Below are 56,679 nucleotides of genomic sequence, written 5' to 3' on the forward strand. Positions count from 1 at the left end.
ACAGTAGACCATGTTTCCGAGGCCCATGATGTGATCAAGGCGTTAGGTGATACTGATAGCAGTTTTGTTTCGACCGTGGAAATTCTGGCTGGCTACCACCAGCATGTCGACGTGTCTGAACAAACTCTTCCGCTCATTCATTGGTGCAATCTTCGGATTGTACAATCGGGCTACCGAGTCTCGCGGATGATTGGTTTGCCGCTGTCCATTCAGGGCCTCGCCAGTGTCGCTCCACTTTTGGGTGATGTGGTGCAGGTAGAAAACGCTGCGTCGCCTTTGCCCTTCGCTGAAGTCTTGACCGAGGCAGAAGAAGCTGTGCCCTATGAGTTGGTCTACCCTTCCAATCTAGCCAGCCAAGCGAATCCTCAAGACCCAGTTGCCAGCGTCCCGTCACGCGATTTAGCACTGATCAGTACCAAATCTTCACTGGACGAGCCAGGGCTTCAAAATGCTGAAGCCAAGATCACTTTTGAAAAGAATGTATGGCGGTTTGAGTTTGATGCTCGTTTTGAGTCGAACTACGAGAATCGCGGATTGGTTTGCGCGATGCCCGCGGCTGCTGTGCAACGTATTGGGTCCGATCCGTCGGTCCAACAGTTAGGAACGCTAGAAGATACGGCTTATGTCTATTTGCCTTCTAGCGTGAATGTAAACAACCAGATACGGGAGCATCGAATTCAATTCGCCATCGAGCAACCTGCAGATACGAACAACAAGAGCTTTTGGATTCCAGAAATCGAATTCGTTTCCGCCCCGCAGTTGCGATGTCAGCTTGAGCAAACCACGGAAATGCGCGCACAGGGATTCGTTTGGGGAATACCAGGTTGGAAAAGCTCAAATGATAATTCAGAACGCTCCGGCCCCACAAATGACTTGGACAATATTGAGGCAGTCCGCTTCACAAGCATCGGTCGCGTAGCTCCGATTCGCATTGATACCACGCAGGCAAACGCGGCGGGACTAGAGGTCCCCTTTGCCTACTGGACCATCGACCAACGATCCGATGGAGCTGTTGTTGATGGGCTCATCGGCATACTGCCAGGCATGTCCAGTGCGATCACTCTCGAGTTGCCATCGTACTTTGAGAAAGTAGCCGTCTCTCAACTAACTTCAGATGAAATTCGTGCAGGAACGGACTGGCAAGTCCTTGGCCAATCAAATACCAATTCGACAATTGACGTGCCATTGGAACTAAGCCCGTTGAAGGTTCCGCACTTAATCGCCGTCCGAGCTCAAGTGCCCAATGCGGTAGTCGCTGAAAGCAAACTATTTGCTCGGCAAGACGTTGGGTTTATTACCGAAGAAGGCCAGCGAGTTTCGGCCAGAACCAACGCGGTCAGTTTGAGTCGTCGCAGCCAATGGATGTTGCAGTCCGCTGATGTCTCGCTAGATGCCGTCGATTCGAAAGTGATAGCCTCGGAACTGGCCGTGCAGGGTTTAGATCTGATCGAAAACTCACAGGCGAACATCGACCGTTTAAACATTGCTCAGCGGAACTCTTATTTGACTTGTTGGTCGACAACCATCGCCGATGCTTGGCTTGAAGGTTGGAAGTCAGAATCAGGCACACTAGACCAAATGTGGACCGCCCGCTATCGACGATGCTTTAGTGATCTGTCTACGGAGAAAACTAGGCAGTCGCATTTTGTCGATCAATTGCGTTCGACGCAAGCATGGTTTCGCCTACCGCCTACGGGCGTTGAACTGGTGTCGACCAAAGACTCACAATCTACGCTCTGGACATCGGATTGGATCGCCCTGGCAGGCTGGCTAGTCCCATTGGTCATGCTATCGCTCGTCAGTCTGCCGACTAGTTTTGGTTTCTATTTGCGAGCGATGTTTGATGCATATCCTTGGCGTCTCTTGAGTGTATTTGCGGTGTCCTTAGCCTTGTTGCCCTACGCACTCTGGCTGTCGCTAGGCATTGCTGTGATTGCTTTAGTATTGTGCATCACTTCCTATTTCCATGTTTACTGGGAAGATACTTAGCGGCTGTGCATCGTTTTAAAGATTACTTCTAACCGTTAGCCGGGGACGTACACACACTTGGGAGGCCGTACCCCGCCAGCTACTTCAGTGTGAACGCCGCGTAAATACCTCCATCGGCGCTCGATCCGCCAAGTAACTTAATTTGCCCGGCTTCGAGCTGCAGCACCGATTCGCTACGCATCGTTTTTACCGACCACTCGCCTACCTCAGTTGGATTGCCCTCAACGCGCGAGCATTCAAGCTGTAGCTTTACGCGGTGCTTCGATTCGGCCGGCTCCACGGTTAGCCTCAAAATCGTGCCAGTAGGTATGTCTTGAGTTTGTCGGACCAATCCGCGTTGGGGAGAGGTGGTGATGGCGCTGGTTACGGAAATTTGCTTGCCAATCTGCACATAGCATTCGTAACCCTCTAACGCCGAAAGGCGTATTGTTTCGATAACCTTGACGTCATCCGCTTGGCTTTTCAGCTTCTCAATGATCGAATCGTGATCAATGGAGGCGGGGCCAACCTCCTTAGCTTGAAAAATTGTCACTTGAACATCGTAGCTGCGAGCGATCGAAGTCGTCTCGGCCACAGCGGTTGGAGTGTCTTCTTGAGCAAAATTGATCTGGCTGTAACACAGAACCAGAAAGACAAATGAGAGGTATCGCATCGGTATATGCCTCAAGGCTAGGGACTAATTGCAAACTTGGGAGCTGACTATGGTACCAAAGCTTGGCCCGCTTCGCTTAGGATTCCTCAGCCTTAGCGAGTAATTCCCGAAGCAATTCGTCCTCGGGCCAACGTTCAGTGGCAATCTGGAGTTCCGCAAGAGCTTCTGATTTTCGACCTAGTGCCAAATATGCTTTGACCATCAAATCGTAGGCGTCGATCGCTTCACTGTCTAATTTTAAAATTTCCCGACAACCTGCGATGGTTGCCTCATAATCTTCGAATGCAAACAGGACCTCAGCTCGACCGAAATGTGCACTAGCGTCATCTGGTAATAAGGCCACCATCTGATCGGCGTGGTGGGTCGCTTCGTCTCGCTTTCCTAACTGCGTTGCTGAACGGGCAGCCACCATATGTGGAACGACATAGCTAGGATCAAGCTGAAATGCTCGTTTCGCATGTCGGAAAGCAGCCTCAAAATCACTCTTGATCAGACTCATGTGGCCAAGGATTGCATGCCCATGCGTGTCATCAGCATCCAGCTCCACCATTCGACGAGCCCACTTTTCTACATCTTCATCAAACTCGGGCTTGGCCAGCAACTCATAGCAAAGCTCGAAGTAGCACTGATAAGCATCACATTCGCCGGTCATCACGTTGGCTGCCTGACTCCCTAACTCAGTGGCTGGTCCGCTGGCAATCCCTATCTTTGACGCGGCAATTTGTTGCATGCTAATATCATCTAATTTGAAGAGATTCAGCTTGCCCTTCAACGGAATCGGCTTATCTAAAAAACGGCCATTAGTCATTGTCCAACAATAGGGTCCGAAGGCAAACGGGTCGTGCTCATGCTTATTTCCATACAAAGAAACGTCAACCAAATCGGCCAGCCCAATGATGGCGCCAAATGGCAAATGGCTTGATGAGAAAAATTCACAACCGCTCTCTTTGCGATAGGCGTTGACTTCGGATTGTGATGCGGAAGCATGAATCGCGATCGTACCACGATAATCAGTACTCCACGTCCTGTTCTCTGTTTGCTTGACATTGGCAACCACAGCCCAGGCAAAGGGTTGACGAATAGACAGGCATCGGGAAACCAGCGTCATGATGAGCTCGGGTAAAGATTCGGGAAGAAGGGAAGCCCAGCGATTCTAAGCTGGATTGCCCTGGTTGCCTGCGCTGACTTCGCAAGAATTGCATTTCTGTCAGAGCATGTTCGCGTCTGTTACAATAACCAAAAGAGACTTTCGCTGTTTGTCGGTTCTGATTCTGAGCAAGGTGCTGCTATGTATCGAATAATAACTATTTTGTTGGTCATATTTTCGGCAGCAGGGTTCATGTTGTACCATCGCAACTCAGCCAACAAACCAAAGCCTAACCACAATTGGGAACAATGGCACGAACGACGCGTCGCCGCGCTAGAGGACCATTTGAGTCGAACTAGTTTTGCCGGTGGTGATCCGATTACGCCTGAGACTGCCGAGGAGTTCATCAAGGGTATTGAGCACGGCGACTATGGGCTTCGTCTTTTTGTCGAACGTTTGCCTTTCTCAGAATACCAGAAAGTTATGCAACACTTCCTGGATAAATTTCCAGTTGAGGATTTGCATGCTCGGCTCGCATATGAAGATAACCGAGGGCGGTTGCAAGCTCACAGTCGCAAGCACAAATCTGATCTGGCTCCAATCGCAGCAGCGTTGCATGACGACTGGAATGCATATTATTTGCCCAATGACGGACGTCCATTGGAGCAATGGAGTCGACCGTTGCCAAGCGAGCAAAAGGTCCTGCGAAGCCGGCGGCAGCAAGCATTAGAGATTCTTCATCGCGATCGGCTAGAAGCTTTCGCAAATCAAGATTCTTTTGGTTTTGAGCGAATACCAAGTATCGATCTGTATGATCTTCGGATTTATCCATCTCAACTTGTCTCAACACCTGAGGCTCTTCCCGAGCAATTAGAAAGCAAGAAACGCGTTCGCGACTTATACGACAACGAGAAAGAGTGGATCGCTGCGGTGGAGAAGGAGTATCCGCGTTTTTTGCACCTGAGTATTTATCACCAATTTGGTAAGGCTACAGCGTTCACATCGAAGTTCCGAAAAGCAAGTGGTTTCGAGCCTCATTATGTGCACAAATCGGTGAATTGGCGTTTTGATGTCTATGAGGATCCAAAGCCTTATGTATGGCATGTTCAGTCGCTGGAACTTGTAAGTTTACTCAAATTTGAACACCCAAGAGTTTATGTGTCTGCGGAGTTGCCGAATATGTCCGTGCTTAAGAATGCAAGCACGCGGGAATTGGATTCGTTTGAGCAGGATGGGCTTGGGCAACTGTATCAAGGAAAGTTTCTGGTCTCACAGGAGAATCTTGTTGAGCTACGCGTTTTGGGGTCTGTTCGAGCCGGGAAGACGTGTCTCGAATGCCATGCAACAAAACAAGGTGAGTTGTTAGGCGCGTTTTCCTACAGGATTAAGCGTCTACTTCCAGCAGGCGACTCTGTGGTCTACCAATCAACTCTCGGACGTTAATGGACGATACTTCTAACCGACTGCAAATCCCATTGAACCGAAGTCAGTGCTATGGTTACTTCGTCAAGTTAAAAATTCTCGAATGATTGAAATCCACGAGCCGACTACGCCTTTGACCGAGCGACCAAATACCCTGGTGCTTTCGTACCTGGGAATCAGGCGAGCGGTGGGAGTAAGCGGATTATCGCTGCCAGTGGTCTTAGGCCCAGTCGGATGGCTGTTGGGCATCGAGATCCAGGACAACATGAGCAGCTACTACCATACACCGCTGCGGGACGTGTTTGTCGGGACACTCTGCGCGATCGGAGTCTTCTTGTTGTGCTATCGCGGCTATGACAAAGTAGAAAATTGGACGGCTAATCTAGGCTGCGTATCGGCTATTGGGATAGCACTGTTTCCCTTGGACGCTGGCAGCGACCCCTTGGTGCAGAAGTCCATCGTCGGGTATTTGCACACGGTAAGCGGTGGTGTGTTTTTTCTTACGCTCGCGTTTTATTCGCTGTATCATTTTCCCCGAGATTCACAACGCGAAAATGATCCTCACTTATTTGAACGCGCTTTTGTGTATCGATGCAGCGGACTAACGATCTTAGCGGCGATGCTAGCCATGGGCGGATACTTGTTCTTACTCGACAACCCATGGAAGCAATGGTTCAACAACTACAATTTCTTGTTTTGGATGGAGTGGATCGCCGTCTGGGCGTTTGCGTCAGCTTGGTTGGCCAAAGGCCGAACGATCCTAGCCGATATCGCGGTCGACGTTTTAGCCTATTCCCGAGAACTAGCCCTTCAACAGATTCATCGACAACTGTAGGTCCTGAGATAGTTGCAATCGTCAGTGTAGTTTGTGTGCCGTTTAACGCCTCAAATGGTCACTCACAAATATCTCCGCCGCCAGAAGAACCTTTTCATCCGGAATCCAAATCGTGATGTAAGGTGTGCGTGAAGAGGAAACGACTTCTAATACCTCAACTATGCCGGGGATCGATATCCGCTCGCCAACATTCAGCGGTGTTCCCTGATAGTTCTCAAAGTATATATCGCGATGGGGGGCTCCATCCATTCGAGCAGAAAACCTCCGACCTGCGACCGACTTAACTTCAAAAGTCGCGTTGATTCGAGCACCTGTTACCGGGTAGCCTGGACTGGTGCCGGATAAAGGGGAGTTAGGAACTTCTTCGGCGGAATCGGTACTAATACTGTTTTGAGGCATAGCTGATTGGAGCACGCCAATCGCCCCGTCGCTAATATGCTCCGCGGAAATCCAAGGTGTTTTCCAAATTGGTTCGGGTTCTTTTAGCGCACTTAAGAGAAGTCGGAGCGCCTCCAGGTGAGTATCTCTATGTTGAACGCTCTTGAAAATAAAGCAAGGCTGAGATTCATGGTCAAGTCGCTCAAAAGGTGGCGTTGCGTTCGCGTCGAATAACGAGTTTCGCTCTATAATTGCGATAGACCTCTCAACCTTAATGACTTCTTCCGTTGATTTCTTCTGGTCTGATTCTGCTTGCTCAAGACCGGCAGCAAGAAATCGAAAGTTGAAACTTTCGTCGCCCCGCAGCAAACTCGCAATCGTCAGCAACAGAAGACATATCGGCAATTTCATTGTAAACATCACTGGCTCGTCCTCGCAGAAAGCTAAAGTTGTTTTGATTGATGAGTTTTGAAAATCTCGTGTCTTTTCAGATTGCAGTCTCAGGACACAAGTCCTAAATGACACACTGAGGAGTTGCAACTTTGAAAGCCACCAGTGTTGGTCGACGAGTCGAAACAACTGCACGACCACTCCCGGACGCTCAAGTTGCATGGTAGTAGTATAAGCATTTGAGGTTATCGTCGCCATGCAAGAATACGATCTCGCGATTCCCGTCCTGCCCTGCCGGTCAGTGGACGCAACCCATGAGTTCTACCAACGACTGGGCTTCCATGGCCGTATTTGGGGGCCACCGCACAACTATGCGACTTTGACACGAAAGTCAGCGGAGATTCACTTTTTCACTTATCCGGAACTTAAGCCCGCTGAATCGATATCGGGATGCTACCTGCGAGTGGTTGATGTCGACGCAATCTATCGGGAGTTCTCGGTGGCTGGATTACCCAGCAACGGTATCCCTCGCATCGATAAGCTTGAAAACAAACCGTGGGGTATGCGGGAGTTTGCCATCGTCGATCTGGATGGGAATCTAATAAGAATCGGGCAGCCGATTGAGTGACAGAAAGGGCCAAACCATTTTCACAGCAAAGGCGTGGCGTTATCGCCCTCAGGCTTCTCGATGTTATCCAGCAAAACACGCATGATTCAGCTAATTTCCCTAAGTTTGTCATGAAGGCAAGGGGCCGTCCCGATCCGTGGCATTGCTCGGGCTCACCGCTTTGAAGCTGGTTTCAATATGCTTGTCAGGAAGCAATTGGAGCATCAGCGGAAATGGCGAAAAGACTAGCCACAGTGCATAAGCGGGAAGTTGTAACAGCGTTGCCACCAAGGGTGAGGGAATTGCACGCTTATGTTTGGGTTTTGGGTATCGAGTCTTTCGAAATCCCGATGCACGATAGGCAGTTGCGAGGTCCGAAAATGTGGCAAATGGATATATGATTTCAGAGTATGGATCTCTTGAATTGTTGTCGCGATAATTCGAAAGAGATAAGCTGATGGAAATAAAACCAAACGGAATGCCCAAGAGCAACCAGTGTTCCGCCAACTCAGTGAAATTTGCGAGGTAGGCGAAGGTGAGCAGTGAAACGGCGGCAATCGGTTGCTTGAATGACCACAGCCTTATCGATGTTTTTTCGACACGACATTCCGAAGCAAGCGCCAAAAGCAAACGTTGAAAGTAGTCCCATTCCTGCTTGGTCAACGATGCATAATGGTCTTTGCAGTCATCGTAGTGGTACCAAACAGCACTCGCCACATGACGCATAACTGGGTCATCCAAGTCTCGATACACGTCGAGTTTTTCATCGAATGCAAACGCGGAAATCTCGCTAGCAAGAAATGACCGAATTAGCGTTGCTAGCGAGTCTCGGGTCGGCACGACAATTTCAGAGACCGCTTCCGAGAGAAACGACGGCGGATGGTATGGATTGAGCGGCATGTTCATGATTGGTTTCTCAATATCTCATTGCGTTCCTTGAAGCAGATTGTACCACCATCTAATTACCAAGGATATTCGTTGGGTGACTTTTGGGGAGCAATGATATGACACAACTACTTAATTCGAGAGAACGTCGCATCAGGTATCGCATCCTTGCCAAACTCTTCGATGAATTCTCGCCAACTGTCTTTAACGAAATGAGGCTTGCCTTCATGGATGATGATTTCCATGTCTTCTAAAAGGGGCTCCACGAACGAACCGGAAGAGGCCTTTGTTGATAGGTGCAGAATGCTTCCGTTTCGGGCCCATGTTCCCCAAGCTCTTGCATGTTCGCTAAAGCATCCTGACCAATGGCAGTCAAATGTCCCATCTCGATTCAGAGTCAGGTATTGGTTTTCCCCCAAGCCATCACCAAAGTAGTACTCGCCAACCAGCTTCGTATCGATAATCGAATTACGATGAGGCGATGGAGGTCTAAGAAAAGCCGGCTTTTCGTAGAAGTACACTCCGTATAGATACGCAATAAAACCAACGAACAGTAACACGGTTGCGGCGAGAGCAATTTGCTTTTTGTTCATCGGACTTCCGCAACGTAAAGATTCTCTCGAGAGGAAAGCCGGTTGCTTCCCTACGTTCTTATTCTTGTGTGATATAATGCTTGATTGCTTTCGCCAAGACGCTTCCATCACAATTCACGAAGTATACTATACGGTTCAGGATGAAGCGAACTTCTTCCAATCTCTCGGTGTCGGAAGTACTCATCACGTCGATGGCAATCACCAGAAAGTCATCAGTCTCAATATAGGGAAATATGCCAAGCCCCAACGCTACAGATGGCGGAATGCATGGTAATAAATCTGCATCGAAATCTTGATTTAGGATCTCGCTGGTGACATCTTGCAGCGCTCGTCCACAAAAAAGACAGCGAGTAGTGGCGTCATGCAATTCAGCGGACAGAAATGGTTGGCATGCATTGCATCCAATTCCATCAGGAGGAATATCCGAAGTAGACATACTCATCCCTCACAAATCCTAAAATGTGATTCGATTCTTCAATGACTTTCGCGATACCGACACCAACAGTTGGTTCCAAAACCAAACAGCAATACAGCCATTGCAACAGGCACAAGTGCGAAACCTGCCGATGAAGTAAAGTCTAATGGCTCAGCAAATCCAGCGACAAAAAATACCGCTATGACCACTGGCAACCATCCGAGGAATCGAACGTATGGGATTAGTCCAAGCGAGAGACCAACTAGCCCTCCGAAAACACCAACATAGATTGTGAGCAATCCAAACTGCCCTAGATTCTCTTGAGCGGAAAGCGGCGGCGAATAGAAACTATCGAGTAACACAAAGGCTGCGAAATGCCCAATGCTGCAGGATATTGCTCCAAACAAAAAGCCAAATACGGCTATTGCGAAAGCCAGATGCAGCCGTGAACGATCCCGTGAGTGCGATGACTCTCGTGCAAAGTATCTAATCGGTTCGTACGGATTCATACTCATTCCGTTGCAGCCTAAATCTATCATTAAAGTCAGAACATTAGGAATGTGCAGTGAGGGATCGATCCAAGCGGAAAACGGTAATCTCGGGACGGACATTGAAGCGGACCGGTAGCAAATGTCCAACTCCCCGATTGATATACATGCGGCGTCCGCCGCTGAGTTCATATTCTCCGGATACATATCGACGGTTGTTGACAGGCAATCGTGGCGGGGGAAGAAACGGAGGCTTGCATTGGCCGCCATGAGTATGCCCAGCCAGTATCCATCCAGAATAGCTGCCCCAGCCAGGCTGATCTGCTGTATCCGGGTTGTGGCTGAGCACAACTGAGGCCGCGTTATCCGAAAGGCCCGCAAGTGCCAATGTTGGGTTAAACTGACCAGCCCACAGGTCGTCCAGTCCAACGAATGTCAGCCCATCAACGTCAACTCTCTCGTTTCGCAACACTCGCACGCCATGAGTTGCGGCCAAATCGGACAATCGGTCTGCATGTTCATAATCGCGTACCCCTGGGCCATAGTCATGATTTCCCAAGACGCCCAAGGTTGCCAGTGAACCGGTGGGGATATGTGCAAACAATTCCTCTGCATGCTTGAGTATGCTTGGATCGTAGCTTGTGAAATCGCCAGTCAATGCCACGAACTCAGGGGCCATCAGCTTGACAGTAGCAAAGACTGCTTTGAGGTAGTCGTCATCCACCTGCCGCCCAATGTGCAAATCGCTTAATTGAACTAGGGTGCTTCCAAGGAGTCGATGCGGCAAATTACGAATTTCCAGCGAGCGTTCTACCACCTGCACCCAATGTGGTTCGACCTTCCATGTATACATACCTGTTGCGAACGTGGTCGTGGCGACTGCAAAGAATCGGCGGCGAGTGATTTTAGGTACTAGCATGGGTTGCCGTTGGGGAAATAATTATTCATCTCAATTCGTTGCCACCGGAAGGCGGTCCTAACGTTGGGATTTCATTTTGTCTCAACAGAGAGTCGAAATGCTCCTGCGGATGCCCATTCAAAAGAAACTCCTTTTGCCGTCTGCCATCGAAGTACCATACGCCTTGCATGCATTCAAAGCAAATTTCCAGTTCATAGAGATGGCCATTGGCCATGCCTCTCAAACCATGCCTCGGGCTGTAGCACGACATTATCTCATCTTGGTCCATACGAATCGCATTGGCAAGTACTTCGAGCACACGCTCTATTTGCTCGCGATCGTCAATACGAAGCTCGCCTAAAACTCTCCGGCCATGAAAATTCTCTGCTAATTCGTCTTTTCCGCCAATTGGATCTAGTGACAGTAAAAGGAGTTCGTCCGCTAATCTCAGGTGAGCATTCTGGAAGTCGTAATCGCGCGGCAGGCGATACCAATGTAGATACAGCAAGAATGCGACCGGAAGTAACACAATCGCAACTGTTATCATCGGACGAGTTTTCATAGTAATCGCATTTGGCCGATTCAGTTTGCTTCGCCGCGAATTTTTGTCGTCCATACAGCTCAATTTGCAGGTGACTTGTCAGGCAGTCTTAATCCGCATCTGTGTCCGTGTCACGCCGATCCATAGCATTGCTTTGAAGCGTAGACTCCAATGAAACGAACGGGAAAGCATGGTCCAACAGGATGCCACCATGAATCAGTCCAATGAACCATCCTCCCAGCATACAGATCAATCCAAGCCCGCTAGTACTGTTGTAAAGGAATCTTCTGTCGTCTGAAATCGCAATCGCAATGAACGCACCGACCAAAAACGTCCCTGCCATCCACCAACAGATGGGTTGCCCAAGCACAAGCTTACGTCGATTGCCTCGCGACACAACAATATGAAACATTTTGGCGACGGCAAAGATTGCAACGCTTGCGGCAATGCTCCAGACGCCAGCAACCAACCTGTCAGTAAACGTTAATGGGATAGAGTTTATCACACGTATGAAACCTTTGTGCTAGTCTTGCGAAGTGAGGAGGTCTCAATTCGAGGTCTCCCTTACATCCCGGCTTGTCGTCGGCGTAGTCCAAGGATGTAACGGATTGCATCACCAACGGTTTGAATCGTTAACGCGTCGTCTTCAGCAATCGACAATTCGAAATCAGTTTCAAATTCCATTACGAATTCAACCATTTCTAAGGAATCGAGTCCGAGAGAAAGGAGTTCTCGTCCGGAATGGATCTTGTCGGGGGAAATACCGTGCCGATGTTCTGTAAACGATTTGATGTCGTCGAGGAGTTCCGCAGACAAAACAATTAGATGTCCGCAGTTTGGGCATGTTGCATCATTTCCTGGCTCGGAAAATTCAATCTCGAAATTGCTACCGCACAGTACGCAATGTCCCGGTAGCCCTTCGGGAGTTCGGGATGAAATTGTCATTTGCAATTTCCCTTTAGGTAGAACCTACCTACCTTTAAGGTTTTCCCAAAACGGCACATACCGTTTTGGCTGGAAATTAGCGCCTTGCCGAAGGATGGCTGGAAACAAGCGTTTGAGCCTTGTTTTCGCTAGGTATTATGAGCAGTACCCCCAGCAGGATTCGAACCTGCGACCTCAGCTTTAGGAATCCAAAATCAAGACATTTGAATCTCCTAAAAGTGACGCTGTTTTTCCAGGACTTTATTGATCGTAGCAGACAAATCCGAGCTATTCAAGAGTGATCAATTTTTATCAATGTTTTTCAGTTTTTATCGGTATTACACTCGCGCAAGACGGTACGTGAAGTGTTCCATAAGGGCAATTAATCCATCATCACATGTCAATTCAATCGCGAATCAGTTGGTGTTCTTTAATGATGAAACGACGCTTTTAAACGTAAGACTTAACTCTCTGATAAACGTCTTCTAACTAGTGCATCGAAGCAGATAACCCAATGGACCGGGTAATCGTTTAAGAATGTATCGTAACCGCACAGCAGTCTGCCGACGTATGTAGTATCGCCTACCATCGCCGGATCGAAAATCGTCGTTTTAGCATTGATGACGTTCAATACTCGGTTAGGAAGTAAAGCTCGTAAGTAGATCAAATTTACCTGCTCGTTAACGCGGCTCAAACTCAAATCTGAATCAAAAAAAATCCGTTCATCGATCCTTTGATGAGAGCGTCTATGGCCAATTGATTTTGGTCGCGATCGATTGCAACGTACTGTGGAACACGCCAGACCGGATAAGCAATTCTTCCTAGTTCCCGGAGCGATTGCTCGCCTGCAGGCGGAGCGATGTATGACTATGGTACGCGATGTGAATCGCTGACTTCGTTGGTAAATAATTACCGTTTTCGAATTAGACCAAGCTGCGTTTTGAAAATCTCGGTGCCGACTTTGGAGATGGACAATGCATAGAAACTCCAGGCACCTGTTGCACTGCCCACAACATTCGTGAATGACCGAAGAGTGCTCGATTCAATTAAATGCTGATGATTTTCAAAGCCGCTGGGATAGGGCAGGGTCGACACGTTTGATGCTCCTGAGGTAGAAGGAATGGCTGCGGTCAGTTTTCGGCTGGCAAGACAATATGATTGTAGCGGGCAATGTTCCAGACGTGGCTGAGCAGGCCTATTGCTGGCTGGAATAGCTGTCAGCAGCGTTTTCCGCTTTCGCCATTTCGCCAGCTTCCATGTAACCACGAATCTCTTCCACTTGATCATCGTGGTCTACGAGGATCATCGTGTTCCAATGCTCTGGAATAAGCCTCCTTGAAACTAGTCCTTCCAAACGCTTGAACGGCGCGTCCGCTGCTTTCATCGCATATCAGACTGTAGCAGCCGAGGTCGGGGCTTTATCGCAGAATCAGATCGAGGGAACGGTAACGGAGTTGATGAGTGATGAACGAATCATCGTCAAGCAAATTCGAGTGGCTGCAAGATCGAATTCGACCACCTAAGTCATCTCGGATGATTTGGGTGGCGGCGAACTGCTAACAGTGGCGGGATGCAATGGAGAGAGAGCTCAGAAAGGTTATGCCATCATCAATTTATTTGCTGATCATATAGAGTGGGAAGGTGGAAACGTGAATGCGCTCAAGTTCCAGATTTCCGTTCACAGCAAGACCTCAAATGCCGAGTTATCAGATACAGGCCAGTTGGTCGCAGGTCGATATTTAGAAGATTTATTTGTCTTCCAGCTGCGGCCAGGCAAGTACTACTCTGCCATCGGTCACGAGCCAGTAGTGTGGTGTTCAGCCTTATAGCGACAGGGCACAAGTAAAGCGTCCGAGCTGCCGGAAAGCCAGCCCACAGCTTTTTTCTAGAATCTGTCTTGTGACTTCATCTGCCAGCCACACGGCGGTGATTTGTCTCAGTAAAATATGGTTGCCGAATCGTTCACAGGAACGTCACATACTGATCTTCAGGCAACAGACAAATTTTAGGCTCGTCAAGATTCCAACCTTCAACCCAACTGCTTTGCAGCTACGTAAAGGGCACAAACCATGTCACCCATGGGAACGAAGTTCGCGCGCACGTTGCGAATAATTACGAGCATACTCGTTCACACAACTATAGGCCCCGACTTCTGGGAAGCATTCCTTCCCAGCGTTCCTCCCTAACCGATGGAGAATCCATATGCGATCTTTCTTTGTCTGCTTGATTCTATGCTTGGCGACAGTAGTCGTCGTTCACAACTCGACGGCGCAATCCAGTTCCGAAAAATCCGCTTCGCCGCCGAAAATCTATCGTGTTATCGAACGAATCGAAGTCGATAAACTAGGTCTAGACGGTAAGTTGCCTCCAAGCCATTCGGACGAAGACACTCTTGAGCGTGGACTAAACCTGCTTTATGCTGATGGCTGGGAACTGGTTGCAGTGGAGGGCGGACGGATGCGGACATTTAACGGCGGTGCTGATGCCGCACTTGAAATCCGTCCTTCATATATTTTCCGTCGGTTGCATCGCGGCGAATAGCAATGCCGTGCAGCTGAGGACGGCTGACAAGGTTTCACACAAGAAAAATCAATCGACCGTCCAAGGTGACTGCCGCCGTTCGTTGGCTAAATCGCAGCCAAGAATTTGTCTCCGACAACTTCCACTATTGCTGCAAGAAACCTGAATAAAATTTAGTTGCTGATACTCCAAACATTGACAACTTAGATGAGCACTGCAAAGACTTCACTCCCACTTGACCGGCTTGCGTTAACGCTTTCGATTGCGGGCGTTTTGCTCGGAATTGTGGTTTCGGCAGTTGGGCGAGTTTACGATCGAAATTTCACGATGCATGGATATGGTCTGTTTGTCGCGTTCTCCATCGCGGCAATTGTCCTTGGAGCGATTACCCGTACTTCCGAAATCGGAAAGACGGCATTGATCACATCCTCTATACTGCTGATTGGATCAATTGTCATTGTCGGATAAAACGTCTGTGACTTGGGGGAAACTCGATACTGAGCACTGCTGTGCAATCGGCGACGCTAGTATCGACCGTCGATAAAGCTGCATAACTGATAAATGCACCGAATTTGCGGATCGGGCGGTTTCAAAAATCAAAGTCTCCTTGCCGCAACGGGGTGATTTGGGTCGTTCGTCGATCGAGGAATATGAAGCTCTCTGTCTTTGAGTCGCTTGCAATTGTCACATTCGCGGCACTTACCCTTGGCGGATTGATGGCGCATTCCAGCATAACCTGGGCGTCAATATCAGCCAATTTCCTGCTCATAATCGCTTGCGTTATTTCAGCGCTCGTATCAAATGGGCCTCATCGCGCTTTTGCAATCTCATTCCTTGTGCCGGTTGTCGTCTATTGGTGCATCGTGCTGTGCATTAGTGACCATGAAATGCATATTAACTCTGGTCGATTGCCGACTTCCCAACTGTTTCAAGCAATGCTTAAACCGAAATATGTGGGAGGCGGACTAACAGGAACCCAAGTGATGCAACGCATAAGGCATGCAGAGTCGCTTATGCCGTGTGGACATTCTGCTGTCGCTGTTGCAATGGGATACCTCGCGGGAAAGTATGGCCGGTTCATCTACACGTTCACCCGAAGGAATTGACGACGAACCATGACATCCATGAGAGGACGGCATGCGGCGTTGGCTCATATCAAGGTCAGCTGCTCGTCCTTGTGTGTTGTCCACCGTTCGTCGCGGCTGGAATGGATTTTTCGAGGAAGAATTCTTACCCACATAGATGATATCAGTATAGAGGCTCGTATGCTACGCACAGCAAGCCGCGAACCTATGTCGCATTCCCTGTTTCAATCCAGTTTCATTGGGGGGGAGCGGATGTTTCACGGGTCTGCCGAGGCATTCACGTCATACGGAACAATTACCTCAGCTAACCCGTTTATGATTCGATGGTTATGTCGCTCGATTAAATCACCTCTCACTTACAATGGAAGCGAAAAATGAATAAGTGCTTTATCTGTCTTGGTGTCGCGGTTGTTACCTGGGTGGGCTCCGGTGTTTCGAGTGGTGACCAGGACCAACTAACAGAGATTCCCGAGTTTGAGTCCGTCCAGCAAAACGACGACTATAAGATTTCCCTTCTTGGCGTTACGCGAGGGATTGCATTCCTCGATACGCAAGAACTTGTTAGTGATGGTGGGCGTGCCCCCGGCAACAATGCAGTTCCATGGATGCGTGTGGCAACTGCTATCGAGAAACTCACCGATAAAGACGAGCCGTTGGGCTTCAAAGCCGAAACCGCTGTCGGTACGGAACTCCCTGGAAAACTCAGAATTGAAACGAACGGTCACATCCACACAAGCCAGATCAGGGGACTTGCGGAGATGGATCTTCAGTATCCGCCCCTTCGCGCTGCCATCTTCCCAACAGAAATACCGAAAGGCTCATCGCCGAAGACTAAGGTCTACCTATTCATATTGTCGGGCGACATTCCAGAATCTGATGGTTTCGCCTTCCGTTTTTCGTTTGGTGATGAAAGCGACCGGCGCGAATTAGTTTTTAAGAATGTTCCGATGCCTTAGGCCCAGCATCGGACGTCTTTTCCATAACGCCATATCAAACGCGAACAGGGAGTACCCGCACTTATAGCCACCTAGTCACGCCACCGGACTGAGCGGCTGAGCGAGCGCCGTGAATAGTCCGAACCTGGAAATCAACAGGCTGTCAGCCTCGCAATTTGACCGTTCCTTCACGCATCCAACCTCCCGGGACGGATTTTTGTGAAAGAAAGCTTGCCTCCGTGGATGATTTCAGTAGGAAGGCTCTCATGCCACTCGCAGCACCCGCGAACCCATGTGGCATTGGAGGGGGCTGGTATTTCACAGTTCGGCCGAGGTATTCACGCCAGACGAAGCAATTACCGCAGAACGTGTTTTGAAATTGCCTTGATCCAGAAAAATCGCTACAGCTCCGGGTGCAAATTAATTTCCCATGGATGGAGCTGTAGCGATGTCGTTAGTCAAAGAATATGCCAGTAATTTCACGGACGAACAATGGCAATTTATCCAGAAATTGCTCCCGGAGCCAAAATCCCGCAGACGCAAGCCAATCGATCGCAGGCAGGTTATCAATGCAATTCTTTATTGGAATCGGACAGGATGCCAATGGCGGTATCTGCCTTCAGACTTTCCCAATTGGTGTACGGTCTATGGCGTTTTTCGTAGCTGGCGAATCGACGGCACATGGAAGAGGGTTCATGACAAACTCCGTGAGCAAGTTCGAATAGCAGAGGGAAAGGCACCGACCCCGACTGCGGCAATAATTGACAGCCAGTCGGTCAAAACTGCCGAGGGCGGCCAGCAAAGGGATTACGATGCGGCAAAGATGGTTACCGGTCGAAAACGGCACATCGCGGTCGATAGGCTCGGTTTGCTTTTGGTCGTCGTGGTTCATGCCGCCAGCCTGCAGGACTATGAGGGTGGTCATTTCGTGCTTCGCGGAATCAAAGATACTTATCGCAGGCTCAAAGTGGTCTTCGCCGACAGTGCCTATGGCAAGTGCGGCCTGCCTGATTGGGCGAAGGAAGCCTGTCGTGTTATACTGCAAACCGTCTTGCGGCCAGTTGATATCAAGGGATTTGTTGTGTTACCTAAACGTTGGATTGTTGAGCGGACTTTTGCATGGATCAATCGTCATCGCCGTCTATCAAAAGACTACGAGCGGCTCACAGAAAACTCAGAGGCGGCTATTTACATTGCCATGATTGATTTAATGTCGAAACGTCTCGCACGTAAGAAAATAGCATTTTAAAACACGTTCTAAGACGGGCGATCCGTCGTACCATCTCATAACCGATAGGGTATATCGTTACCAAACCCGAGGCTGATTTAAATTGACATGGAATCGGAAACCCCGGCCAACCAATAAGGATTTGATGTCGCGAGTCGTTGAGCCAATGTTCAAGTCCTTTGTTCACGAGGCCCGGGATGGTTGCGGCCGTAGAATCGGCTCAGTTTAACTTGGGTTTTGCTTTGGGCGGTAGGCTAAGTTTGACGTGACAACGCGTGGCTTAATTCAACAACGCGTTGCTGATGAACCATTGACCGTACTGCCCCGGTGCTCATTGGCTCTGCAGCATGCCGATATTGGTTCTGTTGGAAGTGTTGAGATACGTTTTTGGATTGCGGTGGATACAACTTTCCAAAATCAGCGCAGAACTCTGGCGACCACACTGCCCCTTGGTACACTGACTCCTCTAAGAAAATCGGAACTAAACACAGGGGACTGAGAACTCTCGCGAGTTCCGCACCCCACAAACTCACGCCCATGTTGGGCGTACGTGAACCAAAGTTGCCGGTCGCGCGGATTTTGAAATCGTAATTTTTCCGGCGGCAACTTGATTACCGCCCTTGTTCGGCAGCCACTATATGACTCTCAAAAGCACGTTGACAACTGTTCTCCTTTGGAGCATCACATCGGGACTTAGGCCCAGCGACATCGAAGATGAGGCTTAGTGGCGATCATGCTTTACCTAAACTTCACATCCCATCCCGTGCTGCTGCTTTGCTGCCTGCTGGCTTTCACTGGTACGGTGATTGCGTTGACGTCGCTGCTGATGGTACTCGGGAAGCGCGCAGCGGGTTTGTTTGTGGGCACATTGGTTGTGCTGTTGGGTGTGTCGTCGCTGATCGGAATTGTTCTAACCATGCCTAGCTTCTGGTGGATTGCCATTCTGCCAATTTACCTCGGCGTCGCATGCATTCGTGTTCGGTTAGGACGTGACGACCATCAAGCTCAGTTCCGACTTTCCACGCTGCTGACGCTGCTGGGCGTGACCGCAGTGATCATAACCGGAATCACGATGCAGCGACGCGAACACTCCCGGCAGCGGGAGATCGAATCCAAAATTGCGGCACGCAGAGGCGAGGTCTTCTGGGGGATGGATTCCATACGTGGTGTCGTCTTCTACGACGCGGCGGATTCGGACCTGAGGGAACTTGGGAGCGACCTGGAACGTATCCGCGGACTCCAATCACTCCAGATCAGCGGGGGGCAGTTTACGGACGCGGGCATGCAGCATCTGTCGCGGCTGACGAACCTACGGGAACTCTCCTTGCAAAATACACAAGTCTCCGATGCCGGTCTTCAGAACCTGAAGGGACTTGAGTCGATGCGGACGCTAGACTTAATGGGAACCCAAGTCTCAGATCGTGGTCTGTCACATCTGGAGACGATGACGTGCTTGCGGAGAGTGTGGCTCGGCGGTTCAGCTGTAACCGACAAGGGTTGTGAGCGCTTACAGACCGTATTGCGGGACGCCGAAATCTCGAATTAGTGACAAAATGAACAACGAAAAGCTAAAAAAGCCAATTGACGTGTTGCGGAACTAGGCGATCCACCCAAGTCGCCGGCCGGGCGCAAATTTCAATCCTTGTTTTTTGGCGGCGACTGGGTTACCGCCAATGTTCGTTTTTAAAACAGCGTGCAGACCTTGTCCCAGTTGATTCGCAGATCAACAATGGCAGCAAAGAAGTCCCAATTAGTGGGAGCCCGCCAACATTCTCAACTACTTGAACGGGAACGATCTGCCCCATCCATTCGACGATGCAGTAGTAACAACGCAATCGAGCTTTCGACCCGTCTGCGAGTACTGCATCAGTGTCAGCTAGAACCCAATACTGCTAAGTTATCAGGCGAATGGTTTCTGAGAAAGTGTACGCTGGAGGCGGCAAATTACAGTGCTCGTGGCGTTTCTTGGGCCATTTGCTTTGTGTGCGTTTTATCACTCGTGGATTGAGGCGGTTGCGACTTGGTTCAACTACCTCAAGGCTGATCTGCAAGACCATGTTGCTGTACCATGGCTGGAACAACTTTTGCGAACGCGGAGCTTCTACCAAACACATTCGCAGTACCTTGATCGCACCTGTAAATGATATCCGACGCGGCGACACTCCAGCTTGGACTGCCGCCTCAAGTGCTAACTTGCGAATCACGAAATGTGCTATCAGTAAACCATTGATTTCCTGCACAACCCCGGCCGGACTATGGCTGCGGAGTTTTGGGGAATTGCGAAGATGAGTCTTAGCCTCATCAATAGCAAGCTCCTCTTCCCAACGCTTGTGAATAGAACTATCAGTGCCTGGGCTGGGTGCTCATGCTCATCAAGCAGTGTTGTCAGCAAACGATGCGTCTGGCCATGGCCAGTCCGCTGAGGGTCATCCAATTTGTATTCGATCACGCGAACGCTTTGGCCTTTACGATCATGGCGCCGGTCATACTCGTTGGCATAGATCTTTGACAGAAACGTTCCGTCGGAAAGCACCTGCATAATTTTGAAACAACGGTTCATTTTCGAACGCCCCAGGAAGTCCGACTTCTGATCAATGACCTGGTTCATTAGTTGGTACGAACAAAAGCCAATGTCGAACAAAAGTAGACTTTTCTCTGGCAATTTTCGATAAACGTGTTTCGCCACCAACATGCAAACAGAAGAAGGGTGGGCGACAGGTGGCCATTCAGTCACGCTCCCACTAGCACAGGGCCAGTGGTGAGCAACAACCCGAACAAGGGGTACGGCTCGAACACCCTCTTCGTTCAACTGCGTGCCCATAGGGCCGCGTCACCATTAACCATCACAAGCGCAAAGCGTTGCCCACGCGGTTAATCGCAGTGCTTGGCTTTACTTGTTACCAGCCTACATCCAACACTCCAGGCAGAAACAAGAAATAATTTTCGAAATTGGACTTTCGTTCCGCTTCAAGCTACAACACGGCGGCATTCCGCCTCTGTAAAATAGAGAGCACACGAAACCTAACATCCCTGTCCAACACACACCATCCGCCATACTCGCTCCCTAATAAGTTTAAGTACACCAGCGGTGTCACCCACGGGAACGAAGTCCGCGCCGACGACTGCTTTTCACACTACAATAATCCATCCAACGGGCTCTGCGTTCCACAAGCGTTCACGGTGCTGACATGGGTGTAGATCATGGTCGTCTCAAGTTCAACATGCCCCAATAGTTCCTGGATGGTGCGAATGTCTTTGCCCGATTCCAACAGATGTGTTGCAAAGCTATGCCGAAACGTGTGACAAGTCACCTTCTTGCGAATGCCGGTCTTTTTCACACTTGCAGCCAGTGCTTTCTGGACCGATGACTCGTGGATATGATGCCGCCGCAATTGAATTGCATCACCGGGCAATCGCTGGCCCAACGATTCCATCTCCTGCGATTCGCGTGGATACGGATCACGACTCAGCTTCGGAGCAAAAAAGACATACTGCCAACCTAGATCGCGTCCCATATTCGGATTCTTTATCGCCAACGCATACGGCAACCACGCCCATCCGGCGCCAGCATCGACGTCGGCTTCGTGCTGACGAGTTGCATGAGCGACTTGACGACGCAGTGCATCGGCCAACTTATTTGGCAAAGGCACATAGCGGTCTTTCTCACCTTTAGCCTGTCTCACAAAGATCTGCATACGCTGAAAATCAATGTCCTTGATCCTTAAACGACAGACCTCCATTAATCGCATGCCCGACCCGTACATCAGGCACGCCATGACGTGAAACATTCCGGGTGGCATCGCATCCAGCAGTTCCTTGACCTCCTGGATCGACAGCACAGTGGGAAGCTGTTTGGGACGTTTGGCGCGGACAGCATCGAACTTGATATTACTCTGCAACACCTTGGTGAACAGGAACAAGAGAGCCGACAGAGCCTGATTCTGTGTGCTGGCGGCCACGTTGCGATCGACTGCCAGCGAAGTGAGAAACTCATTGATTTCGTCGTTTCCCAGCGATTGGGGATGAATCCATTGCCCCTGCTTGTCCCTATGAAACTTGAGAAAGCGATAGATCCAGGAGAGGTACGCTTCTTCGGTCCGCTTCGCGATATGTAATGCGCGCATTTTTCCGCGCACTTTGGTCAGTAGATCTGACTTGTTGACAACGTCAGTTAAGTTGTCAATTGAACCTGATTTTTCAAGCTCATGATCCCATTTTCGGTGGTGTCTGAAGTCCATAAAACGCTCTCTGAAAGATCCTGCATCGGCTGTTATATGCAGACGTCTGCATATAACGGCATTTTTAGCGGAATCATATCAATCTGCATATGACCCCGAAGCTTGATGCAGGGCGGTTGGCGTGCCGGAGATAAATCATTTCTAAGCAGGGCTTTACGCCAAGAACTAAGGGCATTGACGCGGCTTGCCCCAAACCTTAATATACAGAATCCAAACTTAATATGCAGATTTCTGCATAATACTTGTTCTGCCATCCAAGAAAGCCAACGGGCAATTGCCAAACATGAGCAAATTTGGATGCACTTGCGGAAACACAATCTCAGATGTTCACTGCCCAAATGAGGTCACGGGATACCTGCTATCAGACAAGAGTGGCGAGGAATTTTTTAATCTCATCTGCTCGACGATTGACGACTACATGCAACATCTTGCTGCGAACGATGTATATGGCTGGCGAAGAAAACACTTCAACGAACATTACCCTGCCGTAGAATCGGCGGGAAACATGATTCATGATGTTCTGACGAGCGCATTCTTTGGACTAACCCTTGCTGCGATGGAATGCGACAAATGCGGACGACTGTGGTTTCAGACGCGACCGGACGTAAACTTATACCGCGGCTATTCGCTCGATCAGCCTGATGCACGTGTGAAAATGCTGGGCTATAATCGTGCTGATCCAAACGCAGGAAACAACACAGAAATGGCAGAACCAAGCGATGCACCCAAGTCGCCGGTCGGCCGCGATTTTGAATCATAGTTTTTTGGCGGCGACATGGGTGATCGCAGTCGTTATTTGGCAAGAGCAATGTGAGCTGGTACGGTACTCATCCACGATACTCGAAAGAAGAAGTCGCATCGTTGTTGCCGCCAGCAACGTGCAAGCGATGCGTTTACTGGTTCCGAACCGTTGTCGGCTCCTCGCCTGATTCGTGGCACCAACAATACGAGACGTGTCCGCGCTGCGGCATCGCTCAATGGGACATGCTCGCGAAACTAAATGAACGACTGCTCGGGATCTCCACGCCATATCAACCGCGTAGTCGTGAACCGATTTCCGCAACTCAGACGCCACACCCGCGAACGAACGCTAATTCCGGTCTCGACAAATGGCTAACTCTCTACCGATCTGCAAACCTCGACATACGGATTCGCGCCGCTAGTGCATTGATCGATCGATCTGACGTTCCCCTAACGATTCTGCTTGATATTCTCGACAAGCTGTCGCACTACGGCCTTGGCGCGTCAACCGAAAAAGCATTGCTCAAACGCCAAGACCTTGAATTGCTCGATGCGATGATCGCTCGTCTTGACTCGCCTGACCAATTCATCCGTGAGGTTGCGTGCAATGTCCTCGGGCAAATTAATAATTTGACTGCCACACCGTACTTGCTCCGGATGATTGATGATCCTCACATGATGGTCCGCCGTGCCGCAGGGTTCGCGTTGTCGCGGCTCAAAGACTCATCCGCAATTCCTGAACTCAAACGGCAGTTTGCGGCACGCCGAAACGATGATACAAATGTGGTGTGGGCGTTGCGGACTGCGCTTGAAACGCTTGGCGTAAATACCGACAATGCCAAATAACCAGGCCGTGAACCGGAGCGGCCGATGACGCGGGTCTTGAAATCAGAGTCTATTGACGGCCGCCCGGTTACGGCTGTCGTTCGGCCGACGGCGGCGAGCTTCGTACCTCAGCATCGCCGCCCGTCTTACCGAACTAACGATCCTATATCGTCTAGTTAAATATCCAACGCTCGCCGCATCATCCCTACCGTCGGCCGAACGCCCGTGTTCTACCGCGGCCGAACAATGTGTTGCAGCGGACTTGTTAAATTACTCTCAATCACTCCAATATCTCAAACTTCAGCCGCTGAACACGGGCGTTCTGTCGCTAACCTCGTAGCAAGCCCACAATTCCTCTATGCCGGCAAATCTCGATGAACTCGTTTCTCGTATTCGTGAATCACACTTTGCTTTTCCACCGGCAAGCGAATCTGCGATCAACAGCGCACGCTTGAGCAACGTGCCGCAGGAACTGCTCGAATTTTACATGAAGTGTGACGGTGCATTGCTTTGTGATGGCGACGATTTTGCGGCTCCAAATGGAACCCGGTATCGTGTAAAAATACCTCGCTTGGTCGACCTCCAGACGACTCAATCGCATGGCTATATCTTCGATGATTCGCCATTTTATGAGCTATCTGCAAATTGGTGGCAAATCGCTGACTATGGCGACGCCAACTGGCTGGCCTTTGACAGTACAGCAGAGACGAAAGGCAGGATTATCGATGTATTTCATGAGACTGTTGGCGAGCCTGGGTATCATAATATTGTCGCCTTATCGTTGACAGACATGTTGACTCGACTATTGGAGCGTGGGGGCGTATACTGGTTCGATGATGGCTTTCAGAATCTGGGGGCCTTCTGAGCATGAAGAAGCGACAGAACCAAGCGATGCAACGGAGCGGAAATGGCGTTCCGTTTTTCCGCAACATCAAGATCATTTGCGCCATTTCCGCCCGCTGATCGCCGCCGTTATGGCAAAGACAATGACTGAACCCGAGCTGCAAGAAGTGGTCGATGCTTTACTTGGTAAGGTATCCTCGCGCCGCGGAAATCACCGGTCACTGATCCAGTCTATCAATAGAAAGAAGTTCCCAGGCGCGTACTTTTCGATTCTAGAGCAACTACTTTACAATGAGTACACTTACAAACACGCGATGGACGTTATTGCAAACCTCAAAGATCCACCCGCGGCTACGTCGGATGCGATTGAACAGGCGTGGGATCGCTCTTGGTCGCATGGTGTACCACAATCTTGTGAAAGTGCTTTCCCGGCGTTGCTCAAGATCGGCGGCAATGATTCCCGACTGCTCGCAATGATTGAGAAAGCGATGCAATCAGATAACTATGCCGTACACAAAGTCTGTGTGGAGACCCTTATGAAGATTGATGGGGGGCGGCAGATTCTAGCGGAATGGGACAAGACGATTCGCGGCCAATGTGACTGCCATCTCCATCGAAAACTAGCCGCCAAGATCGCACAATTCGTCTCGAGCGACACGGATTGAACTTCGACGAATAAAGCTCAATGACTGCCATAACCAAACGTTGGACACGGAGCCGCGGGTCGGGCGGCTTTGAAATGGAAAATTTACCTGCCGCGGCCCGGTCAACGTCGCCGTTCGTACCGCGCAGTAAATGAATCTAATTGTTGCGGATGGTTCATCGCTCAAAGGGATTGCGCGTGAAGTTGCGCTTGCGTTATGATCGATTTCAATTGCTGTTCATCTTCTGCTTGTGATGCATAGGATCGATTGCGGTTCTGCTGGGATGACGAGTGATGGTTCGAACTGATTTTGACAACCCTGTTTGGTGAATCATCTGCGTTGGCCACGAGAACTGAGGATTCGATAAGCTGCTTTGATGGTTCTCGTAGCTACTTCGATGACACACCAAAGCTCACTTATGGTTCAATGCGTTGGTCGCTTGGCCTACCCAACATTGATTCGCCAAATCGATGGACGTTGTTGTGATGCATCGCTGGGAACCTCCATCGATTTGGCCATCCAATGTTGGGCCGTAAAACACTGCTGAAGGAATTGATGCGCGGACCGCTTTTTCGATCTTGACGGCGTCGCTGGCTTGATTAGTTGTGTCGACTCGCTTTCTCGATGCTAAACTGATAAACTGACGCTCTTGCGTGGGGGCAATTGACGATTTCGATGCGATTGGGCTCAGGATCGACTGACGCTCCCAGGTACGAACAAAACGATGCACACGGAGCGGCACTCCGTATCGGATTTGCTTATTAGGATTGCTGGGTGCCGCCCGGTGATCGTGGTCGTTATCCTCCTCAAAAAATGTCGTTCTATACTCCCGAGTTCGGAATCAAGCATTACAACGACATACCCACTATCTGTAGCAGGTGTGGCGCTCATGCTACATGGACCGATCTCACACAAAAGGCTAAGGAACGACTTATCGAGGCGTCGTCATTTTATTCGCTTACAGCCGAGCTTGTATTGCTCAAACGCCTAAATGATCTGATTGCTTTATTCCCTGACACCAAACACCCGCTGATTCACGACAAGCGTCGCAGATCAAAGCAAAACGGCGAGCCAGAGGACGATGTGCGAATTGAACGCCTGTTAGATCAGGATCACGAACTTCGGGAATTCCTGACTAATTGTGGTTTTGATCTTGATGCACGTACGTCTTTTGTCGAGGAGCGATTGAACAAAATACGTTTTGCGACTGGACATCCTGATATTGCATGCAGACAATGTGGTGCGTACTGCTATCTGCCCGAATCGTTTCTGCTGGAAGTTGGTTCGTACCTAGAACGCCTGGCCGAAGATGGCGGATAACAAAATGTTGGACCGAAGCCCCGACGGTCCGTTTCGAACTTTAGAGACCGTGTTGGCGGGGGCTCGGTCAACATGAGCGTTATTTGGCCAAGACGCAGCATGATTGAGTCTGCTGAACAGTTCCGCACTTTGCGTGAAAGCGACGACGCCGAAGAGTACTCTCGCGCTGCACACGATGAAGCTCCGCTCGAAGTCTGGCTGGATGTACTCGAGAGAATGCCTGAAATGCGATTCTGGGTGGCACAAAACAAGACAGTGCCAGTCGTGGTACTAGAGCGATTAGCCGATGATCCTGATTCGTCTGTTCGAGCGATGGTCGCTCGCAAACGAAAAATACCGGAAACGTTGCAACTCAAACTTGCGGCAGACATTGACTCCACGGTTCGTGCCGCTCTGGCTTACAATGCCAGGCTCACGCCACGTGTTCTTGCAATACTCGTGAATGATCATGATGAAATAGTGACCGACGCTGCAAGATGCAGGGCCAAAGAGGCCAAATAACAAAATGTTGGACCGAAGCCCCCGACAGTAGTTTCGAAATGGAAGCCTTGTTGGCGGGGGCTCGGTCAACATTGGCGTTCTGCCTTTCAGTCGCACTGCAGTGTTTTTCCCAACTCGCGATATCGTGGAGACCAATAGATGACCGACGTACTTCGGCTATTCACGCGTAACCTCACGTCAACACGTTTCGACGCGAAGGCGGCACAAACGGCCTGCTGGATTTGCTCTTTGATTGTGATGGTCGCCGGAATGCTCAAATTGACTCGCCTTCAACTGACTGAGGCAGAACTGTTTTGTGGCATTCTGCTGGTCATGGCGGTAACCATTCTAGGCGTCATCACAGGACTGCTGATGCCGGTTGTGGAATTTGTATCGCAGAAGCAGAAAGGCGAATAGGGGATCTTGAGGCGTAGAAATCGAAAAAGCAGCATGTGAATGTTTAAGCATTTCACAAGATCGTGTGACCGCCATTTATCTTTTGGAGACGTCGATTGGCGATCCTAAGAAGGCAGAACCAAGCGATGAACGCGGAGTGGCCGACAGCCCGTTTACAGATGGAAGATCAACCGCGGCCACCCGGTTATCGCAGTCGTTCTGTGAATGAAGAGCATGCTCGAACCTGTGCGATACGCTACTTATCTCATCGCTTTTAGTCTGGCAGCATTTTCCTTAACCGGATGCGACACAGCTCCACAACTTGCTAGCAGGATGCAAGCTAAGGCAGACTCCGAAGAGAAGCTTGATGATCTTTTATGGGGGAAATATACTCCAACTTCAACGGATCTCCAATTACGCACACGACTTATCGGAAAATGGAACTGGGATGATCCGGAAGTATGGATTGAATATAAGGCTGATGGAACTTTTGAAGGTGTCTTAGACTCCTACATCGCGCCCTCGATTCACAAAGGACTGGATTATTCAGGAACATGGGAGATTCGGGATGGAAAACTCAGGATCGAGCATACAGGCAACGCTGATAATTCTCGTATGGTGTCGTTATGGAGCATCGCCTTTCGGGACAATGCACTTGGACATCAAATGGTGCTTAGCAATACTGGTGTGGAGATGTTGCGCATATACACCCGTGATAGTACGCAATGAACAGCGATCACAGAACAATGCGTTGCACCGAAGACGCGTAAAAAGCTGGTTTTGACAATTTGGGTTTATTCCGCGTCTCGGTGAACGCGGGCGTTCTGCATGCTAATGACCCGTGAAACGTACCTACTTCCGTCACTGCTCACTGAGATGATCGAGTCGGGCGTTTGGCCAACCGGAAACCCAAACTTACAGGAACTGAACCCGATACTTGGCGCAGACGCCGCGCACGTTCTCTCGTCCCAGGATGATCGGATCGTCCTCATGCCGCCACCGTTTCACACAATTGGCGATGAGGTTCGTGGCGGAAACCGCTTTTGGGAAACCGGAGTAACCAATCCAAATCAGATCGACTACGATCGGGCATTGATCATCGCGGACTTCGGAATGGGGTCTGATTCGCCAATCGTGCTATACTATAAACTCGAAGATTCGGCGCGGGTAATGTACTTGCGGTGGATCGGAAATGGTCAAAACATTCGCCACGAATGGGTTGAGACACATCGATCATTCGATGATTTTGCCGTGGCCGTCGGACTCTCCCGAATGCATGCAGAACAAGGCGGTGAACCGAAGCCGCCGATGACGCGGGATTTGAAATCATAGTTTTTTGGCGGCGGCTCGGTTACCGCGGCCGTTCTGCCACTACCTCACAAATGACACAAAACGAGTCGAAGCAATTCGCCGCGGTTTTCGTACTCCGACTCTCCGTTGTGAATGACTTTCGGGTTGTGACACGATTTGAAACGTACCTCTTCAACGCAGCAACGACAGACGATGCGTACCGACAAGCCGCGGAATTGAGCCCGCAGCTTGACCACACATACCGAAACAGTGATGGAGAAGTCGTGACGATCAAGTGTCTTGGAATTCATGAATTGGATCGAGTTGAACCAGATGGTGAGGACTATCCCGGGCTCGTTTCATCAGTGCAATTCGTGACACCTGACGGTGCTGACCCGATTGACTTCGTGCCAGACCGCATTTCCCTGGCGTGCTTCAACCAACACGGAAAACGAGCTGACTTTCCGAACCTCGACCAATGATCCGTGGCAGAACCAGGCCGTGAACCGGAGCGGCCGACAACGCGAGTTTTGAAATCAGAGTCTCTTGGCGGCCGCCCGGTTACGGCTGCCGTTACCCGACTGAAACGCATCAACTTGACTCGTCATCGTGATGGAATGCTTTTGGACTGTTTACGTTGACGCCAAAACGCGCGACAAGTCTGCGAAGATTGCCGCCCAACTTGAGACATTGGCCGAAGCAAATTTTCACGACCTTGAAATCGAACCATACGAAAAGGCAGGGCACAAGCTTCAGTTCGCAATCAAGCACGACGCTGCTGACTGGACAGCAATGGTGTTTGACGTGATACTTACTGCACAGCGAATGGGTTACCGATGGATCGTCGCTGGCGGTGTTAACGAAGAATTGAGCTTGACGTCGACTGACGCACGGGCTCCTGGGATAGCCATGCTCACGTGCTGGTGTTCGCCGACGCACGGGCAAGAAGGCGGGTAACAATCGCGTGCACCGGAGTACGCGAGTCAGCCGGTTTATTGATTTTGAGTCTTTCGCGCGTACCCGGTGACGCGTGGCGTTCGTCGAAAGAGATTGGTCGACTGGTCACATGAATGAGACGATTGAGGTCGCACCACTTGTGGAGACTGTCCCTGACGATCTACTCGCACAATGGAAACAGGGGCCGTTTATGCTGGCAACCCGCGAGAGTCTTCCAATTGTCGAATTGCGCGATCGCACCTTGACTCTTCGATGGGGGCATGATGTGATTTCTGCGGATGTGTCGGAATGTCACTTTTGGATCGGTAGGCCATGGAAAATGAAACATAATTCAAGATCGGCGCGTCCACTCTTTCCCTTCGGAACCCATGACCTGATCCTGATCGATTTCCCACCGCTTTATCGTAGGATCTTCACACGCAGAACGCACTCGTACAACACGGCTCCGGTCGGCTATACTCACGCTTCACTTCAAACTTGGAAACGTGCTCTGGCTCCATTACTCGACGAACCAAGCGGTGAACCGAAGTCGCCGATAACGCGTTTCTTGAAATCATAGTTTCTTTGCGGCGACTCGGTTACCGCCGCCGTTCGTCGCTCGGAGCTCCCACAAGATCAATGGAATACGACGACGCAAGGAATGAACTACTGCGGCACGCAGGAATTGCCGAAGACTATTACGAAGATGGCTTCCTCGCATGTCTCCGTCCGTATTCTGGCATCAAGCCAAATAACTTTCACACCGTCATCGAATCAGTTTTATCGGTCGGTAGCAAGTTCTCATCGACCGATAGTATCGAGCGTCCTGTTGTTTATGCGATCTGGCATTTGACTACAAGAGCTCGCAATTGGGGGACTGAAGATGACCGAATGCTCGTCCGCAATAAGCTCATCTCCCCCGAGGACCGGATGCGACTGCGCCAATGGATCGCAATCATCGAATCGATGATGCTGAATCTCTTGCACGGTCGCAAGCCGTACGATTCGATTCACGGGTATTGCGAATATGTCGTCGAACACGGTTGGGGACCCAACTTCCGTTTTTTCGTCCCGCTGCTATCAGCTGCGATCGAAAATGATGACTTTGGAGATCGACTCCAAGGCCATTGCGAGGCTATAATTTCGCTCGGCCCACAAGCGATCGAAACCAAGAGTTCGCTAGAACGGGCTCGGCTCCGCAAATGGGAATGGTACGAACCGCACGAACGGTGCGCCGCAGAATCGCTTGGCTTCATTGATCAAGCACTATCGGCAATTGAGAGTGAACAAGACTAAATAGCGACGAACAAAATGTTGGACCGACGCCCCCGACGGTCCGTTTCGAAATGGAAGCATTGTTAGCGGGGGCTCGGTCAACATTGGCGTTATCTCACCAGAAATCTTCGATGCTAGACCCCAGACTTGAGAGTTGGATGCGATCAGCGCACGAAATTGGGATCGTGGAATTCAACGATGCTGATTTGGTCGCGTCGAGATTTCCGCATGACATTCCCGAGTCCTACATTCCAATCGGATTGTTCGAATCGGATGCGATATGTATTGACGTTGAAACAAATGAAATTGTCGTGCTGGATCACGAAGTGAAAGATCGACAACTTTGCTTGGCTGCCCAAAACCAAGAATCGCTCGTAACCGCAATGCGGTTGGCTGAAAAGTACTTCGATGATTGTGTTCGAGATCTAGCATCGGATGACCAATCTGCGGTTGAAGCCATTGCCGTAGAATGCACACAGATAGCGGGTGGTGACCAATTTCGCTCGTTCTTTTGCTCTCTTATTGGCGCATGAGAAAAGTGGGATAACAATCCAATCGAGATAGGGGCCCGGTTACCCGGGACCCCTCTCACAACACCTAGCATGCGGGTCCGCACTAGGCGTTTCATCTTTTAAGAGCAAGCCTGTTCCAGACTTCTAATAGACTTACCAAGCCGGTTGTTGATAGATAGGCGTTGGTCAAAGTGCTTTGCAGACTTTGACAGCCAGACATGAACCAGGCGCCTCGCGAGCTAGAACCGAATGGAACCGCGTCGTTTCGTTCTAATCCCATTTGCATCAAGTTCCTTATGCGCGCTGACGGCTTCCGCCACTGCTTCCAGTAGCATGACCGCAAGCGACGGCGAACCCATTTATCCAGGTCGCTAAAGAAACTCTTGATTGGGATCAGGCAGAAGTAACCGGTCCAGCCCCGAAGATAGTAACCTAACCATTTCAAGCGATCTGACATCGAGACGCTCCACGTTCGACGTGTTAACTCTCGAATTCGCTCTTTGAATTTGGTCACATTCTTGGGGCTCACTCGCAACTGTCCGCCATAACCGCTGAACTGGTATCCGAGGAACTCCAACCCATCGGTTTTGCAAACACGGCTCTTGTCTTGGTTCACCACTAGCTTGAGCTTGCAAGTTAAGTATCGCTGCACCGAAACGAAGACGCGCTGGGCCGCTCGCTGAGTCTTGGTAAAGATCAGGAAGTCGTCCGCATACCGTACAAAGCGCAGCCCGCGGCTTTCTAGCTCCTTGTCAAAATCGTCTAACAAGATGTTCGCCAGTAAGGGTGAAAGCGGGCCGCCTTGCATCGTGCCTTCGTGCGATGGTTGCCACGAGGTATCGACCATGACCCCTGCACGCAAATACCTTCCGATCAGACGCAGTAAGCGTTTGTCCTTCACTTTGCGTGCGACTCTTGCAAGCAGCACGTCATGTTGGACGCGATCGAAGAATTTGGACAAGTCCATATCGACACATTGTCGGTATCCAGATCGGATATGAGCTTGGACTTGTTTAATGGCTCCATGAGCAGAGCGTTTTGGTCGAAAGCCAAAACTCGATTCACTGAAGTGTGGATCGAAGATTGGCGTGAGAACTTGGAGGATGGCTTGCTGTATCAATCGGTCCATGACATTGGGAATGCCAAGGTGACGTTGGCCGCCATCGTTTTTGAGGATAGACTTTCGCCGCGCTGGTTGCGGAGCGTAGGTGCCATCGAGTAACTGTTGACGGATCGTAGGCCACTGAGTTCGAAAGCTTGTGAGGAATTCGTTCAGTGTGATTCCATCGGGACCTGGGGCCCCTTTGTTCGCCTTGACTTTTCGCCACGCCTGTAGGACGTTTCGCTCGTCAACAATTTGTTCCATTAGATCGTTTGTGAATAAGTTTAAGGCTGTCTTCTTCATGATCGTCACTTCCGATTGATCTCGGGACTGAGATTCAGGCAGAGCACGGGGCTTTGTAGTGCCGCTTCCCGTGGGGACAGTCGACTAGCTTGTATGTGTTGCTTGCGTAGTGAGATCATGAATGGTTCTTCCTTAATAAAAGATGTTTGGCCCTTCTGATTTCTATTGGTGTTAGAAGCTTCATACTACGGCCGCTGCTGACTTCTGCTGATGTGCGAGCAAAGTCGCCTTTGCAACGCCCTGAGTTTCGGTCGCAAGGACCTACGTTTTCAGGCAGGGACATCGGCAGATCTCCCCAAATAAGAGCGTGAATTATCCCTGCACAAGCTCCGCATCTACCAATCCTCCGTTTCCGATTTGCCTTCGCGTTCTCAAGCACGCTCGGCTAGAGCGACCGGCCTCTATGCGGTTTCTGTACGTAACCTCGCAGGTCTTGGCGAGAAACCATCCGAGTGGGGTAGTGACGCACTGATGGCGGTCGACAGACTCGGCGCTTACCCATGGTTTCGCAGGCTTCCTTCCCACGCCCAGTCGCCCGGGTCGCAGTTGCCTTCGCCTCGTGTCTGTTTCTTACGAGCTATTCATTTGGTATACTGACTCCTGTAAGAAAATCGGAACTAAACACAGGGGACTGAGAACTCTCGCGAGCTCCGCACCCCACAAACTCACGCCCATGTTGGGCGTACATGCACACGGAGCGGCACTCCGTATCGGATTTGCTTATTAGGATTGCTGGGTGCCGCCCGGTGATCGTTGTCGTTCGTCGAAAGTGGCGTGTGAATGCGATCAATCTTGACAGTCATCTACCTGCTGACATTGTTGATATTAGCACCTTCGTGTAGCCAAACAGATGATGGCTACGGGATGACTGTCGACACGGACCGCGTTGCTAATCTTGATGATCGTGATGTCGAAATCATTCAGTTCGTACTCGAATCCCACTCAAGCGATGCGAAAGATAGGATCTATTTTCTGACGCCCACGCCGATGTCGGAATGGGACGAGGTGGGAAATTGGTCCGACCCGCCGCAAAAACTTATTAACTTTGTCTCTTCGAACGGCAACACGTACAGACCCGCATCCGGTGCTTTCCTTAAAGAGGGTAGCGTGCTTCAGCGTGGCACCAACAGAGAGGCTTGGATGAGATGGATTACAATCAAACGATGGATATCGGATACTGAGGTTGAAATTGAGGACGGCGTTTGGTGTTGTCCGATGGGCGGAGGTGTAATGACTAGCATCTACGAGAAAATCGATGGAAAATGGAAATGGAAGTCCAAAGGTAACGGCGAGAACTGGATATCATGCAACGAGCGACGAACCAACCATTGCACCCAAGTGGCCGGTCGCCCGTGCTTGACTTTAGAAACTTTACTTGCGGCCACTGGGTGAATGGGGCCGTTATTCCTTGAGAGAACTCGCTATGCCGTGGGAAATCACGATCATCAACGGCACTACCGACAATAGAAGAACACTAGGCACGCGCGAGCATGTGATAGCTGCGTTGTCCGACGCAGTTCCGGGGGCAGAACTACAGCGCCCACCGATGCCACCGGAAGAGATGCTTGCGATGATGCCTCCAGCAGTCCGTGACGCGATCACTCGCCTAAAACTGGAAGCCGACTTTGAGAATCATGACTTTTCAATCCAGTTCTACACATCAGACACTCCGACGATCGACTGGATCAACGCTGAAATACGTGGCAACGGCGACCCACTGCCGCTACTGCAATCGATCTGCTTGAACACCGGATGGTCGGTCATTGACGTTGCGGAACAAGTCGTCGTCGACTTGACAAAAACAAGTACTGAATCTTGGGACAGTTTCCGGCGATGGCGTGACAAAGCGTTGCGTCAATTCGCGGCCAACGACGAAAAACCGGAATAACCAAGCGGTGAACGGGAGCCGCCGATGACGCGGGTTTGCAAATCATAGTCCTTTGGCGGCGGCCCCGTTACCGCCGTCGTTACGACACTGAAGATTTCGCCACATGACGGATGACGAACGCATTGCTCGTCTTGCCACCGAATTGGCGGGCAGCGGCGCACAAGTGAACGGCGCGTTTCAGATTTGGGCTCTCGACGCGCAACTGACCGACGCCCACTTGATCGAAATCTCAACCTGGGCCGACCTCGAATTCTTGATGGCCGCGGGTTGCCCGATCACCGATGCCGGACTTGCTTCGATTTGCTATTTTCGTCGGCTAACTTCACTCGACATTGGTGGCACGGCAATCACCTCAAACGCGATTGCAACCGCCGATCTCCCGGAAGCCCTCGTGTCCTTCGGTCTATACGACCTACCGTTGACAGATGATGCTGCGAACCGAATCGCGCAATTGCCCGAAATACAGATGCTCAATTGCAACGACTGCGGGTTGTCGCTGCACGCGTTCCATCGCCTGGTGGAGCTTCCAAAACTACGCGGATTCGAGGCGCTGGGCTGTCCCGTTCCTGATGATGATGCGCGAGCGATTTCTCGACGCAAGCCACACGGTCTGCTACGATTGGATTCGGGCGTGTGGCGCAATGGCGATGTCAATCGTCCGTCCAAAAACAGGTCGTAACAATGCCGTGCACCGAAGGACGGCTTGCGCGGTTTTTGAAGTGGAAAATCAACCGTCCGTCCTCGGTGACGGCCAACGTTACCCGACTGAACTGAACGATGGTCAATCCATACGAACCCTCGCATCTCGAACCGGAACGAAACCCTGTTTGGGCGCGACTCGCTTGCTGGATTCTCGAACCACCGCCTGTACGTTCAACGCCTGAGGGCGAATCTCAATGGTTGGTTGACTCAATCGTAGCGTTCGTCGTGATCTTGACTGGTTTCGCGATTGCCGGGCTCATTTCCGAATTGCTTTCCTTTTTGCGTTCAATGGCCTATCCGACTGGACTAGCGATCGGGTGTTTCCCATTCGTGCTGTGGCTGAACTACTGCCAATCCAAAGATTTCACGATTCGAGGATACTTGGGCTTGCTTCTCTTCCTTTTCGTGATGTGGACGGTCCAAGGTGGTTTGAATGACCTTGCACTCTTGCCCGTGGCAATCGCCATCACTCTGGTGGTTTTGCCGATCGAGATTGCGATGGGTAAACTTGTGTTGGCCGGGCTACCCGGTTCCTCTGCTCAAGATCGCGGGTAACCATGTCGTGCAACGGAGCACGGCATAGAGCGTTTACAAATGGGAGCCACATTGGCCGTGCCCGCTGACGACCACCGTTCGCGATATAAGTAGGTATTGAAATGGCACACGGTACACGCGGACTACTTGGAACGCGACCACTTGATATCGACCAAGGAACACTATGTCGGCACAAGTCTCCAAAGCCAGGGATTTTGTCAAGTGAACAAAGCAATAGAATGCAGCCAAGACGGTGGACGAAGCAAGATACAGACGGCTATCATCAATGGGTACGAACCCATGCTGGTGATTACGTTAAAAAGCTAACCATCGACTGCGCAGATTTTGCTCTTCATCTCCTTTCGGAATATGCGCGAAACAAATACCTTAGCTTGAAACTTACCGCAGGATTTAGCTTACGCGATCCGTTTGCTTCGCGAATGCTTCAAAATGCAAGTTTATCGGAAATGATGAAACGAATAGGTGCTATCGACCTCTTTCGTACAGACTCTGGAAATACAATGGAAATTGACTTTAAAGATTTGAGGAGCGGCGATTTACTTACGAGTAAAGTGCATATTCAAGTAGTTTTGTCGCCTTGCTCCTATGTCAATCTTCGGGATATTGTTGCGAAAACAACCGAATTAAACATTCCCGTTTTGGAAATAGTGCAAGGAAACCTTAGTGGCACGAATCCAGTATTGGTTCGCCGTCGTGCCTATGACCTTCGCCTCAATGAAAATGGCGAACGAAATAATAGGTATTACGACTATAATGATACAGCGAATTACTATTATCCAGCTGGTTACGACGTAGATGAAAGAAATGCATTCGAGCCTCGAAGATGGAATTTCGACAGTTTTGGTGACTAATAGACGGAAACGAGACAAACTTTCCAACGCAGCACGTCGTTGACTGTCAGTATTGCGAACAAAGCGTTGCACCGAAGATGCGTAATTTGCCGTTTTTTGAATTTAGATTTGTACCCGCATCTCGGTGAACGCGGCCGTTACCCATCAAACAATGAAAACGTTTCTCGCCCTAATCGTCGCTGTAGTCGCAGCCTCTGCCGTCACCGCAACCGAGCAGGCCCTTGATCGGCTCGTGCTAAGCGGACGCACGTACGGAATTGAGCAACAACCAATGCTCGGCCTATGGCACAGTGATGATTGGAAATCGGACGGCGATCAGCCGATGCCTGCATTTGATGTCACCTCCTCCGCAAACTGGCGCGGCTATGTGGCAACATTCTCGATTTCAGACGACAAACTGTTTCTGCGAGATATTGAAGCTCAAGTCGCTGGGGAACCAACAACGGGCCGTGACCTGCTCAAGAAACGGATTCCTGTCGTGGCGCGATGGTACACTGGTTCAATCTTTGTTTCCGTAGGCGAATTTGATTACGACGCCCAAGCATCCCAATATGTAATCGAGTTCATCATTGATAAGGGATCGGTACGAGACACACGATACCACCAGTCAATCAAGATTCCTGTAACGTGGAACGGGAAACCGAGATCACCAACGCCCGACAAGCCGAATGGGTAACCATCCGATGCAACCGAGCGGCGAAGTTGGGCGTTTTGAAGTGGATGATCAACCCTCGCCGCCGGCTGATCGGTAACGTTATCGGTCAACGTTTGCGGCGCATGCATGTCGTCGGTTGCGCAACATTTCCAGTTCGCCTGATGGCTCTGCGGCTCGTCGGTAGCGTCACACGCTCGCTGCTCGTTTGCGATTCATCATCGTGGGTTCGCCTGATGGCTCTGCCGAATCAGCGATCAGACGATCCCAACCGATGGCTCGTCTGATGACTCGGAAGCTTGACAGGGACAATCGTGTTGCGGACGCTCAACTCCGCCTCATACAATCGAAAATCATTTCCGCAAATCACTCGGCACTTCGAGCTCGGGCCTGTAGCGCCGATAACAATCCGGTCCACCCCAGCCCTCGGGCTGCCGGTTCATGTTCGCCAAGTCCATGGCTCGGGCGAGGTGACCGGTAGCGTTATGTCGCTAAGGAATCAGATGTTCGGCGAATTCGATCCTTCGCTTCTTTCTGATCCTGGCTTCAAGGAGGACTCCGTACGCGAAGAGATCGTTGTTCCCATACTCCGACGGCTTGGCTACTCTGCTAGTGGCCCTAACAAAATCATCCGCAGCAAGGGTTTGCTTCACCCTTTCGTGATGATTGGTTCCAAGAAACATCCCATCAACATTATCCCCGACTACCTGCTCTGCGCCGATGGACGCCCCGGATTGATCTTGGATGCCAAAGAGCCGAACGCAAAGCTCGTGAAATCCAAACATGCTGAACAGGCATACTCGTATGCCATCCACCCTGAAGTTCGCACCAGGTTTTACGCGCTTTGCAGTGGACGACAGCTCGTTGCGTACGACACGCAGGGAATCGCTCCGATATTCGTTTTGGATTTTGCCGACATTGACTCCAATTGGGAACTCGTAGAAAGCGTATTATCTCCGAAAAACGTATCAATGTTTGCCCAGTCCTACTTCCAACCGGATTACGGAACGGCAATGATGAAAATGGGATACCCAACAGGTTTTCAATGGATATTTTCATTTGTAAAATTCCGTCAATTCAGTTGGGTGCGTGAAGACCTCTACACAATGTCCGTTGGTAGTCCGATTGGCAATGAAATGCACATCGCCTCATTTGATTCCAACAAGGAAATTTTCGACAGAATTGTCAGCTTCACCGATGACGAAAACCGCGACTACATTGTCGAGCATTTGACACCGGGGCATATGGTCACTGCAAAACGCCCAATATATTTGTCGTTGAATACTATTTTGGGAGATGAAACTCGTGGACAATTTGAATCGTTTGTGCCATTCATGATTCTCGACGTCGCGCCGCTGGACGAGCAAGATTTTCTTGTGGCAATGGGCAACGCTGGAGACGCGACATAACAAAAAAATGCACCCGAGTTGCCGATCGGGCGTTTCCTCAAATCAAAGACTCCTGGCGGCAACCGGGTGATTTTAGGCGTTCGTACCGCGCAGTAAATGAATCTAATTGTTGCGGATGGTTCATCGCTCAAAGGGATTGCGCGTGAAGTTGCGCTTGCGTTATGATCGATTTCAATTGCTGTTCATCTTCTGCTTGTGATGCATGGGATCGATTGCGGTTCTGCTGGGATGACGAGTGATGGTTCGAACTGATTTTGACAACCCTGTTTGGTGAATCATCTGCGTTGGCCACGAGAACTGAGGATTCGATAAGCTGCTTTGATGGTTCTCGTAGCTACTTCGATGACACACCAAAGCTCACTTATGGTTCAATGCGTTGGTCGCTTGGCCTACCCAACATTGATTCGCCAAATCGATGGACGTTGTTGTGATGCATCGCTGGGAACCTCCATCGATTTGGCCATCCAATGTTGGGCCGTAAAACACTGCTGAAGGAATTGATGCGCGGACCGCTTTTTCGATCTTGACGGCGTCGCTGGCTTGATTAGTTGTGTCGACTCGCTTTCTCGATGCTAAACTGATAAACTGACGCTCTTGCGTGGGGGCAATTGACGATTTCGATGCGATTGGGCTCAGGATCGACTGACGCTCCCAGGTACGAACAAAACGATGCACACGGAGCGGCACTCCGTATCGGATTTGCTTATTAGGATTGCTGGGTGCCGCCCGGTGATCGTGGTCGTTACCCGATCGAATGCACCGTCACTCACGGTGGAGCTTGGCACCTAAATTCAGTCTCAGAACACTGCTGGTGTGGACCGCAATCATCGCGACAGTGCTGGCGATGTATTTGCGGTTTGGATCAACGGGCGAGTCAATGGTTGCAGGCCTGATGGTCCTCATTGCCTTTCTGGTCGGGCATTTACTGCTGTCTTCAAACGTTGACACTCGTGCGTTGCTCCTTGCCTTCTACTGCACTGCCATTTCGTATTCGTTCATTGTTGCCGCGATCGTTTTTGCTTTTACTCAACCGATCACAGTCAAAGAAGGCGGGGCACTTCCTTTGATTGTCATCGCAATCGTATGGTCGCGATACTTTTCGATCTTAGTCATAGCAGCGAGTCTGGGGACAATCACGACGTTATGGCATTCTTTGGACCGCCGCCTCGGGAAGATGTTGCTCTTACTGCAGTTACCTGGAATTGCAATCTGTCTCTTCGCAGCCTACGCTGCACTAAAGAAGTAGCTGAAATTGGACGCGAGCTTACAACGGCGGGTAACCATCGCGTGAACCGGAGAACGCGAGCTAAGCGATTTGCCCGTTAGAGACTTTCCCGCGCGTTCCCGGTTACGCGTGTCGTTCTGCGAAATAGAAATTATGCGAAACTATAGCAAACTGCTAGTAGCTTTTTTTGTTATTGCATCAGTATGTGTGATCGGAGTGGGGACTACAGTTCGTCAGCATACTCTTGATGCTCACGCACGTGATTCGCTCAAAGAGTATCGCAATTGGATCGCCAAATCTTGGAAATCGGACGGTCCGTCCGAGAATGCAATTCGATTGTTTATCGATACATCACCGCAATCCGTTTTGCGATTACTGCAGCGACGCGACGCAGCAATTGAGAACTTAGGGGGTACGATGTTTGGTGTGCTATGCTATCATTTGGCAAGCCAGGCACTAACGAATGAAGTACTCGCTATGCAAAATAGTGGAAATAGCCAGGAGATGAGATTTGCCGATGAGGCAGTTTCGGCAATGACGCTTGAACAAGACGGTTCCTACAAGTGGCAACACCTTGTTGACGATATGACAGGCAAGAACGCTTATCCTGCTAGTCCTTTTGGCTCGTGGAGTATTGCCGTGAATGGTTTGCCATAAGACAATCGGCAGAACAATGCGTTGCACCGAAGACGCGTAAATGGCTGATTTTTGAAATTTGGTTTATCGCCGCGTCTCGGTGAACGCGGTCGTTCGTACGCGCAGTAAATGAATCTAATTGTTGTGGATGGTTCTTCGCTCAAATGGGTTGCGCGTGAAGTTGCGATCGCGTGATGATCTATTACAATTGCTGTTCATCTTCTGCTTGTGATGCGTAGATTCGATTGCTGTGCGGCAGGGATGACGAGTGATGGTTCGAACTGATTTTGACAACCCTGTTTGGTGAATCATCTGCGTTGGCCACGAGAACTGAGGATTCGATAAGCTGCTTTGATAGTTCTCGTAGCTACTTCGATGACACACCAAAGCTCACTTATGGTTCAATGCGTTGGTCGCTTGGCCTACCCAACATTGATTCGCCAAATCGATGGACGTTGTTGTGATGCATCGCTGGGAACCTCCATCGATTTGGCCATCCAATGTTGGGCCGTAAAACACTGCTGAAGGAATTGATGCGCGGACCAGTTTTTAGATCTTGACGGCGTCGCTAGCTTGATTGGCTGTGTCGACTCGCTTTCTCGATGCTAAGCTGATAAACTGAGGGTTGTTCGCTTGGACAATTGACGATTTTGATGCGCTTGGGCTCAGGAACGACTGACGCTCCCAGGTACGAACAAGACGATGCACACGGAGCGGCACTCCGTATCGGATTTGCTTATTAGGTTTGCTGGGTGCCGCCCGGTGATCGTTGTCGTTCGTCCACACTGATGCAGCTCCTCGCGGTAGTTTCTTCATATGCGATTCTCTCTGCTTTCGCTGCTTCTTCTGACCACAGTGATGGGAGTTGCATCGGCGACGACAATAACAGTAGCCATCCAGGACAACGCACGGATGATTCTCGACGTCACACAATTTATCGTGGTTTTGCTCTCGGCCACCGCATTGACAACAGGAATTCTTTCGTCGGGCAGGATTCAAGTGCTTTGCCTTACTTGGGGGATCTTCGTTATTACGCAGAATTTATGTCATTCTACTCCTTTTTTGTGAAAGAGTTGGTAGAGAATGCGTTGATCCCTCCCCAAGAGTCTTCTGGACGCGTGATCCATGCCGTGACATATGTATTCGAGATCACTGGAATCTGGTTTGATGTTGGCGTTGCAACCATCGCCGCATGCGTAGCCGTTATGCTCTCAACATCGAAGCGCCGTGAAGGTTCTTCCGTCCAACGTCCAAATAAATTCGAGCAGAGCGAAAAAGACTAAATGGCTTACGATTGAACCGTGGAGTGCGATGTCCTCACTAAACGAAATTCTGCTACGTGTATTGCAGACAACTTTTGCTACACTACGTACCGATGCAGAGGGATACGACAACACTGAACTATCGTCGCAGACACCGCTATGGCGTAAACAGGACGAACCATCCCATGCACCTAAGCCCCCGTTGGTGCGTTACTAACTTTAGAGACATCTCTTCCGGGGGGCTAGGTGATGGGTGTCGTTCTGCCACAAATACATACATGCCTGACGTAACGTGGGTGCTGGAACCCAACATCTTTCCCGACACTCATGAACCGATCCGGAAAGCGATCCGCGATCGAGGGCATCGTCTCGTTGATTGGTCTGACGCATGGTGGTCTGACGGAGTACCGTCGCGTGTTCCTAAATCGAATGTTGTATTCCACGGCTCGCTCGGTAATGCGGCTCGAATCGCCGATGACCTTCACACTGGATTCCAGGATCGTTCTGTGCTGTCAACTCATTTCGGTGCTCTTCATGGTACGAATATGCTCGACAGTGGCTTGTCCATGTTGATTGGACGATCTGCGCGGCAGATGAACTTGTCGCCAACGCTCGAAGGATTGCAGAACGATTGAGGACGACTGACCGCCTATTTGTGCGTCCCGATAGCCCGCTGAAACCATTCAGTGGACGGGTCGTCGAGGTTGCAAATCTTACGCTCGCAAAACTTGATCATGGCTTCTATTACGATGATGAAACCCTTCCGGTTGTTGCCGCGCCCGTCCAAAACATAGGTAGTGAATGGCGGTTCGTGATTGCGAATCGCTCTGTCATCGCAGGCTCGGCATACGATCCCAAAACGCGAAAACCAGTTGCCGCACAATTGAACTCCGCAGCAAACTTCGCATCTATCGTTGCGGCGTCGATTCCCGAGCCTGAAATCGTCTACATTCTTGACGTCTGCGAATGCAATGGCCAACTTCGGCTACTAGAACTAAATCCATTTGGTGGTGCTGATCTTTACGCCTGCGATGCAAACGCGATAATTGATGCCGTATCAACAATCGCGTCCAGCGCATGAAGAGTGGCAGAACCAAGCGATGCAACGGAGCGGAAATGGCGTTCCGGCTTTACCCTTTAGTCAAGATCAATCGCTCCATTTCCGCCCGCTGATCGTGGTCGTTCGTCGGACACGGTATGAATTAGCGTATGGGACAATTCACATTCCCGCTTGAAGTTCGCGTTCAATCCTTCAATGGATGGACGCTATCCCAGGCAGTTCTGTCGAACAAATGGAGCGATCGATTGACAAACTTCCAGACTCGACTTGGTATAACTATCGATGTCGTGTGCACGACGCTGTTGCTTTGATCGCAATTAGCGAACATCAACGACTTCCGAAAAGATTGCTAGTGACGGTTTCCACTGATTTACGCCGAGTTTGGCGATTGACAAAACTCATCAAGGACTTTCGCCTCTCGTTTGCAATTTCAGATATACTGAAACGGCAAGGAGGCGTGGCAATCGACGATTAAAATTACCATACGTCAACTCACAACAGGCCGACGAACAAAGCGATGCACGCAAGTCGCCGGTCGGCCGCGAATTTGAATCATAGTTTTTTGGCGGCGACTGCGTGATCGCCAGCGTTCTGTTGCTGAGACCCAATGAAGTCAATCTGGCACCTTCTCGAAGCCGACTCCCCTGAGGAAGCGCTGCACATCGCAACAGCGAATTCCCGCCTTGAGGACATGCGCGCGTTGATCGCGAACGGTGTTGATGTTAACGCAAAACACAAAACGATCATCAGTGGACAATCGCTCGACGCGCCTCTTCACGTTGCGGCAACTTATGGCCTCGTCGAACCTGCGCGACTGTTGGTCGACGCCGGTGCAGACCTTAACCTGATTGGCGGAATGGACATGTCGCCATTGATGTGCGCCTGCTCGTGTGGCGGCCCTGACGGCGATCAAATCGCACAGTTGCTTGTCGAACGGGGAGCGGACGCTACGGTGGTTCGCGAAAGCGATGGAATGACGGCGTTGAAATTTGCCGCAAAAGGCTGCGATTCCGCGACAATCACCGCATTGATTGTTGCAGGCGCCGACGTCGATGGCCCTCCTGGTACCGACCAAACTGCCCTTATGCTCGCTGCCCGCGAAAACAACGTAGCTGCACTCGAGGTGCTTGTAAAATATGGCGCAGATCCGAAACGCGGTTGCGGGTTGCGCTGGGCTCTCGGGAAGACAGCGGCTTGGATGGCACAAAACGAAGGCAGTGTGGATGCCTTTAACTTACTTAAAGACCTTTAATCGATGATAGAACGCAACAGAACCACGCGATGCACACGGAGCGGCGGTGGCACGGGCAATCGCAATGGCAGATCAACTCCCGCCGCCCGGTGATCGCCAGCGACTATGAAGTGGTGGGTTTGCAAGTGGAGTTGTCCACGATTTTTGAGAATTGTTGTCTTCTACATGTTTTTTAGGCCCTAAGGTAGGTGCCCAACGGCGGAGGCGATTGTCGATCACTCACCACGAGAGCACTTGTCGCTGGGCAGAATTAAATACAGTACTCGCATACTCTGGCGAGGTCGGCATAATCCCATTGACGGCACCGCTGGGGCCATCCACTACAAACACGCCCATCTCATTGAACTCAATGCGACCGACGGTCATTTGGGTCGAGAGTTCGACAAGCTGGTTTTGGTTACCGGGCAGGTTCCCCATCACGATGCTGATGAAGCCGATCGGTGCAGGTTCCGCTTCACCCTGGATTCGCGGCGTTATATTAGGTTGACCAGTACGTCGATCTTGATTGAGTTGGTTGATTACATGCAGAACATCCAGAGAGCTAACGATCGAATCCGCGTTGACATCGACCCGCGGGGCGAGCGCCTGCGTCCTTGGACCAAGCCCGAGAGATGAATTGCTTCGAGCCCTCGCGTTCAATACGTTGATGATAGAAAGGACATCAAGAGACGAGACCATGAAGTCGTTGTTGACATCAGTTGGCCGGTTGGCATTGTGCCAGTCAGCGGCGAGCATATGCCTGACTTCAAGTTGTTCTACCAGACTTCGACGCTGCTTCTTCTGTGCCTTTGATAGTCGAGCGGAGGAAGTTTTTTTACCAAAAGTCGCACGAAGTAGATTCATTGATCGATCCGTAGTTGACACTCGCCGGAAGTGAGGAATACCGCAAAAAGATTAGTCGCACGGTACAACCGTTGCAATCAGTTAATCCGGCACGGCGGTTCAGATTCTGGAACAGACCGATGATTTCTGCCAGAAAACACCGCTATTTGGCAGCTCCCAAGCAGCAAATAGGCTGAAGAAAACTCCGGAAAATTAGAGAGTCAGTCTCGGTTCCAGCGGTATTTTTCGGCAGTCGGGGTCAGGTTTTTCCCTACATCCAATCGATCGTCAGAGACTACTAATGCGGTGGGCGGACCAAGTTTGATTCATCGTGCATCGTCAATACGGTCCTTCAATGGTTAAAAGCATCGCGGTACGGTGTAAGCAGTCCGGTCTGCCTGGTGAATGACGTACCTAACAGGCAACTATCGCTGCTCTGTTAGAAATTGAATGGTATTGCCACTGGCGATTGTTAGGATCGTCGATGGCAACTCCGTGATTGCTCGGGATCAGCCCTACAGCGAATCGGGCCTTCACTACTCTCCTGCCATGAGGATTTCTCCAGAGCCTTTGCGGTCGATGTAATCGATCATCTGCCGCAATGCAGCAGGCACATTAACGGATCCTCCCAATGGACGCAAACGACCAAGCTTGTGCAATTGAATCGCTTCTTCAAATAACTGTTTTGCCTCAATCGCCAGCCCATCTTCTGGATCTAAAAACTCAACATCGTACATACGGCGCCGTAATAAGTAGACGATGACCAGACTGGACCAGCGGAAAGCATAGCTTCCGCCGCCTCGATTCATTTCTTTTCGAAAAATACTCAGAAGCTGTTTGATTAGCTCAGTCGCTTCGAAAGACTCTATATCCTGTGTGGCGTCTGTTCGATATCGAAGAATCTGGGAAACTCCTTTGAGGTCATTCGTGGTTGGACCAATCGACGAGCCAACTAAGCCAAAACATTTTCGAACAAATTGCGCAATCAAGGATGGGTCACGCAACGTCAGACCAATCGTATGTCGAATCGCAGAACTGTCATAATAGGTCGTATGGCTGGGCTGGCAAAGCCATCGCTCGAAGTCGGAATTGGGTGCCGACATGTAGCCCAGGGCTCGTACGATAAGCGTAAAGTTACGGGATTTGCTGGTGGTGTTCTCGCGCCATAAATATATTAGTGCTTCTGCCGAAGACTCAAGCAACTTCTGATCGCCATGAATAGGACAGACGAAATCAGAACCAACGGCAGTCGCATCATGCGGTGTCTGTGTCTGATCCTTTTGCATTAGGCCGTCTTTAATTCGACCGAATAGGGCGGACTCTTTAAAGACGTCCTTAGTTGCGTGGTTTTCAATCTGATCAATCAAGATTTGCAAATAATGTTTGACCTGTAACCATTTGGCTCGGCTTGCCATGCGCGGCATCAACTCAGGAAATGCACGTGGCTGATTCTTCAGAAAATTTTCTTTGTCCACAGGATTCCCGTTGGGATCCAAGACGGGCTTCATCCTGTCCCAATTTGCCAGGATGGATTTTGAAGGCACTTTTTCAATTGCATCGGTCACTAGCCGCAGTTTCGCGTTCCCCTGTGCTGGTGTTGCACTGACGTGCAATCGGGATGGTAGTCGTTGTTCGGCCACATGATCAAGTACCGCGTTCAATTCACGCACACCTTCGTATTCATCGTGCGCAACGACAAGCTTCAAGCTGCGAGTGCCACTTCGTACTGCTAGGCCCTCGATCGGTTTCGGCAAATTCCATTCTTTGCCGCCGTGTACAGACTGGTTTTTGCCTCCCATCAAATTCAACCACTCGAACTTGCCAGCTCTATCGACAAAAAGTTCTAATTCAGGAAGAGTGTCGAGATAACTGACTCGACCAAACTGACGATCGTTGCAAAAAAGTGAAGCTCCGTGAGCCAGCAGATCTTCTCCGGCTAGCTGGCCTGCAACAATCAGGGCTCCGGCAGAATCCGCGGCCAATTGCGGCTGAATTGAGTTTTTGAACTGACCATCTGCTAGAGCTTCGGCAAAGTCGCCCACGACAATGGCACCCGCCAAACTGTTGCATCCGGCTAGGCTGGATATGATCTTTCGACGCGCAGATCCCAACGTTTGTTGGGGAACATCCCAGCTGACCAGTCGCTTAAGCAAGCTTTCGCCGAGAGATGATTGATTGACCGCCAACCGTTGGTTCTCATCGAGAAAGAGCTTCTTCCACGTCGTTTGAATATCTGAATCTAAACACTTACTACAACTGTCCCAACCGAAGCCCTCAGTAACGAAATCGCTTAAGCGTGGGCGACTGCGCGCCGGGATCCACCGCAGGGTGCCATCACCATCCCAAGGTACGAGTTCGACAAACGTTCTGCGGATAATCGACCAGTCCGCGTGGACTACAGCGACTGTCCGGCGTAGATCATGAACTGTGATTGGCGGCGCTAAGGTGTTGCGATTGGATTGAAGCCATGACAGCACCGCTGCAACGGGGCCCCATAGAAGTGAGGCCTGGAGATTCATTGAAGAGCAACGGTCTAGCAGATGTTGCTGTTCTCGTTGTTGGAAATCATTGGGTATCACAAGTGTGGCTGGCTTGCGTTTCGCATAGTTCGCTGTTAGCTCTGACAACCCAACGTTGATGGCCGATATTGGTTCGAATGGGTATATCCTACCCTCGACAGTCCACTGCCATTTCTTGTTAATCGTACGGCCTGCCCACGCTATTGTCATGGGCAATCGCCCAGCGCCCTTACCTAGCAAGATTCGCGAGTCTGGTGGCCAGTTCTCGCCAGCACCCCGTGGGTGAGGAGGTGAATGACAGTCAAGGCGATAAGGTTCGTCAGTGGCAGTAGGCAGCAGTACGCTTGCTGGTAGATGCTTGTTAGTCCGGTGAAAGACCTTAGCAGGTTCGCTTCCATCGATCGACAGTTGGTGAACTGACCAGTTCAGTGACCCCAGTGCGATACCACAAACATCCTTTGCAGTAGTGCCAAGCATCACTTTGTTCCATACGCAATTAGATCATCTGCGACCAAAGGATGTTCTAATAAGGCTAGTGGAAGAGAAAATACATGACTGCGTAGTCTTGTTTGAAGGTCGTCCGCAGATTGAATTTCGTTGAGAGTCACTCGCACAAATCGATGGCTGTCTTCAAGGGTCCGGTTCGGTTCATCTGGGAATTCAAACCCAATACGGTAAACAGTCGTCGCCTCTCTAATCTGTACCGTAAGGAACAACGCCGTTGCGTCTAAATCTAAGTTTCTCTGCGAAGTACATTCCAGTAATTTGCTCGTCGACTCCTTGGTACCGACCATCAGCGTCGTGGAAGTATTCAAGCGGAGCAGGGGAGGGAGGAATCCCCAATCAAAAAACTGGCCAGTTTGCGGTTGCTTCCTAATAAGGCAATCGTGTCTTGAAAGCATTTTGCGTAAGTTACGGTCCGACATTCGGGCGCGGCTAGCGTTCCAGACGGAAAGAATTAGCATTTCAGCAAAGACTTGATTCCTCCATTCCCATAAATGCTGCCTTCGTTCCTGCTGTCGCAAGACTTCTGCGTAAGTTGACCAGATCAACTTGTACCGTGATTCATGTAACAGTACATAATTGGGTTTAGGTAGGCTGGATAGTCGGGCAACTTCGACGAAATGTGGCAGTGATTGAAGTCGGCGACAAACGTTCTGGAACTTAGAAACAATGTGGATCCATTCGTGATTGGGAAACCGCGACTGATGTTGGCGAAGGTAGTTGCGTGCGAGCGTTTCACATCGGCGTAGTAGATCAAGTACAACGCGATTCTCTAGGGTGTCGGAGCTTTCAAATCGTTGTACCGCCAACACTGTTCTTCTATGCCCAGACTTCTCAGCCAAGCTGGTGCCTGGTTGCCTAGTTAGCCAACGAACACAATTGGAATCTAATTCTCTAAGTCTGTTGAGAGGTTCAAGAGCGCGTCTGCGTTTGAGTACTCGTTTGGGTTTATCGCAAACTTGTGTAAGGATCTCAGGTAAATTTCGTGCAATGCGAACGATTAAAGACCGGGGCGGACGGTTCGGTTTATGGGCATGCCGCCATCTGCAAAGAAGCCGCCCAACACTTCGGAAAGCAACTTTGGATGAGTTTTGCTCTTTGTGGAAAAATGCATCGCTTCGCTTGTCAAACGTTTCATCCATGAACGCAGCATATTGCTCAAGGGCGTCCAGCACGGGCGACACCTCTGGGACAGCTTGGATCAATACTGAAGTATTGGCATCCACCCCCATCGCTGCCGGCAAATCCGCATCTGTCTGATTCGTCGACACACTAGGCCTCGTTTCGATCTAAGCCAGACCATTGGAAGTAGTCTTCTTTGCAGCATGTTTCAATCTTGTCAATCAGCTTGCTGTCGTCGGCTTCTTGCAATATTTCTCGTAGCTGCGCAAACACGTTACGTACGCTGGCGTCCTGGGGATTAAGTCCCATTAGTTTGGGAAGAATCTTTTGTTCGATTTGATCAGCGATAACGCATTCAAGTCGATTTTCTACCTGAGGATAGTTCGCGGCATATTCCAGAATTGAGTGAGCAACGCGGTAAGCAAATGGTCGATTGATCTGATTCATTGCTGGCCTAATTCTGTTAATCCATCCGATGAGCCGATGGTGATCTTCCACTGGCATGTCTTGTGGATTCTTCAGCCAGTTTTTCCATGTCATTGCGCTCAGCTTTACCTGGTCGTCTGTGGATATCGATTTTCGATGTGTTGATGAGCCTACATCAATGCTGTTGGGGCTGCCGAAGCGTAAGACATTTGAGCGATCAATTACCTTGTCGGATAAAGCCTGTGTCGTTTCGTCTTCGTTCATTGTTCCAACGAACAATACATTTCGATCAACGAATAACTGAAGTGGCGGTTGTCCAGCTTTCCTGCCGCCGACATCAAGCGATATCTCAGCTTGCCTCCTCTTGCCAGAATCACTGGAATCGATTCCACGCCGCGTTTCAAGCTTGCTAAGGAACTCACTAAAGTAGTATTCCACACGAGCCAGATTCATTTCATCCAAAAGAACTAGTAACATTTGCTTGTCTAAGCGAACGGACTCATACGTGCCTGGCGGGTCCCAGCCGCGCCCAACTGCAGGCCCAATAGTGTCCATCTGCAATAGAGCCCGTGTTAATTCCGTTGGTCTAAATCTCTTCTCAAGATAGTCGTAAAATCCGAAAAGATCCTGTGGACTATCCCAGCGTGGTTGTACGGCGATGTTGATAAAATTGATGCCAAGGGATTCTGCATACCTTCGCGGGAGCTCACTCTTGCCCGTTCCACTAACTCCTGCGAGAGTCACCAGCGGTGAACTGTCGGTGGTTTTTAATGCGGTATGAAATGCATAGACAGCCCGGTCGTCGAATTTGAGCCCCAATTGACTGAGATACGACTTGAAGCCATTCAAAGCATTCATTTCGTCGATCGAGGTCTTGCTAAGCGATTTGCCTACGGCGAGCAGTGGCTGCCAAATCTCGTTCTTCTCCGGCGGTAAAATGTTGTCCTCAGGATCAACGGCTGAGCTGAGGCGGTCGAATGCAGATTGCATGACGGGTATCTGCGACTGTAAGGCGCCGGATTTTGCTTCAAGCTGTTCGACCTCACTGCGTAGGTCTCGCCGTTCTTTTTCGAGCTTGTCCTTTTCCGCGAGTAAATCCGAGACCGAAGCAATCAAATCCTCGTTCGCTTTCTGCTTGATTGCTTCCTGCCGTTGGAGCTCCTTTAGCTTTTGCTCCAAGTCTTCCGTCTCTTGTATTGCCTGACGTTTTCGCTCCTGCAGGGACGGTATTTCCTTCGCTATCGCGTTTGCTTTTTCAACCTGATCGCTGAGATTTTCAAGCTCGCGGCGAACTAAACTTTCTTGGTCAAGCAACTGGTTGAGATCAGTCTTGCCCTTCTTCAGTTCCGCATCGATGCGAGACTGTTGTTCTTGGAGATTCGCGACAGCCTTAGTAATAGAATCCAGCTCACGTTGAAGTTCGCCGCGACGCAACTTCAGTTCGGCGATCTCAGCTTCGATCTTTGTTCGAATCTCGGCTCCTGCTTTTTGTAGTTTCTCCAACTGCTCAGCCGCATCAGCCTTTTTCGACTCAATCAGGGCTAGCTCGGATCTTAAGGCATGCGCCCTTTCCAACTCGATTTGCATCATGGAAAGTTCACGATTTATGCTGTTGATTGTTGCTTCTAAGTTTTCAATCTTTGCTTTACGATCGGCAATCTCTCCGTCTAGTGCGGATCTCTGTTCATGTAAGTTGGCAAGTAGGCCCTGCTGGGTCTCTAGTTCGTTCTGGATGCGGGCGACTTCTTGCTTATCCTTTTCTAGTCTCAAGATATCTTCCTGGACATCCTCCATCCACTGCCTTTGGCGTTGCGCAGCCTCGATGGTTTGCTGTGCCTCAAAGACCGAGTCCTTTAGGATTTGGTATTCCTCTTGTAACTCTTCGATCCTAGCACGCAAATTTTCCCACTTGGTCGCTTCAGGTAGATTCTGTTCTCGTTTCCAGAATCTTTCCGCTTGACGTCTGTGATGACCAAAACTAAGCACCACTAACAAAGCACCTACCAAAGTAGACGCTAGCGACAAAACGACAGCAACAATCGAAGGTGTAGCCAACTCGTTCATGGTTGCGAATCTCCTAGCGATCCAACGTTCGGAGTTGATTCATCCGGGGGGACGAGTGGTTCCGCAGAAGACGGTATGACTGGGAGTTGGAGATCTTCAATTGCTTTCCGGATATCCGCAGCTTTCGATGTGATTTCTTGTATCGTTTCGGCTGCTGTACTTGCCAAGTCCGTTAACGAAGTCGTAGCAACTGCCGCGGCCGTGTTCATGGCCTTAGTCATATCACTTATCCGAAGGGATGTGTCTTGTTCCGACTTGCGCAATTTCCCAAGGCGGTCTTCGATGATTGTTATCTCTCCTTCAAGTCGAACTAGTTCCAAGCGGCTTTTGTTCTTATCTATGTCGGCACTTGCCAGTTGCATTTTCGCATTCGAAAGCTCTTGTTCCGTCAATGCGATATCACGTTTGAATTGTTCTAGCTTTGCTTCGGCAGCATTCACGCCAGCCGTCAGTTCCGCAGTCTTTTGCTGTTGCAGTTTATGGTCAGCCAATTGCGTAAGACGCTTCTGTAGAAAGACGTCGTACTCAGCGACCCGACTCTCCATCGCTTGCAATTGTTGCTTGCTTTTCTCAAACAGCTTGTTTTGTGCGTCAGTCTTGCCTTCCGCTGCAGCAAGTTCTTCCTGGATCGTGTTCAAGGCAATCCGGATCGCTTTGCCACGTTCGATAAGCTGCTGATTTAATGATTCAGATTCCAGCCGTGCGGCTTCCGCGGCTTTCGCAGCGAGTTCGGCTTCAAGTTTTTGCTTTGCTACAGATTCACGTTCGCTGGTTAGCCTTTCGATTTCTAGTTGTGCTACGTCTCGGCTCACTGCTAGGCCTTCGTATTCAGCAAGTTGATCTTGAGTGGACTTTGTCAGGTCGTTGCGGTCCTTCTGTAGTTTTGCGATTTCTGCAACGAGAGTTGTTTCCTGCCGACCCAGAGAATCAATTCGCATTTCCAAATCATTTTGCATCTTCATCCATGTTGCCATGGCGTCTTGCCGACTTTGATCTGAGGTTTTCCAAGAGGTCCGTTCCGCCAGAAATGTCGCTTGGTCCTGGGATGTCTTGAGTAATGCGACTAAAGCAACGACATGAAGGGCAACCGCAATTGACGCAATTCCTAAAACTGCCCCAAGCCAAACTTTCGATGGCAATTCAGGGGCACTGCCCGATTGTTTATCATTTTGAAACAGTGGCCCTGATTCCGTAGGTGCATTGCGTGGAATTGGAGGTGTCGGATAGCTGGACATTCTTCACTAGGATTCATTAGGCAAGCGATGGAATACGATGCACGGTTGTGTACGCATTGTAGTTCGAGAGTTGGACGATTTCATATTCTGATGTTCAGAAATAAAATGGCTACGTATTGTCATTAGGCGTCTGCATAGCCTCCTGTACCATTTTTATGCAGCGATCCATACTTTCTTTCAATTCAAAGACCCAGAATCGAAGTATTTTCCAACCATCGGCGACTAATAGTTGATCTCGGTAAATGTCGTCCATGGCTCGGTCTGCAAACGCAGACGCGTGGTAGCTCTCGCCGTCAATCTCGACGTTCAGCTTGAGTTCACGGGTGAAGATAGCGAAATCCAAGTGTCGTCCGCAGGCTGGATACTGCTGATGATACGTAATGTTATTTTCCGTAAGCGCTCGCGCAAAGGCAGGTTCCCAGACGGGGCCAATAAGGTCCGTACGGAATCCAACTGTCCGAATCTTTTCCAGCTTTTGATTTTCTAGTTCGACGAACTCGGCAAGTCTGCGAATGTGGTAGATGTTACTGCCCTTTGCCCATGCGCGGTCTCCAAAAATTCTAAGTTGCTTCTTGGCGCGACTTACAGCAACATTAAAGCGATTTGGCGCCTCTGCAAGGAATCGAAGTGAACCTGCGCTTAATCTTGCACCAGCAACCAAGCTGAACAATACGAGATCTCGCTCATCACCCTGAAAGCCATCGGCCGTGTCTACGTGCAATCGTGTGCGTGTTAAGAAATCGTGCGGAATGAATTGAAAGAGTGTGTCGCGTATACGATTGGCTTGCTGTCGGAACGGGGTCACAACACCAATAGTTCCTTGGTAGTCCTGTTCGGCCAACATTGTAACCTCGTTTAAGATCGCTTGCCGCTGATTATCACTTACACTGCCGCCTCCAGGGGCGCTCTCACAATCATCGCTAACATCAGTCCAACTGATTCCTGCCTGCGAAGTGGCGTTGGTTAGGATTGCCCAGCCGCCTCGATAGAATGTTTCGCTGCAGTATTCTGCTATCGAAGGATGGCAGCGGTGGTGCTGTCTAAGTGTCGTACGAGCAGTTCCATAGGGTGATGTGTAGGCGAAATGGAACATTGACGATGAACGATAGCTGAATCTTTCTAGTTCTGTACTGTCAACCTGGAATTGCCGACGAAGATGTCGGTCTGTGTTCGCGGAAAGGCTGGTGACATGGCAAAGTTGCATAGGGTCTCCCACGATCATTGCTCTGCGACTTCGAAACAGGAGTGGCAAAACAGACGCAATATCGCACTGAGACGCTTCGTCAATGATTAAAAGATCAAATACTCCCGGCTCAAGTGAAATATCTCGTTGGATCGATAGATTCGTTGTCGCAACCAATGGGAAATGCTTCAGGAATATGGGGAATGCCTTGCGCATGGCATTATTCCATCGGGTATGGTCTGCGTCATTGTCTAGCTCACTGCGATTGGCGATGGTCGAAAGTACATTTGCCAGTTGAGATCGTTCATGATTCGTAAGTCCTGCGCCGGACTGTTTGGCTAGTTCCGTTAAAGCCTTAACTGAGAGTTGCTCAACTTGCCCAGCCAGTTCCCATTCCGATCGACAAAGTTCGCTTAGGCTTGGAAGCTTTGCTATTTGTGATTTCAGTGCATCAATGCATCCTAAGGCGTCGTTGGCGGAGGCGAAAGTTTTCCAGTAGGCCATGACATCGCGAAAATAGCCTGATAGCTGACTCATTTTCATGTCTTGAGCGTGTGGCAATATCCGGTCCGCGTCTACAACAGATTTAAAGCGTGCATCGTACTCGCGTGCAATGTCAGTGGCTTTTTTAAAACGCTTTCGTGCTGTCATCCAGTCGATCAGCCACTTGTAAGACAATTGAAATCGACCAACAGGGCGTAAAGCTTCAAAAACCGAATCGATTTGTGCAGGAGTTGGCAGTGTTTCACGATGTTGACCAAGGAACGATTTGAGATCCTCTGGCACGTCTGCAAGCCGGTCGCAAAACTTAAACCACATCTCTTCGAATTGGTTCCTGGCCGATGCCAACTGCTCAAGCAATTTTGTTGAGTCTTGATGGAGCTTGATACGCTTGGCAAGCGCTTGGACAATAGTATCGAAATACGAGCGATCCGGTTGTAGGTCGCAAGAGACCAGTTGGTTGATTGCTGCATGCAGGTTCATATCAGCGGCGGCTCCCCAAGGTCTAGCGAGTCTCAGCATGATAGGCCATGGCGCCGTTATTGCATTGACTTTTGGTACGACGGCTTCAAGAGCTTGATGGTTTCGACTTGCCAAGAGCGTGCTGTTTCCCGTGATAGCTTGTTGGGAAAGTACGCTTGCGACCACTCGGGACTTTCCAGTTCCGGGTGGGCCAATGACGATGGATAGCGGTTCTAGCGTCGCCTGCCTCGCTGCATGTAACTGTTCTCGGTTCAGTTTTAGAGCCTGTGTGCCAATCAGTTCTCGGTTCGACGTTACTTCCGTCTCTTGCGGTAACTTGCTGGCTTGATGTGGGAAAAAGTATTTTAGAGCAGACTGATCCAGTTGTTCATCGCGTACATGGTAGGAAAGCTCCAGCAGTTCCTTATGTAGGTTCGCAGTAAATCGCCATTTACGCGGAATGATAAGACTTGCCCTGTTGTAAATTCCATCCTGCGAAAGGTAGTTTAACGCCGGATGCGAACTGACCCTGCCAGTGTCGAGAGGTTCGACGCACCAGTCAGGATAGTAATGACTTAGTAAACCAGCACAGTCACTCCAAAGCGTTTGTTCTATGGGCAATTCTGTTTCATCTCCGTCCATGGATGGGATGCCGCATAGCTCTAAGAATGCTTTACGTTCGGCTGTGTTTCGAAGTCGTCTTTCAAGCCAACCTTCATTAATACGAATCTGACCCAACGGCTCAATTCGCAAGTCACCCTGTATGAGACTCGCACTGCATGGAACCATGAAGACTGGCGATAGGAAAGTGACCTTCTCGCCAGAAGGGTCTTGCCATTGGAATCTATGCAGCGGGTAACCAAGGAAAATGTATTTTGTTTCGACAAGATTTCGCATCCATTGGTGCCACGACGGTCTACTACGGACGTCAAGAAACGATGAGTCAGGTAGTGATCCATCCAAGCATACGATAGTTTGGTTTTCTTCGTCGGCTTTTGCATGAACTGAGGATCTTTGATCTAGTCGAATGCATTCAGCGTAATATTCACACAGCCTTCGAAAGGTCGACCACCTGGAAGCCGCTTTGTCAACCCGATTGCGTTGCGCAAGACCGCCAATCGCCGGTTCCGGTAACTGCTTCACGTTCTGAAGTGAAGGCGACTTTGTGTGATGCGGCGACTGTGGAAAGGCGTTTGGGACTGCCGAGACATTCTGTGCTAGCTCATACCTGGTGATCTTGGTCTTCCATCGACTACTCTGAAAGGACACCAAGCCTTTGTGTTGCATGTCCAGAAGGACTTCGTTAGCCTCGCTAGGTTGGCACCGAATCGATCGTGCGATCTCACGACTGGTCATACCAACCGAACTGGATGCCAACCTCTTGAGGATCTTATCTGCCAGTTCGTTTGGAGGGATATGTGTCACGGAAAAAGCGGATTATTACTGATTGCTTGCCGGAATGTAACGGAGACGGGGGACATGTAACGTACCGAAAGTTCTGGGACAGCTCAAGTTGTAGGCCCAATGTTAGTGAGTAGAACTAGGGGCTTTACTAGCTCGGGAAGGCAGCTA

General features: G+C 50.2%; 61 protein-coding genes (1 of these 61 cut by a window edge). 37 read left to right on the forward strand and 24 right to left on the reverse strand.

What is annotated here, in order from left to right; all coding sequences use genetic code 11:
• Positions 1-1,989 carry the end of a hypothetical protein gene (locus tag SH302x_RS26685; RefSeq protein WP_479366155.1) on the forward strand. Its footprint begins 4,992 nt before the window's first position, so 1,989 of the gene's 6,981 nt are visible here — the last part of the coding sequence; its start codon lies off the left edge, out of view; the stop codon is at positions 1,987-1,989.
• Between the two features lie 79 nt (positions 1,990-2,068).
• Here SH302x_RS26685 and SH302x_RS26690 read toward each other — a convergent pair whose 3' ends face one another.
• Entirely contained in the window at positions 2,069-2,641 is a 573-nt protein-coding gene (locus SH302x_RS26690; protein ID WP_479366156.1) for a secretin GspD/PilQ domain-containing protein, read from the reverse strand.
• 76 nt (positions 2,642-2,717) lie between these two features.
• Positions 2,718-3,749, reverse strand: coding sequence for a tetratricopeptide repeat protein (locus tag SH302x_RS26695; RefSeq protein WP_479366157.1), 1,032 nt, complete (start codon positions 3,747-3,749; stop codon positions 2,718-2,720).
• A 180-nt stretch (positions 3,750-3,929) separates the two neighbouring features.
• Here SH302x_RS26695 and SH302x_RS26700 point away from each other — a divergent pair, with 180 nt between their 5' ends.
• Together SH302x_RS26700 and SH302x_RS26705 are read left to right on the forward strand one after the other, a co-directional pair.
• Positions 3,930-5,171, forward strand: coding sequence for a hypothetical protein (locus SH302x_RS26700; protein WP_479366158.1), 1,242 nt, complete (start codon positions 3,930-3,932; stop codon positions 5,169-5,171).
• 82 nt (positions 5,172-5,253) lie between these two features.
• The gene (locus tag SH302x_RS26705; RefSeq protein WP_479366159.1) at positions 5,254-5,985 is read left to right on the forward strand and encodes a hypothetical protein; all 732 of its coding nucleotides are present in this window, start codon (positions 5,254-5,256) and stop codon (positions 5,983-5,985) included.
• A 42-nt stretch (positions 5,986-6,027) separates the two neighbouring features.
• Here SH302x_RS26705 and SH302x_RS26710 read toward each other — a convergent pair whose 3' ends face one another.
• Positions 6,028-6,783 (reverse strand): hypothetical protein, encoded by a 756-nt coding sequence (locus tag SH302x_RS26710; RefSeq protein ID WP_479366160.1) that lies wholly within the window; start codon positions 6,781-6,783, stop codon positions 6,028-6,030.
• A gap of 226 nt (positions 6,784-7,009) precedes the next feature.
• Between SH302x_RS26710 and SH302x_RS26715 the strand changes: the two genes are divergently transcribed.
• Positions 7,010-7,381 carry a bleomycin resistance protein gene (locus tag SH302x_RS26715; protein WP_479366161.1) on the forward strand — a complete coding sequence of 124 codons (372 nt, stop codon included), beginning with the start codon at positions 7,010-7,012 and terminating at the stop codon, positions 7,379-7,381.
• A gap of 108 nt (positions 7,382-7,489) precedes the next feature.
• Here SH302x_RS26715 and SH302x_RS26720 read toward each other — a convergent pair whose 3' ends face one another.
• The 9 genes from SH302x_RS26720 to SH302x_RS26760 all read right to left on the reverse strand — a co-directional run bounded on the left by SH302x_RS26720 (position 7,490) and on the right by SH302x_RS26760 (position 13,488).
• A complete protein-coding gene (locus SH302x_RS26720; protein WP_479366162.1) occupies positions 7,490-8,266 on the reverse strand; it encodes a hypothetical protein in 777 nt (258 codons plus the stop codon).
• Positions 8,267-8,373: 107 nt separating this feature from the next.
• A complete protein-coding gene (locus SH302x_RS26725; protein ID WP_479366163.1) occupies positions 8,374-8,838 on the reverse strand; it encodes a hypothetical protein in 465 nt (154 codons plus the stop codon).
• Between the two features lie 58 nt (positions 8,839-8,896).
• Positions 8,897-9,280, reverse strand: coding sequence for a hypothetical protein (locus tag SH302x_RS26730; RefSeq protein WP_479366164.1), 384 nt, complete (start codon positions 9,278-9,280; stop codon positions 8,897-8,899).
• A 32-nt stretch (positions 9,281-9,312) separates the two neighbouring features.
• Complete coding sequence (locus SH302x_RS26735; protein ID WP_479366165.1) at positions 9,313-9,768, reverse strand: hypothetical protein; 456 nt, start codon at positions 9,766-9,768, stop codon at positions 9,313-9,315.
• Positions 9,769-9,805: 37 nt separating this feature from the next.
• A complete protein-coding gene (locus SH302x_RS26740) occupies positions 9,806-10,660 on the reverse strand; it encodes a metallophosphoesterase (RefSeq protein ID WP_479366166.1) in 855 nt (284 codons plus the stop codon).
• A gap of 25 nt (positions 10,661-10,685) precedes the next feature.
• Complete coding sequence (locus SH302x_RS26745) at positions 10,686-11,201, reverse strand: hypothetical protein (protein ID WP_479366167.1); 516 nt, start codon at positions 11,199-11,201, stop codon at positions 10,686-10,688.
• An 88-nt stretch (positions 11,202-11,289) separates the two neighbouring features.
• Positions 11,290-11,685: a hypothetical protein gene (locus SH302x_RS26750; RefSeq protein ID WP_479366168.1), complete on the reverse strand. Its 396-nt coding sequence runs from the start codon at positions 11,683-11,685 to the stop codon at positions 11,290-11,292.
• Positions 11,686-11,744: 59 nt separating this feature from the next.
• On the reverse strand, positions 11,745-12,125 hold the full coding sequence (locus tag SH302x_RS26755; RefSeq protein ID WP_479366169.1) for an acyl carrier protein: 381 nt from the start codon (positions 12,123-12,125) through the stop codon (positions 11,745-11,747).
• A 1,174-nt stretch (positions 12,126-13,299) separates the two neighbouring features.
• Positions 13,300-13,488 (reverse strand): hypothetical protein, encoded by a 189-nt coding sequence (locus SH302x_RS26760; protein ID WP_479366171.1) that lies wholly within the window; start codon positions 13,486-13,488, stop codon positions 13,300-13,302.
• Between the two features lie 818 nt (positions 13,489-14,306).
• Between SH302x_RS26760 and SH302x_RS26765 the strand changes: the two genes are divergently transcribed.
• The 5 genes from SH302x_RS26765 (at position 14,307) to SH302x_RS26785 (ending at position 19,418) form a co-directional block, all read left to right on the forward strand.
• Complete coding sequence (locus tag SH302x_RS26765; protein ID WP_479366172.1) at positions 14,307-14,645, forward strand: hypothetical protein; 339 nt, start codon at positions 14,307-14,309, stop codon at positions 14,643-14,645.
• 186 nt (positions 14,646-14,831) lie between these two features.
• Positions 14,832-15,092 carry a hypothetical protein gene (locus SH302x_RS26770; RefSeq protein ID WP_479366173.1) on the forward strand — a complete coding sequence of 87 codons (261 nt, stop codon included), beginning with the start codon at positions 14,832-14,834 and terminating at the stop codon, positions 15,090-15,092.
• Positions 15,093-16,083: 991 nt separating this feature from the next.
• Positions 16,084-16,665, forward strand: a complete 582-nt coding sequence (locus SH302x_RS26775; RefSeq protein WP_479366174.1) for a hypothetical protein — start codon at positions 16,084-16,086, stop codon at positions 16,663-16,665.
• A 427-nt stretch (positions 16,666-17,092) separates the two neighbouring features.
• Positions 17,093-17,893, forward strand: coding sequence for an IS5 family transposase (locus tag SH302x_RS26780; protein WP_479366175.1), 801 nt, complete (start codon positions 17,093-17,095; stop codon positions 17,891-17,893).
• Positions 17,894-18,605: 712 nt separating this feature from the next.
• The gene (locus SH302x_RS26785; RefSeq protein ID WP_479366176.1) at positions 18,606-19,418 is read left to right on the forward strand and encodes a leucine-rich repeat domain-containing protein; all 813 of its coding nucleotides are present in this window, start codon (positions 18,606-18,608) and stop codon (positions 19,416-19,418) included.
• Positions 19,419-19,764: 346 nt separating this feature from the next.
• Here SH302x_RS26785 and SH302x_RS26790 read toward each other — a convergent pair whose 3' ends face one another.
• The 3 genes from SH302x_RS26790 to SH302x_RS26800 all read right to left on the reverse strand — a co-directional run bounded on the left by SH302x_RS26790 (position 19,765) and on the right by SH302x_RS26800 (position 22,110).
• The gene (locus tag SH302x_RS26790) at positions 19,765-20,076 is read right to left on the reverse strand and encodes a hypothetical protein (RefSeq protein WP_479366178.1); all 312 of its coding nucleotides are present in this window, start codon (positions 20,074-20,076) and stop codon (positions 19,765-19,767) included.
• 11 nt (positions 20,077-20,087) lie between these two features.
• A complete protein-coding gene (locus SH302x_RS26795; RefSeq protein WP_479366180.1) occupies positions 20,088-20,480 on the reverse strand; it encodes a hypothetical protein in 393 nt (130 codons plus the stop codon).
• A gap of 526 nt (positions 20,481-21,006) precedes the next feature.
• Positions 21,007-22,110: an integron integrase gene (locus SH302x_RS26800; RefSeq protein ID WP_479366182.1), complete on the reverse strand. Its 1,104-nt coding sequence runs from the start codon at positions 22,108-22,110 to the stop codon at positions 21,007-21,009.
• A 283-nt stretch (positions 22,111-22,393) separates the two neighbouring features.
• Here SH302x_RS26800 and SH302x_RS26805 point away from each other — a divergent pair, with 283 nt between their 5' ends.
• From SH302x_RS26805 to SH302x_RS26820, 4 genes are all read left to right on the forward strand, one after another.
• Positions 22,394-22,870 carry a DUF8617 domain-containing protein gene (locus SH302x_RS26805; protein WP_479366184.1) on the forward strand — a complete coding sequence of 159 codons (477 nt, stop codon included), beginning with the start codon at positions 22,394-22,396 and terminating at the stop codon, positions 22,868-22,870.
• Positions 22,871-22,920: 50 nt separating this feature from the next.
• Complete coding sequence (locus SH302x_RS26810; protein WP_479366185.1) at positions 22,921-23,697, forward strand: HEAT repeat domain-containing protein; 777 nt, start codon at positions 22,921-22,923, stop codon at positions 23,695-23,697.
• Between the two features lie 337 nt (positions 23,698-24,034).
• Positions 24,035-24,541, forward strand: coding sequence for an SMI1/KNR4 family protein (locus tag SH302x_RS26815; RefSeq protein WP_479366186.1), 507 nt, complete (start codon positions 24,035-24,037; stop codon positions 24,539-24,541).
• Positions 24,510-25,184 (forward strand): hypothetical protein, encoded by a 675-nt coding sequence (locus tag SH302x_RS26820; RefSeq protein WP_479366187.1) that lies wholly within the window; start codon positions 24,510-24,512, stop codon positions 25,182-25,184. The genes SH302x_RS26815 and SH302x_RS26820 overlap by 32 nt, the downstream gene beginning before the upstream one ends.
• Before the next feature lie 391 nt (positions 25,185-25,575).
• Here the strand turns inward: SH302x_RS26820 and SH302x_RS26825 are convergent, their stop codons facing one another.
• Positions 25,576-25,893, reverse strand: a complete 318-nt coding sequence (locus SH302x_RS26825) for a hypothetical protein (RefSeq protein WP_479366188.1) — start codon at positions 25,891-25,893, stop codon at positions 25,576-25,578.
• Positions 25,894-25,976: 83 nt separating this feature from the next.
• On the opposite strand from SH302x_RS26825, the gene SH302x_RS26830 reads away from it, so the two are divergent.
• From SH302x_RS26830 to SH302x_RS26875, 10 genes are all read left to right on the forward strand, one after another.
• The gene (locus SH302x_RS26830) at positions 25,977-26,483 is read left to right on the forward strand and encodes a hypothetical protein (protein WP_479366189.1); all 507 of its coding nucleotides are present in this window, start codon (positions 25,977-25,979) and stop codon (positions 26,481-26,483) included.
• Between the two features lie 72 nt (positions 26,484-26,555).
• Positions 26,556-26,984 (forward strand): hypothetical protein, encoded by a 429-nt coding sequence (locus SH302x_RS26835; RefSeq protein WP_479366190.1) that lies wholly within the window; start codon positions 26,556-26,558, stop codon positions 26,982-26,984.
• A gap of 138 nt (positions 26,985-27,122) precedes the next feature.
• On the forward strand, positions 27,123-27,380 hold the full coding sequence (locus tag SH302x_RS26840) for a hypothetical protein (RefSeq protein ID WP_479366191.1): 258 nt from the start codon (positions 27,123-27,125) through the stop codon (positions 27,378-27,380).
• A gap of 204 nt (positions 27,381-27,584) precedes the next feature.
• The gene (locus SH302x_RS26845) at positions 27,585-28,088 is read left to right on the forward strand and encodes a hypothetical protein (protein ID WP_479366192.1); all 504 of its coding nucleotides are present in this window, start codon (positions 27,585-27,587) and stop codon (positions 28,086-28,088) included.
• Positions 28,089-28,193: 105 nt separating this feature from the next.
• Complete coding sequence (locus tag SH302x_RS26850; protein ID WP_479366193.1) at positions 28,194-28,691, forward strand: hypothetical protein; 498 nt, start codon at positions 28,194-28,196, stop codon at positions 28,689-28,691.
• 50 nt (positions 28,692-28,741) lie between these two features.
• Complete coding sequence (locus SH302x_RS26855; RefSeq protein ID WP_479366194.1) at positions 28,742-29,131, forward strand: DUF4288 domain-containing protein; 390 nt, start codon at positions 28,742-28,744, stop codon at positions 29,129-29,131.
• Positions 29,132-29,258: 127 nt separating this feature from the next.
• Positions 29,259-29,606 (forward strand): hypothetical protein, encoded by a 348-nt coding sequence (locus SH302x_RS26860; protein WP_479366195.1) that lies wholly within the window; start codon positions 29,259-29,261, stop codon positions 29,604-29,606.
• 109 nt (positions 29,607-29,715) lie between these two features.
• The gene (locus tag SH302x_RS26865) at positions 29,716-30,165 is read left to right on the forward strand and encodes a hypothetical protein (RefSeq protein ID WP_479366197.1); all 450 of its coding nucleotides are present in this window, start codon (positions 29,716-29,718) and stop codon (positions 30,163-30,165) included.
• Positions 30,166-30,224: 59 nt separating this feature from the next.
• On the forward strand, positions 30,225-30,881 hold the full coding sequence (locus SH302x_RS26870) for a hypothetical protein (RefSeq protein ID WP_479366199.1): 657 nt from the start codon (positions 30,225-30,227) through the stop codon (positions 30,879-30,881).
• Between the two features lie 110 nt (positions 30,882-30,991).
• Complete coding sequence (locus SH302x_RS26875) at positions 30,992-31,393, forward strand: hypothetical protein (RefSeq protein WP_479366200.1); 402 nt, start codon at positions 30,992-30,994, stop codon at positions 31,391-31,393.
• Positions 31,394-31,484: 91 nt separating this feature from the next.
• On the opposite strand, the gene ltrA is transcribed toward SH302x_RS26875, so the two are convergent.
• Entirely contained in the window at positions 31,485-32,777 is a 1,293-nt protein-coding gene (gene ltrA / locus SH302x_RS26880) for a group II intron reverse transcriptase/maturase (protein WP_479366201.1), read from the reverse strand.
• Between the two features lie 780 nt (positions 32,778-33,557).
• On the opposite strand from ltrA, the gene SH302x_RS26885 reads away from it, so the two are divergent.
• The 7 genes from SH302x_RS26885 (at position 33,558) to SH302x_RS26915 (ending at position 38,834) form a co-directional block, all read left to right on the forward strand.
• Positions 33,558-34,169, forward strand: coding sequence for a hypothetical protein (locus SH302x_RS26885; RefSeq protein WP_479366202.1), 612 nt, complete (start codon positions 33,558-33,560; stop codon positions 34,167-34,169).
• 31 nt (positions 34,170-34,200) lie between these two features.
• Positions 34,201-34,665 (forward strand): hypothetical protein, encoded by a 465-nt coding sequence (locus SH302x_RS26890; protein WP_479366204.1) that lies wholly within the window; start codon positions 34,201-34,203, stop codon positions 34,663-34,665.
• A gap of 103 nt (positions 34,666-34,768) precedes the next feature.
• Entirely contained in the window at positions 34,769-35,344 is a 576-nt protein-coding gene (locus tag SH302x_RS26895; RefSeq protein WP_479366206.1) for a hypothetical protein, read from the forward strand.
• A gap of 98 nt (positions 35,345-35,442) precedes the next feature.
• Positions 35,443-35,922, forward strand: a complete 480-nt coding sequence (locus SH302x_RS26900; RefSeq protein ID WP_479366207.1) for a hypothetical protein — start codon at positions 35,443-35,445, stop codon at positions 35,920-35,922.
• Between the two features lie 101 nt (positions 35,923-36,023).
• A complete protein-coding gene (locus SH302x_RS26905; RefSeq protein WP_479366209.1) occupies positions 36,024-36,773 on the forward strand; it encodes a hypothetical protein in 750 nt (249 codons plus the stop codon).
• A gap of 151 nt (positions 36,774-36,924) precedes the next feature.
• Positions 36,925-37,449, forward strand: coding sequence for a hypothetical protein (locus SH302x_RS26910; RefSeq protein WP_479366211.1), 525 nt, complete (start codon positions 36,925-36,927; stop codon positions 37,447-37,449).
• 479 nt (positions 37,450-37,928) lie between these two features.
• Complete coding sequence (locus tag SH302x_RS26915; protein ID WP_479366212.1) at positions 37,929-38,834, forward strand: hypothetical protein; 906 nt, start codon at positions 37,929-37,931, stop codon at positions 38,832-38,834.
• A 357-nt stretch (positions 38,835-39,191) separates the two neighbouring features.
• Here the strand turns inward: SH302x_RS26915 and SH302x_RS26920 are convergent, their stop codons facing one another.
• Positions 39,192-39,509 (reverse strand): hypothetical protein, encoded by a 318-nt coding sequence (locus SH302x_RS26920; RefSeq protein ID WP_479366188.1) that lies wholly within the window; start codon positions 39,507-39,509, stop codon positions 39,192-39,194.
• A 79-nt stretch (positions 39,510-39,588) separates the two neighbouring features.
• Between SH302x_RS26920 and SH302x_RS26925 the strand changes: the two genes are divergently transcribed.
• The 7 genes from SH302x_RS26925 to SH302x_RS26955 all read left to right on the forward strand — a co-directional run bounded on the left by SH302x_RS26925 (position 39,589) and on the right by SH302x_RS26955 (position 44,269).
• Positions 39,589-40,080 carry a hypothetical protein gene (locus SH302x_RS26925; protein ID WP_479366213.1) on the forward strand — a complete coding sequence of 164 codons (492 nt, stop codon included), beginning with the start codon at positions 39,589-39,591 and terminating at the stop codon, positions 40,078-40,080.
• Positions 40,081-40,212: 132 nt separating this feature from the next.
• Positions 40,213-40,716 carry a hypothetical protein gene (locus SH302x_RS26930; RefSeq protein ID WP_479366215.1) on the forward strand — a complete coding sequence of 168 codons (504 nt, stop codon included), beginning with the start codon at positions 40,213-40,215 and terminating at the stop codon, positions 40,714-40,716.
• Between the two features lie 767 nt (positions 40,717-41,483).
• The gene (locus SH302x_RS26935) at positions 41,484-41,978 is read left to right on the forward strand and encodes a hypothetical protein (RefSeq protein ID WP_479366216.1); all 495 of its coding nucleotides are present in this window, start codon (positions 41,484-41,486) and stop codon (positions 41,976-41,978) included.
• Between the two features lie 257 nt (positions 41,979-42,235).
• Complete coding sequence (locus SH302x_RS26940) at positions 42,236-42,592, forward strand: hypothetical protein (RefSeq protein ID WP_479366218.1); 357 nt, start codon at positions 42,236-42,238, stop codon at positions 42,590-42,592.
• Positions 42,589-43,038: an ATP-grasp domain-containing protein gene (locus SH302x_RS26945; protein WP_479366219.1), complete on the forward strand. Its 450-nt coding sequence runs from the start codon at positions 42,589-42,591 to the stop codon at positions 43,036-43,038. The genes SH302x_RS26940 and SH302x_RS26945 overlap by 4 nt, the downstream gene beginning before the upstream one ends.
• 178 nt (positions 43,039-43,216) lie before the next feature.
• Complete coding sequence (locus tag SH302x_RS26950) at positions 43,217-43,492, forward strand: hypothetical protein (RefSeq protein ID WP_479366220.1); 276 nt, start codon at positions 43,217-43,219, stop codon at positions 43,490-43,492.
• Between the two features lie 132 nt (positions 43,493-43,624).
• A complete protein-coding gene (locus SH302x_RS26955; protein WP_479366221.1) occupies positions 43,625-44,269 on the forward strand; it encodes an ankyrin repeat domain-containing protein in 645 nt (214 codons plus the stop codon).
• 219 nt (positions 44,270-44,488) lie between these two features.
• Here the strand turns inward: SH302x_RS26955 and SH302x_RS26960 are convergent, their stop codons facing one another.
• The 6 genes from SH302x_RS26960 to SH302x_RS26985 all read right to left on the reverse strand — a co-directional run bounded on the left by SH302x_RS26960 (position 44,489) and on the right by SH302x_RS26985 (position 56,004).
• A complete protein-coding gene (locus SH302x_RS26960) occupies positions 44,489-45,112 on the reverse strand; it encodes a dockerin type I domain-containing protein (RefSeq protein ID WP_479366222.1) in 624 nt (207 codons plus the stop codon).
• A 515-nt stretch (positions 45,113-45,627) separates the two neighbouring features.
• On the reverse strand, positions 45,628-48,087 hold the full coding sequence (locus SH302x_RS26965; RefSeq protein ID WP_479366223.1) for a hypothetical protein: 2,460 nt from the start codon (positions 48,085-48,087) through the stop codon (positions 45,628-45,630).
• On the reverse strand, positions 48,087-49,346 hold the full coding sequence (locus SH302x_RS26970) for a DUF2357 domain-containing protein (RefSeq protein ID WP_479369320.1): 1,260 nt from the start codon (positions 49,344-49,346) through the stop codon (positions 48,087-48,089). Before SH302x_RS26970 ends, SH302x_RS26965 begins: the two co-directional genes overlap by 1 nt.
• Positions 49,347-49,386: 40 nt before the next feature.
• Positions 49,387-51,726, reverse strand: coding sequence for an McrB family protein (locus SH302x_RS26975; RefSeq protein ID WP_479366224.1), 2,340 nt, complete (start codon positions 51,724-51,726; stop codon positions 49,387-49,389).
• Positions 51,723-52,961, reverse strand: coding sequence for a coiled-coil domain-containing protein (locus SH302x_RS26980; protein WP_479366225.1), 1,239 nt, complete (start codon positions 52,959-52,961; stop codon positions 51,723-51,725). Before SH302x_RS26980 ends, SH302x_RS26975 begins: the two co-directional genes overlap by 4 nt.
• Before the next feature lie 109 nt (positions 52,962-53,070).
• The gene (locus tag SH302x_RS26985; RefSeq protein ID WP_479366226.1) at positions 53,071-56,004 is read right to left on the reverse strand and encodes an AAA domain-containing protein; all 2,934 of its coding nucleotides are present in this window, start codon (positions 56,002-56,004) and stop codon (positions 53,071-53,073) included.
• Positions 56,005-56,679 lie beyond the last annotated feature (675 nt).

It is taken from the genome of Njordella calcicola, from assembly GCF_056494125.1.

What these genes read in the sequence shown, in the direction of transcription:
- SH302x_RS26690 (WP_479366156.1), bottom strand. Translation starts at nt 2,641, where the DNA reads ATGCGATACCTCTCATTTGTCTTTCTGGTTCTGTGTTACAGCCAGATC.
- SH302x_RS26695 (WP_479366157.1), bottom strand. Translation starts at nt 3,749, where the DNA reads ATGACGCTGGTTTCCCGATGCCTGTCTATTCGTCAACCCTTTGCCTGG.
- SH302x_RS26700 (WP_479366158.1), top strand. Translation starts at nt 3,930, where the DNA reads ATGTATCGAATAATAACTATTTTGTTGGTCATATTTTCGGCAGCAGGG.
- SH302x_RS26705 (WP_479366159.1), top strand. Translation starts at nt 5,254, where the DNA reads ATGATTGAAATCCACGAGCCGACTACGCCTTTGACCGAGCGACCAAAT.
- SH302x_RS26710 (WP_479366160.1), bottom strand. Translation starts at nt 6,783, where the DNA reads ATGTTTACAATGAAATTGCCGATATGTCTTCTGTTGCTGACGATTGCG.
- SH302x_RS26715 (WP_479366161.1), top strand. Translation starts at nt 7,010, where the DNA reads ATGCAAGAATACGATCTCGCGATTCCCGTCCTGCCCTGCCGGTCAGTG.
- SH302x_RS26720 (WP_479366162.1), bottom strand. Translation starts at nt 8,266, where the DNA reads ATGAACATGCCGCTCAATCCATACCATCCGCCGTCGTTTCTCTCGGAA.
- SH302x_RS26725 (WP_479366163.1), bottom strand. Translation starts at nt 8,838, where the DNA reads ATGAACAAAAAGCAAATTGCTCTCGCCGCAACCGTGTTACTGTTCGTT.
- SH302x_RS26730 (WP_479366164.1), bottom strand. Translation starts at nt 9,280, where the DNA reads ATGAGTATGTCTACTTCGGATATTCCTCCTGATGGAATTGGATGCAAT.
- SH302x_RS26735 (WP_479366165.1), bottom strand. Translation starts at nt 9,768, where the DNA reads ATGAGTATGAATCCGTACGAACCGATTAGATACTTTGCACGAGAGTCA.
- SH302x_RS26740 (WP_479366166.1), bottom strand. Translation starts at nt 10,660, where the DNA reads ATGCTAGTACCTAAAATCACTCGCCGCCGATTCTTTGCAGTCGCCACG.
- SH302x_RS26745 (WP_479366167.1), bottom strand. Translation starts at nt 11,201, where the DNA reads ATGAAAACTCGTCCGATGATAACAGTTGCGATTGTGTTACTTCCGGTC.
- SH302x_RS26755 (WP_479366169.1), bottom strand. Translation starts at nt 12,125, where the DNA reads ATGACAATTTCATCCCGAACTCCCGAAGGGCTACCGGGACATTGCGTA.
- SH302x_RS26760 (WP_479366171.1), bottom strand. Translation starts at nt 13,488, where the DNA reads ATGAAAGCAGCGGACGCGCCGTTCAAGCGTTTGGAAGGACTAGTTTCA.
- SH302x_RS26765 (WP_479366172.1), top strand. Translation starts at nt 14,307, where the DNA reads ATGCGATCTTTCTTTGTCTGCTTGATTCTATGCTTGGCGACAGTAGTC.
- SH302x_RS26770 (WP_479366173.1), top strand. Translation starts at nt 14,832, where the DNA reads ATGAGCACTGCAAAGACTTCACTCCCACTTGACCGGCTTGCGTTAACG.
- SH302x_RS26775 (WP_479366174.1), top strand. Translation starts at nt 16,084, where the DNA reads ATGAATAAGTGCTTTATCTGTCTTGGTGTCGCGGTTGTTACCTGGGTG.
- SH302x_RS26780 (WP_479366175.1), top strand. Translation starts at nt 17,093, where the DNA reads ATGTCGTTAGTCAAAGAATATGCCAGTAATTTCACGGACGAACAATGG.
- SH302x_RS26785 (WP_479366176.1), top strand. Translation starts at nt 18,606, where the DNA reads ATGCTTTACCTAAACTTCACATCCCATCCCGTGCTGCTGCTTTGCTGC.
- SH302x_RS26795 (WP_479366180.1), bottom strand. Translation starts at nt 20,480, where the DNA reads ATGAACCAGGTCATTGATCAGAAGTCGGACTTCCTGGGGCGTTCGAAA.
- SH302x_RS26800 (WP_479366182.1), bottom strand. Translation starts at nt 22,110, where the DNA reads ATGGACTTCAGACACCACCGAAAATGGGATCATGAGCTTGAAAAATCA.
- SH302x_RS26805 (WP_479366184.1), top strand. Translation starts at nt 22,394, where the DNA reads ATGAGCAAATTTGGATGCACTTGCGGAAACACAATCTCAGATGTTCAC.
- SH302x_RS26815 (WP_479366186.1), top strand. Translation starts at nt 24,035, where the DNA reads ATGCCGGCAAATCTCGATGAACTCGTTTCTCGTATTCGTGAATCACAC.
- SH302x_RS26820 (WP_479366187.1), top strand. Translation starts at nt 24,510, where the DNA reads ATGATGGCTTTCAGAATCTGGGGGCCTTCTGAGCATGAAGAAGCGACA.
- SH302x_RS26830 (WP_479366189.1), top strand. Translation starts at nt 25,977, where the DNA reads ATGTCGTTCTATACTCCCGAGTTCGGAATCAAGCATTACAACGACATA.
- SH302x_RS26835 (WP_479366190.1), top strand. Translation starts at nt 26,556, where the DNA reads ATGAGCGTTATTTGGCCAAGACGCAGCATGATTGAGTCTGCTGAACAG.
- SH302x_RS26840 (WP_479366191.1), top strand. Translation starts at nt 27,123, where the DNA reads ATGACCGACGTACTTCGGCTATTCACGCGTAACCTCACGTCAACACGT.
- SH302x_RS26845 (WP_479366192.1), top strand. Translation starts at nt 27,585, where the DNA reads ATGAAGAGCATGCTCGAACCTGTGCGATACGCTACTTATCTCATCGCT.
- SH302x_RS26850 (WP_479366193.1), top strand. Translation starts at nt 28,194, where the DNA reads ATGACCCGTGAAACGTACCTACTTCCGTCACTGCTCACTGAGATGATC.
- SH302x_RS26855 (WP_479366194.1), top strand. Translation starts at nt 28,742, where the DNA reads ATGACACAAAACGAGTCGAAGCAATTCGCCGCGGTTTTCGTACTCCGA.
- SH302x_RS26865 (WP_479366197.1), top strand. Translation starts at nt 29,716, where the DNA reads ATGAATGAGACGATTGAGGTCGCACCACTTGTGGAGACTGTCCCTGAC.
- SH302x_RS26870 (WP_479366199.1), top strand. Translation starts at nt 30,225, where the DNA reads ATGGAATACGACGACGCAAGGAATGAACTACTGCGGCACGCAGGAATT.
- SH302x_RS26875 (WP_479366200.1), top strand. Translation starts at nt 30,992, where the DNA reads ATGCTAGACCCCAGACTTGAGAGTTGGATGCGATCAGCGCACGAAATT.
- ltrA (WP_479366201.1), bottom strand. Translation starts at nt 32,777, where the DNA reads ATGAAGAAGACAGCCTTAAACTTATTCACAAACGATCTAATGGAACAA.
- SH302x_RS26885 (WP_479366202.1), top strand. Translation starts at nt 33,558, where the DNA reads ATGCGATCAATCTTGACAGTCATCTACCTGCTGACATTGTTGATATTA.
- SH302x_RS26890 (WP_479366204.1), top strand. Translation starts at nt 34,201, where the DNA reads ATGCCGTGGGAAATCACGATCATCAACGGCACTACCGACAATAGAAGA.
- SH302x_RS26895 (WP_479366206.1), top strand. Translation starts at nt 34,769, where the DNA reads ATGACGGATGACGAACGCATTGCTCGTCTTGCCACCGAATTGGCGGGC.
- SH302x_RS26900 (WP_479366207.1), top strand. Translation starts at nt 35,443, where the DNA reads ATGGTCAATCCATACGAACCCTCGCATCTCGAACCGGAACGAAACCCT.
- SH302x_RS26905 (WP_479366209.1), top strand. Translation starts at nt 36,024, where the DNA reads ATGGCACACGGTACACGCGGACTACTTGGAACGCGACCACTTGATATC.
- SH302x_RS26910 (WP_479366211.1), top strand. Translation starts at nt 36,925, where the DNA reads ATGAAAACGTTTCTCGCCCTAATCGTCGCTGTAGTCGCAGCCTCTGCC.
- SH302x_RS26915 (WP_479366212.1), top strand. Translation starts at nt 37,929, where the DNA reads ATGTTCGGCGAATTCGATCCTTCGCTTCTTTCTGATCCTGGCTTCAAG.
- SH302x_RS26925 (WP_479366213.1), top strand. Translation starts at nt 39,589, where the DNA reads ATGCACCGTCACTCACGGTGGAGCTTGGCACCTAAATTCAGTCTCAGA.
- SH302x_RS26930 (WP_479366215.1), top strand. Translation starts at nt 40,213, where the DNA reads ATGCGAAACTATAGCAAACTGCTAGTAGCTTTTTTTGTTATTGCATCA.
- SH302x_RS26935 (WP_479366216.1), top strand. Translation starts at nt 41,484, where the DNA reads ATGCAGCTCCTCGCGGTAGTTTCTTCATATGCGATTCTCTCTGCTTTC.
- SH302x_RS26940 (WP_479366218.1), top strand. Translation starts at nt 42,236, where the DNA reads ATGCCTGACGTAACGTGGGTGCTGGAACCCAACATCTTTCCCGACACT.
- SH302x_RS26950 (WP_479366220.1), top strand. Translation starts at nt 43,217, where the DNA reads ATGGACGCTATCCCAGGCAGTTCTGTCGAACAAATGGAGCGATCGATT.
- SH302x_RS26955 (WP_479366221.1), top strand. Translation starts at nt 43,625, where the DNA reads ATGAAGTCAATCTGGCACCTTCTCGAAGCCGACTCCCCTGAGGAAGCG.
- SH302x_RS26960 (WP_479366222.1), bottom strand. Translation starts at nt 45,112, where the DNA reads ATGAATCTACTTCGTGCGACTTTTGGTAAAAAAACTTCCTCCGCTCGA.
- SH302x_RS26965 (WP_479366223.1), bottom strand. Translation starts at nt 48,087, where the DNA reads ATGCTTGGCACTACTGCAAAGGATGTTTGTGGTATCGCACTGGGGTCA.
- SH302x_RS26970 (WP_479369320.1), bottom strand. Translation starts at nt 49,346, where the DNA reads ATGGGGGTGGATGCCAATACTTCAGTATTGATCCAAGCTGTCCCAGAG.
- SH302x_RS26975 (WP_479366224.1), bottom strand. Translation starts at nt 51,726, where the DNA reads ATGAACGAGTTGGCTACACCTTCGATTGTTGCTGTCGTTTTGTCGCTA.
- SH302x_RS26980 (WP_479366225.1), bottom strand. Translation starts at nt 52,961, where the DNA reads ATGTCCAGCTATCCGACACCTCCAATTCCACGCAATGCACCTACGGAA.
- SH302x_RS26985 (WP_479366226.1), bottom strand. Translation starts at nt 56,004, where the DNA reads ATGCGAAATCTTGTCGAAACAAAATACATTTTCCTTGGTTACCCGCTG.